Genomic DNA, 57671 nt, shown 5'->3' with positions numbered 1-57671 from the left:
CCAGATGGCTCGCCAACTGCGCACCCTCTGCCGTCAGGATGAGAAGATTTTCCGCATCGGCGGCGACGAGTTCGTGCTGCTGGCGGAGGCGAATCACCTCGCCAGCCAGCTGCTGGCAGGTAGACTTGAGGCAAGCCAGCAGCACGCCATCGTGCAACATGGGGAGCACAGCTTCCCGCTGCGTTTTGCCATCGGCTGGAGCAGCAGCGACCAGACCCCGCTGGCGGAGCTGAGCCGGGTGGCGGACGACGCCATGTATGCCAATAAGGCGCGCTTCTATCAGGGGCAGCGATAAAAAGCGGAGATCTGCGGCGTTGGCGAGCCTTTCGCCAACGCCCTGATCAGCTCGCAAAAATGGCGCGCAACGCTAGACGCGGCGCGGACCATGACTAAGATAGGGGCTCTTGATGTCTCGATTTGGAAGGGAGTAGGAAATGGAGTTAGTACTTGGCCCGCTGGAAGCCCGCGTCATCGGCTGTCTGATTGAAAAAGAGATCTGCACCCCGGATCAATATCCCCTCTCCCTTAATGCACTGGTCAACGCCTGCAACCAGAAGAGCAACCGCGAGCCGGTGCTGGAGCTCTCCGAGCTCGATATCCGCGCCGTGGTGGACGAGCTGATCCGCAAGCGGCTGGTGGTCAATACTGCAGGCTTCAACGCCCGGGTGCCCCGCTATCAGCACAGATTCTGCAACACCGAATTTGGCGAGCTGAAATTCAGTGCCCAGGAACTTGGCATTGTCTGCGAACTGCTGCTGCGCGGCCCGCAAACCCCGGGGGAGCTGCGCTCGCGCACCAACCGACTCTGCAGCTTCGATGATGTCACCGAGGTGGATGCGGTACTGACTCAGCTCATCGAGCGTGGCCCCTACGTGGTCAAGCTACCGCGCGAGCCGGGCAAGCGTGAATCCCGCTACGCCCACCTGTTTAGCGGCGAAGTGGATATTCAGGCGATGATGGATGCCGCTCCCGCCGCGGCCTATGCCTCCCCTGCCGCCGACCGTCTGAGCGAGCTGGAGCAGGAGGTGAACGAGCTCAAGAGCCGTCTCGCCGCCATGGAAGCGCGGCTGGCTGCGCTGGATGGTCAGGGCTGATCGCCTTTACCATCGCCAATCTCTATCAGGGAGCCGGGGCTGATGTCCCCTGCTCCCTGCGTTTTTTTATCGTGAGGAAGTGCCCGTGATCACCCTGATTAAAGAGTCTGACCACCAGAAGATGCCCTGGAAAAACCAGCAGGGCACTACCAGCCAGATCCTCATCTCCCCCACGGGGAGCAGCCTTGCCAAACTCGATTTTGACTATCGACTGAGCTCGGCCCCCATCAAGAGCGCGGGTCCCTTCTCCCCCTTTCCCGGCTATCAGCGCATTTTGCTGCCGGTGAGCGGGGCAGGCTTTGTGCTCAACGGCCACCCCTACGCCACCTTCGAGGCGGCGCACTTTAGCGGCGATGAGGAGACCCACTGCGAATTGCTGAAAAAAGAGGTGACAGATCTGGGGCTTATCTACCATCCGGATCGCATCAGCGCCAACGTGCGGGTACTGAACCTCCCCTTCCCGCTGACCCTTACCCTCGAGCCAGAGAAGACCTACCTCTGTCACCTGCTGAGCGGCCAGCTGGCCGTGCAGGGCAAAGAGGTGGCCATCAACGAGACGCTGGTGGTGACCGGGGAAGAGAGCATTCACTTCGAATGCCAGAAGAAGACCGCCATCGCCTTCTTTACCCTGCAGGCCAAATAGCGCGAAAGTCGACGGTGTGCAGTCATGCCACACACAAACAGCAGAGATGAAAAAGCCGGGTAATCCCGGCTTTTCTATTGAGGCAACCGGCTCGTGCCGGTCAGCACCTTAGTTAACCTTGAAGGAGCCCTTCATCATGGCGAAGTGGCCGGGGAAGGAGCAGAAGAAGGTGAGATCCTTGCCCGCCAGACCGTCGGTCTTGAAGGTCACGCTGCTGCTCTCGCCGCCGCCGATCAGCTTGGTGTGAGCCAGCACACGGGGATCATCCTTGGGCAGATAGCCGTTCTCGGCCCCGGCGCTCATCCCGGCAGTCGCCACGGTCTGATAGTCGGCGGTGCTGGCCAGCACCCAGTTGTGACCCATCGCGGTCACAGGCAGCTTGCCGGTGTGGTTCAGGGTGACCGTCACCTCCTTGCAGGTGGCCGGCACGCTCATCTCTTTGAGGTTGTACTGCATGGCATCATTGCCTTCGATGACCAGTGCACACTCATCCGCCAGCACGGGGGCAGCCAGGGTACTCAGAAACAGCAGGGTAATCGCCTTTTTCATCATCTTCTCCTTTGATTGGCAATGGATGGCAACGACTTGGCGGATGCGGTGAACGCTTCGCAAAGATGCCGTCTAAATCGACCTTCATTTTACTCAATTGTCTTCAATCGGCTATGGCTTTTGGCCAAAGCTGCGGGCCAGGTCACCAGACGGTGCTCTACTCGCCACTCTCTCCCTCACGGATGGACGATACGACCCGCTCCCGCCACAGGTTCAAAACTGTTTAATTTTTTCTGCCCTTTTCCCTCCGATTGCCCCTATCAGGGCTCGCCCGGCGGGCGCCCCTTGGCTAAGCTAGCGCCCCGATATGAACCTTCTCCAGATGAGAGCGCCGGATGATTGCGATAACCCCCGTGGCGGCCCTGCGCGGCCTGCTGCTGACCCTGCTGCTGGCGCTGGCCGGCTGCCAGCCCACCCCGCCTGCACAGACCCGTATTCAGGGCAAGACCATGGGCACCTACTATGTGGTGACCCTGAGCGATAGCTACCCCGGTGGGGAGCCCGCCCTCAAAAGCGACGTAGAGAGCCTGCTGGCCCGGATGAACAAGGAGATCTCCACCTACGATCCGGGCTCGCTCATCTCCCGTTTCAATCAAGGGCCCGCCAACACCCCGTTTGCCATCCCGCCCGCCATGGCCATCATAGTCCAGCAGGGGATTGATGCCGGTAAACTGACCGATGACAAGCTGGATGTGACCGTGGGGCCTCTGGTCAATCTGTGGGGCTTTGGCCCGGACAAACGGCCGGTCAAGCGGCCCGATGAGGCGGCCATTGCCGCCGCCCGCCACAAGGTGGGCATCGACAAGCTGAACCTGACCCCGCAGGGGGATCACTTCCTGCTCGAAAAAACGATCCCGGATCTCTATCTCGACCTCTCCACTCTTGGCGAGGGGGCGGCATCGGATGAAATCGCCGCCCTGCTCGAGGGCAAGGGGGTACACAACTACCTGATCGAAGTGGCCGGTGCGGTGCGCAGCAAGGGCAACAACAGCAAGGGCTCGCCATGGAAAGTGGCCATCGTCGAACCCTCCGATCAGCCGGGGGCCTTCTCCGATATCGTCATCCCCAACGGCATGGCGCTCAGCACAGCGGGCAGCTATCGCAACTACTACGAGCTGGATGGCCAGCGTTACTCCCATATCATCGACCCCGCCACCGGCCAGCCGGTCACCCACAAGCTGGTTTCCGCCAGCGTCATCACCCCGACCGCGCTGGAGGCCGACGCCCTCGATACCGCGCTGATGGTGATGGGGCCTGAAGCGGGGATGGCATTTGCCAAACAGCACCAGCTGGCGGTCTATCTCATCATCAAGACCGAACAGGGGTTCAAGGCCGAGTACACGCCGCAATTTGCTCCCTATCTGGCAGAGAAAAAACGGTGAGTTCAAGGCCCTGGCAACAGGGCCTTTTTCTTTCACTCATCGCGGACAAAAGGCGGACAAACGGAGATGGTTCGCAATCGACAACTTGGCCAATTGCCTCTTCGGGCGCTTTGGTGGCACACTTTCCCTCATCAGCCCGCAGCGCCTCGACCCAGACAGATGCAGACACCTGAACAAGAGCCAGAAAAAAAGAGCCCAGCCAAGCCACAACGCATTCTGATGGTCAATGAGCAGCGCTCGTTTCAGGTGATGATGAAGGCGATGCTGCTCAATCTGGGTATCAGCAACATCACCTACTCCAATACCGCCGAGGATGCGCGGCGCCGCTGCCAGAAGGGCAGTTTCGACATCTATCTCATCGATTACGATCTCGGGGTTGGCGAGAATGGCCGCCAGTTGCTCGAAAGCCTGCGCGACAAAGACCTGATCCCGCCCCAGAGCGTGGTGATCATGGTGAGTGGCGACAGCTCCCGCGCCATGGTACTGAGCGCGCTGGAAGCCGAGCCCGACGAATACCTGATGAAGCCCTTCTCCCAGGAGCAGTTCTCGTTTCGCTTGAAGCGTGCCCTCGCCCGGCGCAACGCCCTGGCCAGCGTCTTTACCGCGCTGGCCGATGACAATCTGGCAGGCCTCATTACCGCCTGTGCCGAGCGGGCCGATGCGGTGCCCCGTTTTGCCAACTACTGCCGCTGCCTGCAGGCCGATACCCACCTCAAGCTGGGTCAGGCGCAGGAGGCACGCGCCCTGATGCGCCAGCTGCTGGCCGGGCAGGAGAACAGCTGGGCCCGCCTGACGCTGGGCAAGGCGTGCAACACCCTGGGGCTCCACGAAGAGGCGGTCAGCCATCTGCAGGCGACCCTCAAAAATACCCCGCTGATGGTGGAGGCTCACCTCTGGCTGGCGGAATCCCTGCTGGCCCTTGGCAATGACGAGCAGGCGCAGCAGGAGCTCAGACGGGCGGTGGATATCTCCCCCCAGTCGGTGCAACTCTCCCGTCGGCTGGCGGAGGTGTGCCTGCAGCGCCACGACTACGCCCAGGCCAAGGATGTACTGATGTCGCTGATCGACCTGTCGCGCAACTCCATTCACCGCACGCCCCATTATCTGGGGGCCTATATCCAGACCCTGACCCTCTACGCCCTCAACAGCAACGACAGCTACCACATCGCCAACCTGCAAAAGCAGGTCAATTCTGCCCTGTCGCGCATCCGCGACTCGTTGATGATGTCGGAGTTCAACTACCCGGTGTTCGAGCAGATCTGTCAGGCCAGGGTGCAGATTGCGCTGGGTGAGTTGCTCAAGGGCAAGAAGATGCTCTATCGCGCCAATCAGAACTGGCTCGATGAACCGGCCACCATGCCCCCCGCCCTGCTTGGCGAGACCATCCTCGCCCTCTATCAGCTCGGCGAGTTCGAATATGCAGAGAGCCTGCAGGGGCTGCTGGCAGAGGACGAAGATCGGCTGCTCACCACCTGCATTCAGGCAACCCGGGATGACAAGACGGTGCTGGAGCGGCGTCAGCGCTACCAGCAGCTCAACGATCTGGGGATCAAGGCCTATCAGAGCGGCGAGCTGGAGCAGGCCCTCGGCCATTTCCGCGAAGCACTGCGCCGCGCTCCCGCCAATACCGGTGCGGCTCTCAACAAGATCCAGGTGCTGCTGCAACTGATGCAGAAAAACCGCAAGAGCCCGGAGTTTGGTGCCGAGTGCAAAGACACCCTGGACGTGCTCGACGGCATCCCCCTCAACCCGGCCCAGCAGGAGCGTTTTCGCAAGCTGCGTCAGGAGTTCAACCAGTTCAGCTAAGACGCCGCCGCGCCCCCTTTTCCCCGCCTATGCTGAAACCAGTTCGGCAATGCGAGGGAAATGAAGATGGCGATGTGTCGTTATCTGGTGGCCGATGGCCGCCACTGCAGTGAAGAGGCTGGCGAGCACGATCTCTGCCACTGGCATGATCCCCACCATACCCATCAGGAAGCCCACACCGCCGAGGCGCTTGAACAGTACGTTCGCGCTGGCGGACTCTGCCACGGCCTGCAGCTGTCACGGGCCAATCTGGCGGGCCTCAATCTGGTCAACAAGGAGTCCGATCAGGGATTTTTGCTGGAGCAGTGCAACCTCTATCGCGCCAACCTGCGCGGTGGTCACCTCTACGGCCTGCGCATGAAGGGCGGCAGCCTGATGAAGGCCGATCTCAGTGATGCCAACCTCCAGTGCGCCACCCTCGATGACGTCAACCTGCTCGGCATCCGCTGGCACAACACCCGGCTCGACAACATGCAGACCGGCAAACGGGTGATGCAGGATCGCAAGGGGCGCCGCGAACGGGATCCCAAACAGGCGCGCATCTGGTTCAAGGAGGCAGAAGAGACCTACCGGGATCTGCGCAAAGCCTCCGAGGCACAGGGGATCTTCACCATGTCCGGCAACTATATCCAGCAGGAGCTCACCATGCGCCGCCTGCAACTGCCGTTCTGGTCGACCCAGCGCTTCACCTCCTGGGTGGTCGATCTCTTCTGCGGCTATGGCGAGGCCCCGATGCGGGTGGTGCTCTTCTCGTTGCTGCTCATCTTTATCTGCAGCATTTTTTACTTCTTCTGCGGACTGCATTTTCAGGGCGAGCACCTCATCTACCAGCCCGGTGCCCCGCTCGAGCAAAATGCCATCTTCCTGCTCGAATGCCTCTACTACAGCGTGGTCACCTTCACCACATTGGGGTACGGCGACTTCACTCCGGTCGGGCTCTCCAGGATCTTCGCCGCCTTTGAAGCCTTTACCGGCAGCTTCACGCTGGCGCTGTTTGTGGTGGTTTTCGTCAAGAAGATGACCCGCTGAAAACCTGTCCACGATCCTACTGCGAGGCTGTGATCAAGGCTCATGTGCTGCTCGGAATCCTCATGTATACATATACAATCCGGTTCCTGCGCTGCGCTTCACCTTGCTGACAGCCTCTCGCGACGGATCGTGAACAGGTTACCAAGCAGCTGCACCAGTCACAGCCCCCGAACTTGCATCCACCGCCGATTCCTAGTCCAATAGCCACTTATAAAAATGACATGAGCATCCCGGACATGAAGATCATCTCTTTCAATATCAACGGCCTGCGCGCCCGTCTGCACCAGCTGCAAGCCATCATCGACAAGCACCAGCCCGATGTGATCGGCCTGCAGGAGATCAAGGTGCACGATGAAGCCTTCCCGCTGGCCGATGTGGAGGCCATGGGCTATCACGTGGAGTTTCACGGCCAGAAGGCCCACTACGGGGTCGCCATCATGAGCAAGCAGAAGCCGGTCAAGGTGGAGAAAGGCTTCCCCACCGATGACGAAGAGGCCCAGCGCCGGATGATCATGGCCACCTTCGAACGTGAAGACGGCTCTCTCATCAAGGTGATGAACGGCTACTTCCCGCAGGGTGAAAGTCAGGATCACGAGACCAAGTTCCCGGCCAAGCAGAAGTTCTACGAGGATCTGCAGCACTACCTCGAGACCAACCACACCCCGGACGACCAGCTGGTGCTGATCGGGGATATGAATATCTCTCCCACCGATCTCGACATCGGCATCGGCGAGGCAAACCGCAAACGCTGGCTGCGGGATGGCAAATGCTCCTTCCTGCCCATCGAGCGCGAATGGATGGAGCGACTGAAAGGGTTCGGCCTGACCGACACCTTCCGCGCCGCCAACCCCACCGAGTGCGAGCGTTTCTCCTGGTTTGACTACCGCTCCAAGGGCTTTGACGAGAACCGCGGCCTGCGCATCGACCTCATCATGGCCTCCGACGCCCTCAAGGACAAGGTGACCGAGACCGGTATCGACTACGAGCTGCGCGGCATCGAGAAACCCTCCGACCACGCCCCCATCTGGGCCTGCTTTGCCTGATGCGGCGCAAGATTAACCGATGAGCCGCGACGAAATCGTAAACTGTGAAGCGGCTCGCGGTTGCCTGCGATAAAAGGGCGTAAAAAACCCATCCAAACAAGGTGCCTTATGGCACCTTATTTTTTGCAGCAAGGAGTGGTTGGCGTGATACGGTTGCGAAGAGCCCTGGCCCGGGATGAACATCCCCGAAGCCCCCCGCCCATATCGGAAAAGTCAGACTTTTTTCGTCAATCGGCAACCCTAATTGCCACTTTGAGAAGGTTGTGTTCAAGGTTGCCGCCCTATCATCTCCCATTCCAATCATAAAGAAGTTGTTTTTTTAATCATGAAGTTAATGATGTGTATGGAGCAACATGCTGAACGCAGCAGCCGAAATCGATCCAACAGGAGTGTGATGATGAAGGTGTCCAATGCCGGAAGAGAGGTTTACAAACGCAGCTTGCTGACCCTGGCGCTGATCAGCGGTCTGAGTGCCTGTGGCGGCGAGACGACCCAGACGGCCCAGACCATGCCCGCCGTCCCTGTGGTGGTCGCCGAGGTCAAGCTGACCGATGTGCCGCTCACCACCGAGATGGTGGGAGAGACCGCCGGTTTTCGCGAGATCGATGTGCGCTCCCGGGTCAGTGGCATCCTGCTCAAGCGCACTTATGTGGAAGGCCAGCCGGTTACCGCCGGTCAGGAGCTGTTTCTGATTGACCCGGAGCCCTACAAAGTGGCGCTGGAGCAGGCCAAAGGGACTTTGGCTCAGGAGCAGGCCCGTCTCAACAAGGCCCGTGCCGATCGGGATCGCATCATTCCCCTCTTCAAGCGTCAGGTGGTGAGTCGCAAGGACTATGACGACACCATCGCCAACTACGAAGCGGCCATCGCCAGTCATCAGGCCGCTCAGGCCAAGGTGAAAGAGGCGGAGCTCAACCTCAGCTACACCCAGGTGACCGCCCCCATCAACGGCATGGCGAGCAAGAGCTCCCAGTCCGAGGGGAGCCTTATCTCCACCAGCGGCGACAACGGCCTGCTCACTACCATCACCCAGTTTGATCCGCTCTACGTCAACTTCTCCTACTCGGAGCAGGATCGCCTCAACTTCGAAAACTCGGTAAAGAAAGGGGTGATTGAGGCGAAGGATGCCACCACCTGGCGCACCCATATTCGTCTGGCCGATGGCTCCCTCTATCCGGAGGCGGGCAAGCTCAACTTCTCCGACAACCGGGTCGATCCCCAGACCGGCACCATCCGTGCCCGCGCCATCTTCGACAACAAGGACGGCGTACTGCTGCCCGGCCAGTTTGTCCGCATGACCATCGATCTGGGCACCCGCAAAAATGCCATCGTGGTGCCGCCGCGCGCCATCGTCCAGTCCCAGGCTGACCGCATGGTGATGGTGGTCGATGCCGACAACAAGGTAGTGCCCCGTCCGGTGACCCTGGGCGCGGCAGTCGACTCCGGCGTGCTGATCGAGAGCGGCCTGCAGGCAGGTGAGCGCTATATCGTCGAAGGCTTGATGAAGGCTCGTCCCGGCGCCGTGGTAAAACCTGTCTCTGCCGACGAGATGAAGGCGATCACCGGCAAGGTGGTCAGCCAGTCTGCGGCCAAGTAAGGAGCCCGTATGTTTTCCAAGTTCTTCATAGAACGCCCCATCTTCGCCAGCGTGATTTCGATCATTATCGTGCTGGGCGGGTTGGCGGCGATGCGGGCGCTCCCCATCGAGCAATATCCCCAGATCACTCCGCCGGTGGTCTCGGTCACGGCGTTTTATCCGGGCGCAACCCCGGAGGTGATCTCCCAGACCGTGGCAGCGCCGCTGGAGCAGCAGATCAACGGCGTCGAGCGGATGATCTACATGCAGTCGGGGTCGGCCTCCAACGGCCAGATGAACCTCAACGTCTACTTCGAGATCGGCACCGATCCGGATCAGGCCACCATCAACGTCAACAACCGGGTCTCGGCCGCCATGGCCCAGCTGCCGGAAGAGGTGAAAAAGCAGGGGGTGACGGTCAAGAAGAAATCGACCTCCATCCTGCAGGTGGTTACCCTCCAGTCACCGAACGGCTCGTTTGATACCACCTATCTGTCGAACTACGCCCTGCTCAACATCATCGACGAGCTCAAGCGGATTCCCGGCATCGGTGATACCACCTTGTTTGGCGGTACCGACTATGCGATGCGTATCTGGCTGCGGCCGGATCGACTGGCCCAGCTCGAGCTCACCCCGAGCGACGTGATCGGCGCCATTCGCGAGCAGAACACCCAGTTCGCTGCGGGCAAGATCGGTGCCCAACCCACCACGGCCCCCATCGACTTCACCTACACGGTGCAGACCAAAGGGCGCCTTGAGGATGTGAAGGAGTTCCAGAACATCATCGTCCGCTCCATGCCCGATGGTTCCAAGATCCGGGTCCGCGATGTCGCCCGGGTCGAGCTGGGGGGCAAGGATTATGATCTGGTCGCCCGCGCCAACGGCAAACCGGCCATCGGTATCGCCACCTATCTGCAACCGGGCGCCAACGCCGTCGCGGTCGCCGATGCGGTACACGCCACCATGGAGCGACTCAAGGAGCGCTTCCCGCAGGATATCGAGTACCAGATCCCCTACGACACCACCGAGTTCGTGAAGATCTCCATCGAAGAGGTGGTACACACCCTGTTCGAGGCAATCGTACTGGTGTTCGTGGTGGTCTATCTGTTCCTGCAGAACTTCCGCGCCACCCTGATCCCCTGTATCGCGGTGCCGGTGTCGCTCATCGGGACCTTCGCCGGCATGCTGGTGCTCGGTTTCTCCATCAACCTGCTGACCCTGTTCGGCATGGTGCTCGCCATCGGCATCGTGGTGGATGACGCCATCGTGGTGCTCGAGAACGTCGAGCGGATCATGAGCGAGAAGAAGTGCTCCGCCAAAGAGGCTGCCATCCTCGCCATGCAGGAGGTCTCCGGTCCGGTGGTCGCCATCGTGCTGGTACTCTGCGCCGTGTTCCTGCCGGTCGCCTTTATGGGCGGCATGACCGGGGTGATGTACAAGCAGTTCGCCATCACGGTCGCAGTCTCGGTCGCTATCTCCGGTCTGGTGGCACTGACTCTCTCCCCGGCCCTCTGTGCCGTGTTGCTCAAAGAGGGACACCACAAACCCGCCCGCTTCTTCGTCTGGTTCAACGAAAAATTTGACCAGCTGACCCGCGGCTATGTACGGGGTGTGGCCTTCCTGAACCGTCGGGTGGGGGTCGCCTTTGCCATCATCGCCGTGCTGATCCTCTCCATCTACGGCCTCTTCCTGAAAGTGCCAGGCGAACTGGTACCGAACGAAGATCAGGGCTACCTCATCTCCGCCGTCATGCTGCCGGATGCCGCCGCGATGAGCCGGACCCAGGCAGTGGCGGATCAGTTCGACAAGATCGCCATGGCCAACCCCCATGTGAAGGATGTGATCACCTTCTCGGGCTTTGACATTCTCTCCAATGCCATCATCAGCAACAGCGGCATGACCTTCATTACCCTGAAGGACTGGAGCGAGCGTCAGGGGGCCGGACAGGACTCCTTCTCGCTGGCCAAGACCTTCCAGGGCTTGAGCCTGATGGGGCTGGCGGATGGCTTTGTCGCCTCCTTCAACCCGCCCCCCATTCAGGGGATGTCCACCACAGGTGGCCTTGAGGCCTATCTGCAAAACCGTGGCACCGGCAACGCCCAGGCCTTCTCCGGCGAAGTACAGCGCTTCCTTGAAGCAGCCAAGGCGCGCCCGGAGTTTGCCAGCGTCACCAGCACCTACCGCGCCAACGTGCCGCAGGTCTATCTGGATCTGGACCGCGAAAAAGCCAAGGCGCTTGGGCTGCCGATCAACGCGGTGTTCGACACCATGCAGGCCACCTTCGGCCAGGTCTATGTCAACGACTTCAACCAGTTCGGCCGTACCTACCGGGTGCAGTTGCAGTCCGAGGCAGACTATCGCGCCAAGAAGAGCGACATCCGCAACGTCTATGTCCGCTCCGACAAGGGGGAGATGATCCCGCTCAGCAGTCTGGTGACGGTGCGTGATGCCACCGGCCCCGAACTGGTCGAACGCTTCAACATCTTCCAGGCCGCCAAGATCATGGCCCAGCCCGCCCCAGGCTACAGCTCGGGTCAGGCCATCGCCGCGCTGGAAGAGGTCGCCAATGAGGCTCTTGGCAACGACGCCAAGCTGGAGTGGACCGGCTCCGCCTATCAGGAGAAAGCGGCCGCAGGCAGCGCAGGCATGGCCTTTGGTTTCGGTATCGTGATGATCTTCCTCATTCTGGCTGCCCAGTATGAACGCTGGAGCCTGCCGTTTGCGGTGATCACCGCCGTACCGTTCGCCCTGTTCGGTGCCCTGCTCGCCACCTGGCTGGTGGGGCTGACCAACAACGTCTACTTCCAGATCGGGCTGGTGACCCTGGTCGGCCTTGCCGCCAAGAACGCCATCCTGATCGTGGAGTTCGCGGTGATGAAGCACGAAGAAGGGATGAGCCTCATCGAGTCGGCACTGGAGGCGGCACGCCTGCGTTTCCGTCCCATCGTGATGACCTCGCTCGCCTTCATCCTCGGCTGTGTGCCTTTGGTCACCTCCAGCGGGGCCGGTGCGGCAAGCCGTCACGCCCTCGGCTGGCCGGTGATCGGCGGCATGCTCGCGGCCACCTTTATCGCCATCTTCTTTATCCCGCTCTTCTTCCGCCTCATCATGAGAGGATCGGAAAAAAGGGCCTGACTATTCCGGTAAAGCTCACCAAGCCCCTCCCTCACGGAGGGGCTTTTTTATTTCACGCCGTTACATCGCAAACAGATAGGCCTTCATCGCCTTGAGACGCACGGTGGCGGCACCGATGATGTCGATAAAGCCCAGCAGCCGATGGGGTTTATGTGCCGAAATCCAGGCTGAGCCGGTTGCCCCAATTGGCAAGTCCACACCGTCCGGTACCAGCATGTCGAGTACCACTGTCCGGCCATGGCTGGACATGTTGTTGCCCACATGCTGCCGTACATCTTGATCCCCCTGCGCAACACTCATCTGGGCCTCCCCCGTACCAGTAAGTACTGAGTGCACCCGTGCCCGAAAGATGCGCCCGGGATAGGCATCTACATAAAACTCGGCAAACTGGCCTGGTGCTATGTTGCGAAAACTCTGATCCGGAATGCGAAACTCCAGAAACTTGCGAGAAGTGTCGTATAGGTGCATGTTGCCGGTACGGGAACCGCTGGCAATATTGACTATCGAGACCTGACCATCAAACGGAGCCCTGATCACCTTCTCTTCATTCCGTCGCTCCTGCAAGGCCAACTCTGTCTCTAGATTCAACACCTGAGCTTCAATCGCCTGAACCTTCGCTTCACTGGCACTCAGTTGCGCCAGATCGCCATCAATTTGGGTCTGCAGCTGGTCACGGCTCTGAATACTGGCGAAGTTACCCAACTGGGTCAGCCGAGCCAATTCCTTGTGATTGAGGTTCAGTCGTGACTGGATCGCTCGCTGCTGGCTTACCTCTGACGCCACCTGGGCATGCTGGGCGTCAATCTGATAGCTCAACGCCTGAGACTTACCGTTACTCTCCCAGTCCGCAAGACTATAAATGGGCTGACCACGCGCAACGCGCTGATTATGCGCAACATAAATCTGATCTATCTGATGAAACTGGTTGATGCCTAGTAAGGGTCCCAACACCGCATGAGGTGCCTTGACCGTCGCCGAATCGGTAAAATCAACCGGAGCCAAATGGCGAGAGGTAGTCAACAAACCAAGCGCCAATAACGCGCCAATTGCGGTACTCCAAAAACCTGTTTTTAGGTTCCAAGGCAATATGTTCAGCTTGACCAGCAACCAGACGATCAGGATATAGGGCAGCAGGATCTCTTTCATGATGCCTCCCCCTCATGACGGCCACGTCGAATACCATGGCCGATAATAAGGCTCATCCGCTCGCTCAGCACATCCCAACGGGCAAAGGCGATGATGACGGCAAGCACCCACCAGGTCTTGTCGATAAACAGTCCGCACAAGGAGAGCGCAAACACCAGGGTGATATGCACCGACTCAGACACCTTGGCACGATGCACAGCGATCTCATGCAGTTCCCACAGCAGATAGACCAGATAGAGGACCACATAGAGAGTGATCACAGTAATCACCCCCATAAAGATCTCGGAATCAAGCAGTACCATGATGGCTGGCAAAGCATGGTCGAACTTGGCAGCCTCAATTGGGTATATTTGAGCACCTTTCGAGAAGAAGAGAACCAGAGCGACCGTGACCAATATAAACGTCAGGCGCCAAAGCCACCGCGCTAACGCAGAGGTTGATTCTGATGACATTTGATGTTGTTCCTTGAGTAACAGATGAGCAAACAAGTGGACCTCACGAGCCACCCAGCTAATAACGCGCATCAGGCTCGACCAGATCGGCGCGACGTGCAGGATGGAGAAGCCCCCAACCAGTGAAGGCTTGCAAGGCTCACAACTCAGAACTGGTGTTGTACACCGATGTTGAAGAAGTTCAGGTAGCTGTTGTTGTAGCTGCCGGACAAGTGCGGGCGACCGATCCCGTCCTGATCCACCGGCATATCACCCAGCCAAGCCAGGGTATAGCTGGCTTCCACCTTGGTGGCTGGGCTCAACTGATAACTGGCCCCCAGACCCCAGCGCCAACCAGAACCCACAGGAAGCATCACAGTACGGTACTCATCACTCACTGCACTACTGTCATAGCCTATTCCGCTGCTCAAACGCAGTGCAGGGGTGACATCAACCTGTGCCCCCAGGCTGGCATGCCATGTATCCTTGTAATTCATATCAATGGTTTGGCTGCCCATGGCAGATGCCACACCGATATCGCCAAAACGGGACCACTGCTGCCAGTTGGCACTGGCCAGCAAGGCCCACTGGTCGTTGAGCTGGTGATAGCCACTTAGCGTAATGGTCTGCGGAATCATGATCTCGACTCCTAGACCTGCCACATCAGCACGTGGGAAGAGCTGATCTTCCAGCTCCCACTTCAGTTCGGAGAAGTAGCTCAGGCCGATACGGGAGTGCTGATCCAGCTCGTAAAGTACCCCGAAGGAGGCGCCATACGCCCAGTCACTGTTGGAGAATTCCCGCCCTTCCCCCATCCCGGACGTCAGACCCACAGAGGCTTCCAGCGAACCATTCATGGCGATCAGGCTGGCTCCCACCGACCAATTTGAGTCAATGCGGTACGCCAGACTCGGAGCAAAGGCGATGCCGGTCAGCTTGGCCGACTGGGTATAACCACGACCATCCCAGCCATCGCCATAATCGATACCCAGACCGTGACTGCCAAAGATGCCGATACCTGCGACCCATTGATCGTCGATGGCATGAGTCAGATAGAGACTGCCGAGCGGCGCGGTCTGCAGGGCATTTCCACCGTTGTTGCCGCCGTTGTCCAGATCCAGCTCAAGATCGCCGTATACCACACCGCCATTGACCTGCAATTGGGTACCTTCCAGTTTGGTCATACCGGCCGGGTTGCTTGCGATAGTATCTGCCCCTTGGGCACGGGCGGCAGACCCTGCGTTGGCCAGCGCACTGTTGGCAGTGCTGGTCTCGTAGAGGGCAAGGCCGCCAGCCATGGCTGATGGACTCAGCAAAGCGGCAAGCATCAGCGACAGCAGTCGTGGCTGCATTTCAATACTCCTGAATAGTGAACATGGTGAGCACCCGGCAAGGTGTGCTGCTCAAAAACACGGTTTGACTCTTTGATTGTCAGCATCCGGGAGACCTGCGGCTTTATACTGCTCGCTCATGGCGTCACGGGATGGATAAGGTCGGCAAGCACTCCTGCCGCAGTCATTTATGCCGGAGCAAAAGAGTGAACCATCACGCCATCGTGGTAACTGACAGGTGCATCCTAACGGGATGAGGGGCATGCTTCATTAGGGTTGGGCATACGCAATGGTTAAGCATTGCTTAAATATCCTCCCCCCAACACAGCACCTCTATGACATCACCGGCGCCATTGACCTTCACCTCGTGGCAAGGTTTACAGTCCCGCCATCTGCTCCCGAAGGATGCTCGGATTGTCACTCACCCAGCTTGCTGCAAGATTGCCCTCTGTTGCTCTGGCCCGGCTATTGCTGGCGCTGCTGCTCGTCTGCGATCTGACCCTCTGCATCAGCTGGCATGGTTCTCCCCTCTCCTCCGAGACAAGCCCAAACAGGGCCCAGTCGATGGTGATGTTCGATTCATCCATGGCGATGGCGGATGACGATATCTCTCATGCAATGCCCGCTATGGATCACCCGGGCGATGTCATGCCCCTCTCCTGCCATCAGGGAGACGAGGGGTCAGCCATGAGCGATGAGTGCCAGATGCAAACCGGCGTCAATGCTCTCTCCTTCGGCGCGATGGCTCTGCTGGGTGTACTGGTCGCTCTGCTGATCTTTCCCTTGCTGTCAGGCAGTCCCCTCGCCAGTTCGCTGCTAGACAACTGGTTGCGGGATCCCTTCCTGCGATCGCGCGGTACTCACCCTCCCTCCTGGCCGCGCCGACATCTGGTGCTGTCGGTGTTACGCCACTAGAAAGTCCTTCTCTTGCGGCACAGGCAAGCTTTAACTTGCCCGTTTCCTGCCGCCTGCCTGACCCTGTGCCCCGGCCAAACCGGTCCGCTCACAGGGAGCCGTGCGCACTGATACAGCTGCGCCCCATTTGCCGCCAGCCCCTTTGGTAAGGCCTTGCACCTCACCCGACCGGCGGCCTGCACAAGAGAAGACGAATTATGTCACCATCCCACTTTTCACCGTCCAAGGTTGCTGCCTTTGCGGGCGCATTACCCTCCTGCACTTTCTGCATGCAGATCCGCGCCGGAGGCCAGTCATGAACAAGACCGTCCTGATGTCGGCCCTGCTGCTCGCCCTCGGCGCTGGTGGCGGCTACTGGGCCGCCAAACAGACCTCCGATGGCGCCAGCGCCAAAGAGAAAACGCCGCTCTACTGGGTCAACCCCATGGATCCCCGCGACAAGCGCGACGGCCCGGCCAAGGACAACATGGGGATGGACTTTATCCCCGTCTATGAGGAAAAACAGGGCGGCTCACCGGGCACCGTCACCATCAGCCCCGAGATCCAACAGAACCTGGGGGTGCGACTGGCTAAGGTCGAGCGACTGCCTATCCACCAGCAGATCGAGACGGTGGGCTATGTCGGGTATGACGAGGATCGGCTGGAGGCGATCAACGCTCGCATGGCAGGCTGGATCCGCACCCTCGCCATCAAGAGCGAGGGGCAGCAGGTGAGCAAGGGGAGCCTTATTTACGAGCTCTACGCGCCGGATCTGGTCAACGCCCAGCACGAATACCTGCTCGCACTCAACACGGCCAACCCACTGCTGCTGCGCGCCGCCGAGGGCAAGCTCAAGTCCCTGCAGGTACCGGCAGATCAAATCTCAGCCCTCAAGCGCACCCGTCAGGTGCGCGAAACCATCAGCATTTACGCCCCCAGCAGCGGTTATGTCTCAGAGCTCAAGGTGCGCGAGGGCCAGTATGTGGAGCCCGCCGCGGCGCTCTTTAACATCAGCACCCTCAAGCAGGTGTGGGTCAGTGCCGAGGTGTTCGAGCGTCAAGCCGCCCAGCTGAAGGTGGGGGATCCGGTCACCATGACCCTCGACTATGCCCCCGGCCGCAGCTGGCAAGGTAAGGTGGATTACCTCTATCCGACCCTGGATGCCGCTACTCGCACCCTCAAGGTGCGACTGCGCTTTGACAACCCGGACGAATTTTTGAAACCCAATATGTTCGCCAAGGTGGCCATTCGCACTGGCAAAGGCGCACCGCAGTTAGTGGTGCCGAGCGAAGCGGTGATCCGCACCGGTAGTCAGGATCGGCTGGTGCTGGCGTTGGGGGATGGCAACTTCAAGTCGGTCGCCGTCACCCTCGGCCCCCAGTTTGGCGACAAGGTTGCCATCAAGGCGGGGGTGGAAGCGGGGGACAGCATAGTCCGATCGGCCCAGTTTCTGCTCGACTCCGAATCGGCCATCAATTCGGACTTTCAGCGCATGACGGCGGTGCGCCCCGCCCAGGTGTGGACCCAGGGCGAGGTTGAAAGCATCGATCTGGCCAAACGTACCCTGATGGTCTCCCACCAGCCCATCCCCGAGTGGCAGTGGCCCGCCATGGAGATGGAGTTCACCGTCGCCGACGGGGTCGATATCAGCAAGCTGGTCGAGGGGCAGACCCTGCACCTGCAAGTGATGCAGGAGGGGGATGAGTACCGCATCACTACCATCCATCAGGAGCAAGCGCCCGCTATCGGCGACTCAGCCAAACCCGCAGCGGATGAGATGGAAGGCATGGACCATAGCCAGCACGATATGGGAGCCAAGCCATGATCCCCTCGATTATTCGCTGGTCAGTAGGCAACCGCTTTCTGGTGCTGCTATTGACCCTTATGCTCACCGCCTGGGGGCTCTGGTCGGTCAAGCAAACCCCGGTGGATGCCCTGCCGGATCTCTCCGATGTGCAGGTGATCATCAAGACCGCCTATCCGGGCCAGGCGCCACAGGTGGTGGAAGATCAGGTCACCTACCCGCTCACCACCGCCATGCTGGCGGTACCGGGGGCCACCACGGTGCGCGGCTACTCTTTCTTCGGCGACTCCTTCGTCTATGTGCTGTTTGACGACAACACAGATCTCTACTGGGCCCGCGCCCGGGTGCTGGAGTACCTAAGCCAGGTTGCGCCCAATCTGCCCGCCTCCGCCCGTCCCCAGCTCGGCCCCGATGCCACCGGGGTGGGCTGGGTCTATCAGTACGCGCTGGTGGACAGAACTGGCAAGCATGACCTCAGCGAGCTCACCTCGCTGCAGAACTGGTTCCTCAAGTACGAGTTGCAGACGGTTGAGGGGGTCTCCGAAGTCGCCACCGTCGGCGGCATGGTGCGCCAGTATCAGGTGCGGGTCGATCCGGACAAGCTGCGCGCCTACGGCATCCCGCTCTCCCTTATCGAGACCGCCATCAAGCAGGGCAATCAGGAGACCGGCGCCTCCGTCATCGAGATGGCGGAAGCGGAGTACATGGTGCGCTCCAATGGCTATCTGAAAAGCGTCGAGGATCTGAAGCAGATCCCGCTCGGTACCAATGTGCGCGGTGCCCCGCTGCTGCTGGGTGATGTGGCGGATGTGGTCACCGGCCCCCAGAGCCGCCGCGGTATCGCCGAGCTCAACGGCGAAGGGGAAGTGGTGGGCGGCATCATAGTCCAGCGCTACGGCGAGAATGCCCAGCACACCATAGACGGAGTCAAGGCGCGGCTGGCGGAGCTGAAGAGCAGCCTGCCACAAGGGGTGGAGATCGTTACCGTCTATGATCGCTCCGACCTTATCCAGCGCGCCATCGACAACCTCTCCGGCAAGCTGCTGGAGGAGTTCGCGGTGGTGGTACTGGTCTGCCTCGCCTTCCTGTTCCACCTGCGCTCGTCACTGGTGGTGGTCATCACCCTGCCCATCGCCATTCTGGTGGCCTTTATCGTGATGCATCTGCAGGGGATCAACGCCAACATCATGTCGCTCGGGGGCATCGCCATCGCCATCGGCGCCATGGTGGATGGCGCCATCGTGATGATCGAGAACGTCCATAAACACATGGAGCGGGAGGCGCTCACCGACAAGAACCGCTGGCGCATCATCACAGAGGCGAGCATCGAGGTGGGGCCTGCCATCTTCTTCTCCCTGCTGATCATCACCATCAGCTTCCTGCCGGTGTTCGCGCTGGAGGCGCAGGAGGGGCGGATGTTCCACCCCCTCGCCTACACCAAGACCTACGCCATGGCCGCCGCCGCCGCGCTCGCCATCACGCTGGTGCCGGTGATCATGGGTTACTTCATCCGTGGCAAGGTGCTGGCGGAGCATGCCAACCCGCTGAACCGTGGCTTAAGCCAGGGCTATGTGCCGCTGCTCAAAGCCGTCTTGGCCCGTCCGAAAACCACCCTGGCTGTCGCCGCCGTAGTGACGGTGGCGGGCTTCTGGCCGCTCAAGTACCTGGGCTCCGAGTTCATACCGCCGCTCGATGAGGGGGACATCATGTATATGCCCACCACAGCGGCCAATATCTCGGTGGGCAAGGCGCGGGAGATTTTGCAGCAGACCGATAAGCTCATTCGCACCGTGCCCGAGGTGCAAAACGTGTTCGGCAAGGCGGGGCGCGCCGAAACCGCCACCGACCCCGCCGACCTGGTGATGATGGAAACCAGCATCCAGCTCAAGCCCCGGGACCAGTGGCGCCCCGGTATGACCCCGGAGAAGCTCAAAGAGGAGCTCGACTCCCTCATCCGCTTCCCCGGCCTCACCAACGCCTGGGTGCCCCCCATCAAGACCCGCATCGACATGCTGGCCACCGGCATCAAGACCCCGGTCGGTATCAAGATAGCGGGGCCGGATCTCAAGGTGATCCAGCAGCTCGGCCAACAGCTCGAACAGATCGTTGGCAAGGTGGAGGGCGCCTCATCGGTCTACGCCGAGCGGGTGGCCGGTGGCCGCTACGTCAAGGTGGATATCGACCGACTGAAAGCGGCCCGTTACGGCCTCAACATCGCCGATGTGCAGGCGGTGCTGGCCACCGCAGTGGGCGGCATGGAGGTGGGGCAGACCATCGAGGGGCGCGAGCGCTATCCCATCAACCTGCGCTATCCCCAGAGCTATCGCGATTCGGTGGCGAGCCTCGAGCTGCTGCCGGTGGTGACTCCGAGCGGTGCGCGTATCGCCCTGGCGGACGTGGCCCGGGTCTACATCAGCGACGAAGCTCCCATGCTCAGAAGCGAAAACGCGCGGCTCAACGGCTGGGTCTACGTCGACATTCGCGGCCGCGATATCGGCTCCTTCGTCGATGAGGCCAAAGCCGAGGTGGGCAAGCAGCTGGTGCTGCCGGCGGGCTACGCCCTCACCTGGTCTGGCCAATACGAGTACATGGAAAGAGCCAAGGCGCGACTCACCTACGTGGTGCCGCTCACGGTCGCCATTATCGTGCTGCTGCTCTATCTGGCGTTTCGCCGCGTTCAGGAGGTGCTGCTCATTCTCACCACCTTGCCGCTGGCGGTGGTGGGCGGGATCTGGACCCTCTGGCTGCTCGACTTCAACCTCTCTGTGGCGGTCGGGGTGGGCTTTATCGCCCTGGCGGGGGTGGCGGTAGAGACCGGCGTCTTGATGCTGGTCTACCTCAACCATGCCTGGGATGACCTGGTGGCCAGCGGCAAGCCGGACAAGGCGGGGCTGCATCGGGCGGTGATCCAGGGCGCCGCCCTGCGCCTTCGCCCCAAGATGATGACGGTGGTGACCATTATCGCGGGCCTGTTGCCCATCATGTGGAGCCACGGCACCGGATCCGAAGTGATGCAGCGCATCGCCGCCCCCATGATCGGCGGCATGGTGAGCGCGCTGGTACTGACCCTCTTGGTGCTGCCAGCGGCCTATTACCTGTGGCGCAGCCGAAGCCTTGGCAAGAGCGCGAACCCGCAATCCGAATAACCCGATTTCACGATCCATATTGACTGAACGATGAGGAAACCATCATGAACTACAAGACGCTGACCCTGACATTGCTGCTTGGCCTTGCCACCCAGACCAACCTGCAAGCAGAAGAGATGATGCACCATGAAGGGCACGATATGAGCCAGACGGGTGAGATGAGCGAACAGGCCGCAATGGTGATGACCAAGGGGGTCATTACCCGCCTCGATGAGGGGAGCGGCAAAGTCGGCATCAAGCACGAGGCGATCGAGAATCTCAAGATGCCCCCCATGACCATGGTCTTTCGAGTGGCAGATCCGGCCCAGCTCAAAGGGCTCAAGGTGGGGGATGCCATCCACTTTCATGCCGAAAGCCAGAGCGGCAAGCTCACAGTGACAGCCATCCAGCCGCAATAAACGGCTCTGGCTCGCCGAAAAGGTCACGATAGACAGTGACAACGCAAGAGGGAGGCATCAGCCTCCCTCTTCTTTTGATCAACCTGTTCGTGTGGTCAACCTCTGGCGCGCGATAGCACTCAGCTGCGGGTTGCCAGCAACTGCTCCACATCCTCGATCACCTTGAGGGCCGCCTGCGGGCCGCCGCTGGAGGTCCAGAGCGACCCGTCCACGGCGCCAAAGCGCTTGGCCTTGATCACCGGCAGCTGCTGGAACGCCGGGGTCTGCTCCGCCTGACGCATGGCATCCACGGCATCACCGGTGGCGCTCAGGGTGCCGACCACCAGCCAGTCGGCATCCAGCAGATTGAGGGACTCCAGACTCAGCGCCGGTGAGTGGGGTGCGCCAGTGCCCTGCTGCTTGCTTGGGCGTACCAGCCCCATCGACTCCACTACGCTGCTGGCAAAGGTGCCCTGATACATAAAGCTCGGCCCCTTGGGATTCCAGCGCACTATGCTGATGCTCTCCCCCTGATGCTTGGCCAGCTTGCTGCGGGCCTGAGTCAACCGCTCGGCATACTGCAGCAAAAAAGTATCCCCTTGCTGGTCGCGGTTAAGGGTGTGGGCGGTGCGGCGGAAGCTATCCTGCCACGGCTCACCCCACTTGCTGGTCACCACGGTCGGCGCGATCTCCCCCAGCAAGGTCAGCAGCTCGGGACGGGTCTGGCCGGTAAGGATAAGGTCGGGCTCCAGCGCAATCAGCGACTCCAGATTGGGGCTGTCGAGATCACCGATCACCTGGATACCCATGCCCGCCTTGTTCAGCAAATAGCGGGGCAAGGTGGGTTGACCACGGCCATTGACGGCGCCGATAGGGGTCAGCCCCAGGGTCAGGGTGCTGTCGAGTTCGAGCTCGCTCAGCACCACCACCCGCGTTGGCTGGACTGGCACCTGCACCTTCTGGCCAAACGCATCAGTCACTTCACGCATCTCCTGTGCCTGAACCAGCGGCGCGGCCAGCATCAGGATGGCTGCTGCCAGGGCGGCAAAACGCTTCATCATCTCACTCCTTCTCGTTGCACGGCCCGGATAATCGGCCGCGAGGATACACTCGGTGGGCCCACAGAGCAGGCCCATATGACTCAACTCGCCGAACGTAGGGCGCGGCCATGTTCGTGGCGACGGGGCACGATAATGGGCGCCCCGTCGCCGGGGGCATGCAAAATGTCGACACTGGTCTGGTAGAGCCGGTCGATTAGATCCTTGGTCACCACCTCCCGGGCCGGGCCCATAGCGGCAATGGTCCCCTCGCCGATGGCGATCAACTCGTCACAGTAGCGGGCCGCCATCGCCAGATCGTGGATCACCAGCAGCACGGTTTTGCCCTCCGCAGTGATGCGATGGATCGCCTCCATCACCTCGGTCTGGTGACCGATATCGAGGGCACTGGTGGGCTCGTCGAGCAGCACCATGTCGCTGTCCTGGGCCAGGATCATCGCCAGCCACGCCCGCTGCGCCTGCCCGCCGGAGAGGGACGCGGCGCTCTGCTGCCAGATGCTTTCAAGCTGCATCCGCTCGCAGGCAATACGCACCATGCGGGCATCCTCCTCGCCCCACTGATTGAACCAGCCCTGATGGGGGTGGCGGCCATACTGCACCAGCTGCTCCACCAGAATGCCGGCAGGCAGGGTTGGCCGCTGGGGCAGGTAGGCGAGCTCCCGCGCCAACCCCTTCATGGGGTAGCTGGCAAGCGGCTTGCCTTTGAGCAGAATCTCGCCGCGTTGGGCTTTCATCTGGCCGGATAGCAGCTTGAGCAGGGTCGATTTGCCGCAGCCGTTGGGGCCGACGATCCCCACCAGCTTGCCCCTCGGCACGCTGAAAGAGATGTCCCGCAAAATGGGGGTCTGCTGATAGGCGAAATGGAGGCGATTTACGGTGAGCGTCATCAGTCAGCCCTCTGGCGATCGTTAACAAGAAGAAACAGCAGCAACAGGCCGCCGAGAATGCGGGTCATGATACCGGTCGCCACCTCGTGGGGGCTGGCCAGCACCCGGACCAGGGTATCGCTGGCAAGCAGCAGCAGGGCGCCGCTAAGCGCCGCCAGCCAGAGCGGCACCACCCGGTCTTTTACCAGCCAGGAGGCAAGAATGGGGGCCGCCATGGCGATAAAGACCACGGGCCCGCCGATGGCGGTGCCGAGCGCCGCCACCAGAATGGCCTGGGCTAGAATGCCCAGTTGCACCCGATCGCCGTTGACGCCAAGTCCTCTGGCCATCTCGGGGCCAAAGCGCAGCACCGCCAGCGAGCGGGAGAGATAGACGATCCACGGGCAGAGCAGCAGCAACAGGATGGCAATCGGGGTGATGGTGCTGTAACCCACGGCGATAAAGCTGCCCATATTCCACAAATAGAGGGAGCTCAGGTGCAGTAGGGCCTGGGTGGACATCACAAACTGGCCGAGCGCCTCGAACAATTCGGAGAGGCCGATGCCGATCACCACGAACAGATAGCCCTGCTCACCCGGTTTACGGCAGAGGGCATAAAGCACCAGCGCCGCGAAGATGGCGCCGATGGGAGCCGCCCACCAGGGCCAGCTGCCTACCGTCAGGTAGAGGGAGAAGACGATGATGGCCAGAGAGGCGCCGTTGTTGACCCCCACCATGTCGGGTGTGGCCAGCCGGTTGCGAACCAGCGTCTGCACCAGGCAGCCGGAGAGCCCCATGGCCGCCCCCGCCACCACGACCCCAAGGATGCGCGGCAGCCGGATCTTGAACAGGGTGAGCTGCTCAAGCCGCGTCCCCTCCCCCAACAGGGTGTTGACCACCCCGGCAAAGCCGAGTTTGCCGCCGCCAACACTCAAGGCCAGCAGAGCCAGCGCCAGCAGCGCCACGGCAAGCAGAGCCAGCCAGCGCCAGCTTGGCAGATGGATCAGCAAAGAGCGGTTGCCGGCCCGCAGGCAGAGCATATCGGTAGGTGTACGCATCAGCCCCTCACTTGACGGTCAGCAGGGTACGAAAGCCCCCGCGATGAACGATGGCGATCAGCACAGGCGCACCGATCAGGGCCAGAATGACGCCGTTTGGCAGCTCGAACGGCTGGATCAGCCAGCGCGCCAGAATGTCGGCCAACAGCAGAAACAGCATGCCGAACAGGGCGGAGAAACAGACCTGCACCGACAGCTTCACCGGCTCCACCAATCGGCCACAGTAGGCGGCCAGAAAGCCGACAAAGCCGATGGGGCCGGCGATGGCGATGGCACTGGCGGTAAACAGAGTGGCGGCCAGCAGCACGCCAATTCGTACCCGGTTAGGGCGGATCCCGAGCGCCTGGGCCTGACTGTCCCCCATCTGCATCAGGGTCAGCTGGCGACAGAGCAGCAAGGTGATGACAAACGCCGCCAGCACGAAGGGCAGTACGGCAATGATGGCATCGAGATTGGCCGCCGACAGGGAGCCGAGGTTCCAGAAGCGGTACTGCTCCAGCACCATCTTGTTGGAGAGCAGCAAAAAGCTGGAGAGACCGCCGAAGGTGGCCGAGAGCGCCACCCCGACCAGAATCAGCTTGAGGGGGTTGGAGCGGCCAATCATCATGCCTAGCCCCAGCACAATCACGTTGCCGAGCAGCGCGCCGAGGCCGGCCCAGAGCAGATAGCCGTAGGCGGACTCCACCCCGAACCAGGTGAGCCCCACCACCAGCGCAAAGACGGCCCCGGCGTTGACTCCGAGCAGGCCGGGCTCCGCCAGCGGATTGCGGGTCGCGCTCTGCAACAAGGAGGCAGCCAGAGATAACGAGGCGCCGACCACCATGGCACAGAGGGTGCGCGGCAGTCGCAAGGTATTGAGCACCATGGCGAGCTTCTCGTCGCCAGCCCAGCGGGCATCCCCCATCAGGTAGCCGAGCACTTCGCGGGCACCATAGACGCCCGCACCAGTGGCGAGCGAGAGGCAAAACAGCGTGCAGAGAAGGAACAATGCCAGCCAGAACAGAGGGGTCTGGTACTTAACCACCCTTTACGACTCCTTGCGTTGGGTCTGACAACATGCAGCCAAACCGACGTGAAAACAGGGCACTCTTGTGTCAACGGAAATAAAAACGCCGCCCGGACGAATACCCAGACGGCGCAATACTAAATGCAAATCATTTTTATTTGCAAGGATGAATCAGGTATTCTTTCGCATCCGCTTAATTATCCATCACATCGTGACGGGTCTGGTGATAGGCCTCTTCACTCTTGCCCCGGCGCCAGTACGGCACGGCGTAGAGCGACTGACGATCCACCTCGAGCACGGAACGAAAATGGCGGCGCAGCGGCAGCACCAGCGCCTCTTCCCCACCCAGCCAGAAGAAGCCACCATCACGCACCAGCGGCAGAGCAATCACATGCTCCAGCAGGCCGCTGGACTCGGGCTCGCCGACAAACCAGTGACAGCGCACCCCGACCGGTAGTGTCAACGGCTGAGCATCGGCCTGATCCGGCACCAGAATCGCAATTTCCCCTCTGGCATCGGCAGGCATCACCTCACACATCGCCATGATGGCGGGCAAGGCGGTGAGATCCCCTACCAGACAGTAGTGATCGGCCGGTTGCAGCATGGGGTTGGGACCACCCGGCCCGGAGAGGATCACCTTCTCTCCCGGCTTGGCATGGGTAGCAAAGGCGCTGGCGGGCCCGCCGTCACCGTGCAGCACGAAGTCGATATCAATTTCCTGCTCATCACGGCGAAACGCGCGGATGGTGTAGGTGCGGATCACCGGCTTGTCAGCCGGGTCACTCCAGCGCGGGCCGCTCGGGGTCATGGCAGGCAGCACCGGCTCTACCTGATGGGGCTGGGCCAGCATCACCTTGATATGGGCCCCACCGCAGGTAAAGGGATAGTCAGCCAACTCGCTGCAACCAAAGGTGATGCGACGCAAATGGGGGGTGATCTGGGTGATGGCTTTGACAGTCAGCAGACGGGGACGATTGGGAGGCAGAGATGGGGACACGATGGGGCTCCTCGTTGAGTGTGTCGCCCATGCTACACACAAATAGGAATCACTATCAAATAAGAATATCTCTCGTCTAATAGCTACAAGCTGGATTCAAACATCCCCAACCACTGGCGTCCACACCCCAATCCAGACATAGGCTTTATGCACGCTAGCTCCATGATTGGGAAAGAAAGCCGCCGGACAACGCCACAGTTACAAAGGGTTCCATTTGCTTATTTCGACCATAGTTTTTCGAGATCAAATTTTATTTCCCAATAAGTTTCCTATCCTTAGTGAAGCAGTTAATGTAAGCACAGGATGCCAAACAGGATTGTATGATGGATGACCAGATCCTGATTATTGATGATGACGATCTCTCCCTCCCCGACGCACAGCAAGCGGGCTGGAAGGTGATGATTGTTGACGATGAGCCTGAAGTGCATCGCATCACCAAAATCACCTTGAACAAATTCGAGTTTGACAATCGCCCCATCGATTTTCTGCATGCCTATTCCGCGGCACAGGCCAAAGAGTTGCTGGCCACCACCCCGGACGTTGCTCTGTTGCTGCTGGACGTGGTGATGGAGGTCGACCACGCTGGCCTTGATGTCGTCAAATATGTCCGTGAAGATCTGCAAAACAAGATGGTACGCATCGTGTTGCGTACCGGCCAACCCGGCCAGGCGCCGGAAGATGACGTGGTCACCAACTACGACATCAACGACTACAAGGATAAAACCGAGCTCACCTCCCAGAAGCTGCGCACCCTGCTGCGGGCCAGCCTTCGATCCTATCGGGATATCCGCACCCTGGAGAGTAACCGTCAGGGGCTGGAAAAAGTCATCGAAGCCTCCAAGGGGATCTTTGAGAAACGGGCCTTGCGCCAGTTTGTCGAAGGCGCCCAGGAGCAGCTCAGCGCCCTGCTCCATCTGGGGGAAACCCAGATATACGACGTCAAGCAATACGCCTATGAGGTGAAGGATCAAGTATTGGAGCCCCTGCTCCCCGGCCATCCCGCCATGCTCCTCACAGAAGCGCCGGAGATCCTGCGCCAGGCTATGAGCAAGCGCAGCAACGTCTATAACGCCACCCAGATGGTGCTCTACTGCCAGAATCCTCGCCACCACCTGCTGTTCCACATCGAGACCACCCGCCAGCTCAGCCAGATCGATACCAGTTTGCTGACCCTGTTTACCGAAAACATCATAGTGGCGCTGGAGAATATCCGGCTCAATGAGGTGATCGCCGACAACCAGCGGGAGATCATCTATCGCATCGGCGAACTGGTCGAAACCCGTTCAAAAGAGTCAGGACTGCACGTCAAACGAGTCGCGCTTTATACCGAACAGTTCTGCCACCTGATGGGCATGAGCGAAGAGCAGAGCGAGCTGGTGAAACGTGCCTCGCCGCTCCATGATATTGGCAAGGTGGGAATTCCCGATGCCATCTTGCACAAGCCGGGCAAGCTGACAGCGGAGGAGTGGGAGATCATGAAAACCCACGCCCAGCTCGGGCAGGATATGCTCTCCGGCAGCGATCTGGCGCTGTTTCAGATTGGTGCCACCATCGCTGGCAATCACCATGAGAAATGGAATGGCAGTGGCTATCCCCGTGGTCTGAAAGGGACGGATATTCCGCTGGAGGGGCGGATTGTGGCGCTGGCTGACGTATTCGATGCCCTGGGTTCGGATCGCTGCTACAAGAAGGCGTGGCCGCTGGACAAGGTGCTGGCCCTGATTGAAGAGGAGAAGGGGCAGCATTTCGACCCCCAGCTGGTCGAGCTGATGATGGCCAATCTGGACAAGTTCCTCGAGATCCGCGAGCAGAACAAGGATGTCTATATCGGCGAACACTGATAGCCAGCTTGTTCTGTTTATGAACTCAAAAAAAACGCCCTACTTATCAGGGCGGTTTTTTATCTCTGGCATCACGCCACTTCAGTACGAGGGTTACTGCTCTGGCAGATTGAGATCCAGCTTGGCGGCAGGTTGTCCGGCCTGCTGATTCTCGGCCTGAGCAGCGGCCAGAGCACGCTTCAGGGCACGCCGTTTTTGTATCACCACAAACCCGACCCCACCCAATACCGCCAGCAGCACACCACCACCCGCCAATGCCCAGATCAGCCAGCCCATTTCCTCCTCTACCGGAGCTTCATGGGTCGCCTCGGCACTGGAGGCCGGTGCAGCGGCCGACACCACCTCTACAGGAGGCGGCGGTGGCGGGAAGACATTGAAGGTTTTCACCGGCAACTCGATTTTCAGCTCACGGCCGAGGCGAGTGGTGCCATAGAGGGTTGCTTTCACCTCATGCTGACCGACCTCCTTGATGTTGGAGAGATCGATATCAAGCTTGGGGTCGCTGGCGGTCTCGCTGAACTCGTATAGGCCGCCCACATTGCTGGTCACACTCCCCTTGACCACCACGGAAGCGGGATCCAGCTCATCACGGTCGATTAGCAGTGAGAGCTTGGCACCCAGCTCATCCGAAGGCGGCGACAAGTTATAGCTGAACGGATAGGGGTACAGCAGCACATCCTGATAACGGGCACGGACAAACACCTGATTGCCTGTGCTGAACATGGCGCGGTACTTGCCACCGGGAATATCCTGCAGCGTCACTTCCGCCGTCATGATGCCATCGCCCGGTACCTCATCTAGCCCCTTGCCATCATCGCGATAGTGACCAAGCACTTGATCCAGCACGACCTCTTTCTTATCGGCATCGCTGAACGATTGCAGCTTGACGGTCATGCCAAGGTCAGAGAGATAGTATTTATCTTTCGGCGGCTGACCATTGATCAGCAACCACGCCTTGAGCTTGACCACCTCCCCCTGATAGAGCTGCATCGGCAGGGCGGCGATATCGAGCCGGATATCGGAGAGAATGCGCACCCGGTTGTCGGGATCCACCTCGCCAATCGCCTGCCAGGGGCCCGGCATGGGATTGCGCAGGGTAATGAGATCATGCTCCGGCAGCGCCAGCCAACCCACATCTGCGGGTTTGACCTTGCCCACGTAAAGCTTGCTGCCATCGGGGCGAACCAGGATCACGGACGGGGTGCCCGGCTTGCGCTTGATGATGAAGGTGATCTCCTTCACGCCGTAATCGATGCGAAAGCGGTTATCCAGCAGCGGAATATCGGAAGGGGCAAATACCTCGGTCGCCGTTGCCCCCAGCGAGAGCAACAACAGCAGACCGGCACACCACTTGCTCATTGCCGCCACAGACAACTTCCTCCTTTCTTCTGTACCAGATCCAGTCTCGCCTCGTGCAGGGCCTGAACCTCGGCACTGGCACGCACCACCTTGAGGGCGGGTCGGTTGCTCTCCAGCCGGCGAATACTGGTGTCCTGATTGCTTTCGTTTTCGTTGCTCTCGGTGGCCAGATTGAGTTTGGTCTGGCCGCCGGTCATCAGCAGGTAGACGTCTGCCAGGATCTCCGCATCGAGCAAAGCCCCGTGCAGGGTACGGTGGGAGTTGTCGATACCGTAACGATCGCACAGCACATCCAGGTTGTTGCGCTTGCCGGGGAAGAGATCCCGCGCCATCGCCAGGGTATCAGTGATGGTGCAGATATCCGCCGTCTTGAAGTTGAGTCCGAGCTTGCTGAACTCGTAGTCCATGAAGCTCACGTCAAACGGTGCGTTGTGAGCGATCAGTTCGGCGCCGCGGATGAACTCAAGGAATTCGTCGGCAATCTGGCTGAACGACGGTTTGTCACGCAGGAACTCGTCGGTGATACCGTGCACCTGGATCGCTTCCGGGTCGACCAGGCGATCAGGCTTGATATAGACGTGATAGTGGTTACCGGTCAGCTTGCGGTTGATCACCTCCACACAGCCGATTTCGATAATGCGGTGCCCCAGATAGACAGGGCCACCCGCCGTATTCATACCTGTGGTTTCAGTATCCAGAATGATCTGGCGATTCAGTTGGGGTGTGTTCATGATCCAATCTATGTCAAACTTCGGCTTTACTTACTCGCTAGTTTACCCCAAGCCTCATGTTAAAACAGATTGATTGCTCATGTTAAAACAGATTGATGTCTATACCGACGGCTCCTGCCTCGGCAATCCGGGCCCGGGTGGTTACGGGGCCGTGATGGTCTACGGCAAGCACCGCAAAGAGATTTCCGCCGGATTCAAGTTGACCACCAATAACCGGATGGAGCTGATGGCCGCCATCATGGGGCTGCGCACCCTCAACGAACCGTGCAAGGTGCGCCTCACCACCGACAGCCAGTATGTCCGCCAGGGGATCACCCAGTGGATCATCGGCTGGAAGAAGAAAGGGTGGATGACCGCCAACCGGCAACCGGTCAAGAACGTCGATCTCTGGAAGGAGCTGGATGCGGAAGTGGGTCGCCACCAGATTGAGTGGCTCTGGGTGAAGGGTCACTCCGGCCACCCGGAGAACGAACGGTGCGACGAGCTGGCCAGAGAGGCCGCCTGCGGCAAGGATCTGGCCGAGGATACCGGCTACCAGCCCTGACGGGCCATTCCCGGTGTGGCGAGGGACTTTGGCAGTTGCCAGCGCCGCCGCACCGGGATCAGTGGAAAGCGCCGTTTACGGGCCGCAATCACATATACCGATGCAAATGCCCTGCAATAATCCCGCCCGATACTCTCCCGCCACCAACTGTGCCAGCTCTGTTTTCCCATAAACGAATAACCAAAGCGCTCGTCGAACATCACCTCGCATCCCAGCAGATGCAGCCAGTCCGTCACCCGCCCCGGGGTGAACATTCGTGCCGACCAGGGCATTCTGCGCCGCAAGAACGGCACACAGTGACCGATCCCGACCAGACTCATGGGGTTATAACCACTGATGATCAGCCAGCCATCGTCGGTCAGCACCCTTTCGGCTTCGCGCAACACCTGATGAGGATCGGCAGAGAAATCGAGGCAGTGGGCCAGCAGGCAGGCATCGACGCTGCCGGTCCGCACCGGCAGATCGAGGGGATCGCCATACATGTCGAGCAGCCGCCCGCCGGGGGCGACACCGATCTGGTGACGAATGGAGGAGCGTTTGCAGGAGAGTTCGGCGCTCAGAGCGCCAATTTTCAGCAGATGATACCCAAACAGATTGGGACACCAGTTGTCGAGCCGCTCCTGGATCTCGGCCGCCACCCAGTCCCCCATAGGCAATGCAGACCAGCTGGTCGGGATCTCGATTTGTTGTTCGGTACGTGCCACCTGCATAATAGGGCTCAACTCGGGGTTTCGAACGCCATCCTGTTATATAAGATACCCTCCCTAAAGAGAAGCAGACTCATGTATCCAGTGATCACAGTTCCAGCCTTTAATGACAACTACATCTGGTTGATCCGCCACGAAAATCACTGTCTGGTGGTCGATCCGGGCGATGCCGCACCCGTGCTGGAGCGGCTCGAGGCATTGGGGCTGGTGCTCGATGCCATCCTGCTGACCCATCACCATCACGACCATGTCGGGGGCGTCACCGACCTGCTTGCCCACTTCCCCCACGCCCGGCTCTATGGCCCCAAACTTGACCCGATGCCGGATCACCACGGTCAGTGGCTGGAAGATGGCGATCAGATCAACTGGCACGGCCTCGCCCTCGAGGTGATCCATGTGCCCGGGCACACTCGCGGCCACATCGCCTACCACGGCAACGGCATGCTGTTTTGTGGCGATACCCTCTTCTCGGCCGGTTGTGGCCGCCTGTTTGAAGGGACGCCGGAGCAGATGTACCACTCGCTGCAACGACTCGCCGCCCTGCCCGATGAGACACTCATTTATTGTGCCCACGAGTACACCCTCTCAAACCTGCGTTTTGCTTATGCGGTCGAGCCGGACAACCCGGCGATCCGCCGCCAGATCGGGCTGATCAGCAAACTACGGCAACAAGGGCTGCCAAGCCTGCCAACCCGGCTGGGTGACGAACGCACTTTCAACATTTTTCTGCGCTGCGAACAGGATTCAGTGAAATTTTCTGCTGAAAAGCATGGGCTAAAATGCGTGGAAAATCCGGTAGATACCTTCACCATCCTGCGTCAGTGGAAGGACGTTTTTTGAACAAACCTTGATCAGGGGGCCATTGCCCCTTATGATGCGAGCTGTTTTTCCTAAAAATGACCGGAACGAGATGAAGGTACGAACGGCCTTATTGGCAGCGCTGTTGCTCAGCGGCTGCCAAAACCTGAGCCATCAGGATGACCGGGCGCTAACGGCAATCGAGCCGATCAAGTCCCCCCAGGTCAAGAAAAAAGCGCATAAAAAACACTCTTCCCATTTCCTGTTTGGCGATGAACAGCTGGACGAAATGGCAGATACGGACAATCTGTGGGTGCGTATCAGCGATGATATGCAACTGGAAACTCCGGACAACCCGCGCATCCGCCAGCAACGTGAGTGGCTGTTGCGCAATGATAAGCATCTGGCGACCATTGCCAGCCGGGCTGAACCCTACCTCTATCTGATGGTAGAGGAGATTGAACGGCGTGAGCTGCCAATGGAGCTTATTACTGTCCCGATGATCGAGAGCATGTTTGATCCCCATGCCCGATCCCGCAGCAATGCCGTCGGTCTGTGGCAGTTTGTGCCAGCGACAGGCAGAAACTTCGGTCTGCGCCACGACAACTGGTATGACGGACGGCGCGATGTGCTGGCCTCCACCAATGCGGCGCTCGACTATCTGGAGTACCTGAACCGCTTCTTTGACGGTGACTGGCTGCAGACGCTAGCCGCCTACAATGCCGGGGAAGGACGGGTGCGCAACGCCATCCAGCGTAACCAGCGCGCAGGCAAACCGACCGACTACTGGTCGCTCGATCTGCCCCGCGAAACCCGGATGTATGTACCCAAGATCCTCGCCATGGCTGACATGATCAGCAATGCGGACAAGTACAATATCCAGTTGCCGGTGCTCGCCAACGAGCCGAAGCTGCGAGTGGTGGAGACCGGCAGCCAGATCGATCTGAATGTGGCCGCCCAACTGGCCGGTCTGCGCACGTCACAGCTCAAGGAGGTCAATCCGGCCCTGAGCCGTGGCGTGATGTCGCCCCGTGGCCCTTACCGCCTGCTGGTACCGGTAGAGTATGCCGATACCCTGGAGCTGGCACTGGCCGATCTGCCCAAGAGCGAGCGTATTCGTACCCGCTCCTATCAGGTCACCAGTGGCGATACCCTGTCGCGCATTGCCCAGAATCATGGCGTCAGCGTGAACGAGCTGAAGCTGGCCAACAATCTGCGCAGCAACAACCTGCGTCGCGGTCAGCAACTGGTGATCCCGACCCACGGTCAGGTCAGCAGCAAAGCCAGCTCCGCCAGCAAACCGCAACAGCTGGCAAGCCGTGGCAGCAGCCAGAAGGCCAAAGTCAGCTACAAGGTGCGCTCGGGTGACAACCTGTGGAGCATCAGCCAGGCACACGGCGTCTCCCACGAAGAGCTCGCCAAGTGGAACGGTCTGAATGCCAAGTCGGCGCTCAAGCCAGGCATGAAGCTGGTGGTCTATCCCAAGCAAGGGAAGAAGAGCGACAAATCGATGGTGTATCAGGTTCGCCGTGGCGACTCCATCTCCTCCATCGCGGCTCGCTTCCAGGTGGCCATCAACGATGTGATGCGCTGGAACCAGCTGGATAAAGGGGATTACCTCAAGCCCGGTCAGGAGCTGACCCTGTTTGTGAAGAACAACAGCTAAGCCTCACAGCTTGAACCCGATAAAAACGGGGCCAGTCATCTGACTGGCCCCGTTTTTTATTACTGCGGCTAACCGCTGCGGTGTCTGAGCCACCGACTAAAACAATGGCTTGGCGCCGCCTGCGGATGCATCACCGCTCTGCAGGCAAAACTATCACCGCTATTCCCAGAGCCTTGTCGGCACCACCATCAGCACGGTGCGCTGACCGATCGCCACGTTGGCATTGGGGAAGACCACCGCCTCACGCGGCTTCTCGACCGTGTAGCGCAGCTCGCCATCCTCGGCCAGCACGAACCCTTGGGGGAATTCGGTGAAGTTGTCGACATCGCTGGCGAATAGAAAGCGAAACTGCTCCGATTTTTTGGTGATTACCCGATCGATGGCAAACAGGGTGAAATCATCCGCCCGCCACGGCTCCAGCGCCACCTCATCCTGAGTGACCAGCTCCTGCAGCGCTTGGCGGGTTTCGATAAAGCGGGTCATATCGTTCTCGCCAAACGGGCGCACCTTGCCCAACTCCACCGTAAAGGCGTGGGCACCATGCTGGCGTGAGCTGTAGTAACTGAAGGTCGTGGTCGGGCTGGCGGAGAGCAGAATAGTACGCACCCCGCAGGCGCCGAGGAACTGCACCTGCTCGCGGCAGTGAGGCCGCTCGTGGGGGAAGGGGTAGACGGCAAACTTCTCGTGGCGCGAGCCGCGAATGGCGGTGTGCAGATCGTAGTGGTAGCGGGGACGAGCCGGATCGGCAAAGAAGCGGCTCACATACTGCTCGAGGCGCATGGCGCGGATCCGCTCCCGATTGCACAGCCCCTCCCCCTTGCTGTGTGCACCGGAGAAGAGCCGGTTCATGTTCTCCTCCACCTCCCGCAGCCCCAGATTCATCGCCGCCGGATTGCCAAACAGGAACAGCACCCGATGGCGGGCGCTCAGCTCGCCTGAGAGCAGACGACTCAGCAGCTGGTTGCAAATCTCGATGGGGGCAGTCTCGTTGCCGTGGATACCGCAGGAGAGGACGATATCCTTGCGCCCTCCCGGCTGGCCGCCCGCGCCACTGGCAGGCTCCAGACAGAGCACGCCGGTATCCCAGACGCTGACCCGCGCACCATCGGACAGGGCAAATTCAAAGGGCTCAAGCTGCCACTCATGGCTGCGGGTCAAGGCCAAAAAATCGTGCTGGGGAATCATCCGTCTCACCCTCTCGCTCTGGAATACTATGGCCGGATTATACGCAAGGCATCGCGGCTTAAAATCGTTTTTTAAACAAATTCAAACATTAACGATACAAGTGTGATAACAATCTAACGATGACAGCAATGACAGTAGCGATGTGGAATAAAGAGGAGAGGAAAAAGGATCAACAAATAACAGGGGGAAAACGGGGGGAGATAAAACAGACAATGACAGACCTGGCGGCTGGTCCCCACAGGGGCAGAACAGCAAACGACTCAGCAGAAAAACAAGGCATCCATGCCCGGTAGATCAACCACGCCAGAACGGCTTGGTGGTCTCTTGATAACGGTCAGCTTCGTTCAGGCCGATGTCTTTGAGCAGGTACTCGGGCAGCTCGGATAGCTGGCGACGGCTGCGGCTGCGCTCCAGCCAGGTCAGAACGGTCATTTTAACGCGAGCAACCAGATTCAATTGGCTGGAATGCTGGTAACCGGTTTCGGTATAAGTCATGTTGGCCATGATGTGGCTCCTCTGAATATTTGTTTACGCACTGGGCTTTATTTGATGCGCAAAGCTTAGTCAGGGAGCAGGGCCGACTCAATTGACGAATTTTGATACGTTACATTAGGAAAACTAATAGTAAAAAATTGACTGATACAATTTTAATGCTTTGATTTATAAAGAATAATTAAGTCACTATTCGACCATAAACGGCCCGTAGCATATTGTGCTGCATGGCACCACCTTACATATGCAATTTACCGCATTGCCTATGCACTCGCCAACAGACGTGCTATGGGTGGCAACCCCGTCATTACATTCGATTGTTAATTTAGCGATCTCTTGATGATCTTAAATTAACACCATGAAACATAAAACAAACTTACTTTTCCTCCCGCGCTGCTCCCTCGATGAGGACCTGAAAACGCCCCTCTTGGCGTGCAACCGGCATACTGGTATGGTTATTTATACAGTAGTTTATTCCCCTGCCCTGACGCCATCGTTTATGCCGTCAGCGGCGGATGAAACCACAGGATCATCGATGGATACCTTTACCCCGACCGCCGCCCTGCGTCAACAGATGGCCGCCATTGAAGCCTCTCTCAACCAGCTGGCCGATCTGCTTGGCCAGCTCGACCTGCAGGAGGCCCATGTCTATCCTCTCCCCCCGGTTGCACAGGGGGAAGAGCACGACCCGATCGAGCAAATCGAGGTGGGCTATCTCAACGGTGAAGCCGCGCTGGCGGCCACCCTCGCCGCTTATCGGGATCACAGCGCCCGCCCCGGCTGCTCCACCAAGGCGACTCATCGGCTGCCCGGCTGGTTGCGCTTTCCTGCCGCCGCAGCCCCCTTGCTGCAACCGCTGATCGACCAAATCAACCAGCAAAAGCTCGATTTCAAGGCGCTGGTGCAGCAGGCGGGGGGACGGGACGAGAAGTTCGAGCTGGTACATACCGCCCTGCCCGGGGTGATCACCCTGCAGGTCTACCGCAAACTGACCCTGTTGGCAGGGGAGCTGCAATCCCTCGGCTTTACCTGGGCTGACAAGCAGACCATCAATCGCCTCAGTCGCGAGCAGGTGCTGGAGATGCTGGAGCGCAGCCGCCGCTACATACCGGCCCTCTCCAACAACGAGGAGTGGAGCAAGATGGTGGATCAGGAGGTGTACGACATTCGCCGTCTGCCCGCCGATGCCGAGCTGCGGATCCGCCGCCCGGTCAAGACCCACCCGATGATCAATCTGCTCTGGCTGGAGCGCACCCCACGCAAGCAGCAGATCAAGGCGAGCCTGCCTCTGCTGCTCTGCTCGGATACCCCGCCCGCGGTCACCCATCTGGGCAACTATCCCCCCAAGAGCCGACAGGCTCGGCGAGATCGCAAGATTGGCGGTGAACCCATCATCGAGCGGCTGCACCTCTATCTCTATCAGGGGTGACTGGATCAGGAATAGCTGGATCAGGGATAGCTGGGCCGCCTTGCCGCGATAAACGACGAATCCCGCATCTGCGTCCCAAACGAGAAAAGGGAGAACATCTCTGGATGTTCTCCCCTTTTCTGTATAGATAGACGGTATGTCAGGCGGCGTCGCCAATCAGCCCATCAGCAGGGCCCGCAGGCTCTCCACATCCAGCCCGCGCACCTCGGACTGGCCGCTCAGCAGGCCATCGGCCAGCGCCCGCTTCTCGTCGTGCAGAGCGACGATCTTCTCCTCCACCGTCTGCTCGCACACCAGCCGGTACACGGTCACCGGCTGGGTCTGGCCCATGCGGTGGGCCCGATCGCTCGCCTGATCTTCCACCGCCGGGTTCCACCAGGGATCGAGGTGCAGCACGGTATCGGCCTGGGTGAGGTTGAGGCCGGTCCCCCCTGCCTTGAGGCTGATGAGGAACAGCGGCACCTCCTCATGACGAAAACGCAGGATGGAGTCCTGACGGGACTTGGCAGAACAGCCGCCATCCAGATAGCAATAATCCCAGGATTTCTGCTCGATGCGGGCCCGCAACAGACTCAGCAGATCGACAAACTGGCTGAACACCAGCACCCGATGACCGCCGTCGATCGCCTCTTCCAGCAGGTCATCGCCTCGTCCAGCTTGCTGCTGGTTTGCGACCACTCGGGCATCACCAGCTCCGGCGAGCAGCAGAGACGGCGCAGCCGGGTCAGGCCACTCAGCACATGCATCAGGGCGCGACCATCGGCGCTTTGCACCTGCTGCACCACTTCCCGCCGGGTCGCCTCGTAGAGCTGGCGCTCTTCGGGGGAGAGGCTGATGTGGTGAATGATCTCGGTCTTGTCCGGCAGCTCGGTCAACACCTGCTGCTTGAGACGACGCAGGATAAAGGGGCTGATCACCGCCCGCAGCAGCGCCATGTGCTGGGGATCCTTGACCGCCTTGCCAAAGCGACGCTTGAACTCGCCAAGGCTGCCGAGCAGCCCCGGGTTGATAAAGGTAAAGAGGCTCCACAACTCTCCCAGATGGTTTTCGATGGGGGTGCCGGAGAGGGCGAGGCGAAAATCGCCGTCGAGCTGGAACAGCAGCTTGGCGCGCTGGGTGCCGGCGTTTTTGATCTGCTGCGCCTCATCGAGCACCATGCTGGACCAGCGGCGGGACTTGAGCGCCTCCGCCAGGCTGCCGAGCATGCCGTAGTTGATGAGGATCACCTGACCGGCCTTGGCCTCGCGAATGATCCCCTCCCGCTCGGCAGGATTCTCGAACACCACCACATCCAGCTCGGGGGCGAAACGAGTCACCTCCTCCTGCCAGTTGGTGACCACTGACTTGGGCACCACTACCAGGGCAGGGCCAAGGTGCTGGCGCATCCGCAGCACAATCAGCGCCTGCAGCGTCTTGCCCAGACCCATGTCATCGGCCAGACAGGCCCCAAAACCGTGATGGGCCAGGGTCGCCATCCAGCGCACCCCCTCTTTCTGATAGTCCCGCAGGGAGGTAAGCAGCTCGTCCGGGCAATCGACCTCCTGCTGCCACTCCTGCTGCAGGGATTGCCACGCCGCATCCCCTTCGGTGGTAATGACAGAGAGCAGACGAGTGAGCGGATAGGCCAGCTTGTTGTTGATGCGCTGCTCTTCATCGAGCATGGCCCCCAGCATGGTGAGCCGCTCCACCAGCTTGTCGCTCAGCATCAGGCTGGTCTTCTCATCGAGCTGAACGGTGCGCTGCCCCGGGGTCATCTGGCGCAGAATAAGGCGCAGGTCGAGGATCTGGTGCTCATCGAGCGCCAGTGCCCCTTCGACCTGGAACCAGTCCTGCCGCCGCTCGATACGCAGGCTCAGGGCCGCTTCATCAAGGCTCTTGAGGCGGGCGCTGTCCTGATGCCAGTGAATGACCACACCGGCGTCCACCAGCTCGGGCAGGGCATTGACCAGCGCCAGCGCCTGTTCCCCCTGCAGCAGCCATTCGCTGCCGGGCAGGCCGATGGGCAATTGATTGCGCAGCAACTGGGCCTGCAGCTTCTCGGCCCCGAGATCCCGCTGCCAGTATTGGTACGCCTTGATCCCCTGCCGCACGATCGCCTCCCCCTTGCCAAGGGGCTGGGGCGGCAGATCCTCAAAGCGGGTCACCAGCTTGACCGACAGCTGACCATCCTGCCAATCCAGTTGCACCGAAGGAATGCCCGGCCAGGGAGCCAGTTCGGCGTTGCCGCTAAGCCCCGCAACCTGACTGTGCCAGGGCAGCTCGGGAATGGCGTCCAGGGTGCGTTGCAGCTCGGCCAGCCCCTCGGCGGGCAGCAGCGGGATAGATTCGAGCGCTGGCAAGCGGTCGAGCAGCGGCTGCGGGGTGAGGATCAGCTGCCACAGATCCTGCGCCAGCGGCATGATATGGGCCCCGCGAGCGGCCGCATCGGGGCAGAGCTGCGCGCTCATCCCCTGCTCGGTGGCCACCACCTGCAACAGGGGGGCGCTGATGGCCAGTTGCAGCTTTTGCCCCTTGGCGTTGAACAAACGGGGGTGATCGGCCAGCGGCGCCCAGACATCCCGCGGCAGTCGTCCCATCACCCGCGGCAGGGTGCGAACCAGTGCCCAGTCGTGCTCGTCGAGCATGGCGGCATACTGGGTGGAGAGCAGGGCCGGATCGACCCGGCGACCGGCGGTCCACTCCCCCTTGGTACTCAGCTTCTGGATCTTGCACTCCAGCTCGGGACCATCGGCATGGAGCAGCCACACCAACCGCTCCTGCGGCTTGCGTACGCCACTGGAGCGTCCCAGCCCCTGCAGCCAGTTGAGCCAGCTGGCAGAGGCCGCGGTTTTGTCCTCGTCCCCGTCATCATCCTGCTCGTCACTGCCCTCTTGCGCACTCTCCTCACTACCACGCAGTTGGCACAGGGGTGCCCCTTTGGCCACCTCGCCCAACAAGATGCGCAGCAGATCCTGACAAAAGGCCATCAGGCGATGATGGGGCTCGGCATCGAGCAGATGGGAGAGATCCCACTTGTGCAACATGGCCACCTGCGGGCTCTGGGCACCGTGACGGGCCAGCGCGCAGAGATCGAGCCAGAGATAGCCCCAGTGGAGCTCCTCCACCGGCAGTTGCAGGGTATCGAACAGGCCAACCGCCTGACCGTGGCGATCGCCCGCCCACTGGCTGAGCAGATCGGCAAGCAGGGGGAACTGGCCAGTCAGACTGCGCTGCCACTTCTTGCGCTGTTCGCTGGCGATGACGGGATCGGCCTGCTGCAACCAGCCAAGCCAGAGCAGGGCGCTGAATGAACGGGGCCACTGGCCAGCTTCACCCTCATCGGTTGCCTGCCACTGGCCCAGCGCGGTGAGCAGTCGCTCGCCAAGCGGGCCGCTCTGGCTCTGCTGGGCCAGCGCCTGCAGAGCTGGCCAGCCGGGGGCGGCATCCTTGTCCTCGCCGGTTGGCGATGTGCTCTCGCCATCCCCGCAGAGCCAGCGCCACTCCGCCTCGAACGCTTTGGCCCGGGCCTGTACCTCGGGGGCGCAGCGCACCAGCGCATTGGCCAACGGCCAGCGCTCTTCATAGGGGGCATCAAGCAAGAGTTGCAGCGAGAAGTGCTCCAGCAACATTTGCTGCCAGGCGGGGCTGGAGCCCGCCAGCAACTGGTGAGCGTCCGGGGTATCGAGCAGGGTCAGCAGATCGCTGGCCGAGAAATAGGTGGGGATCACCCCCGCCTTGCCGCGGCAGAGCTCGCGCACCACCGCATGGGTGAGATCCTGCCCGGTCAATGAGGGCACCCGGCTCCAGTCCGGCGCCGGGCAGAGACCGGCACGCACCCCCAGGATCAGCGCCAGCGTCCCCTCGGCGGTCAGGCTCCACTGCTGCTCCCCGCGCAATCTGACCAGCCCCGCATCCTGCAGTCGGGTCAGTTTATCGATCAGGGCATGGCCTATCGCCAGTTGTTCTTGCAGCAAACGGGTACTGGCAACGCGCTGCAATTGCAGGGTGGCGAGCAGGGCATAACTATCCGAAGAGAGGGTGGACGCAGACATCAAGACTCACGGGCAAGTGCAAAAGCGGAATTTTAACGGTAAAGCGCCAGCGGCTCGACCCTTTACCGTGAAATAACTCAAAAAAAAACGGCCATCCATGATGACCGTCGAAAGTAACGAAGGAAATAGCCGGATCATCCGGTTACCTCCCACAGCGGGAAAATCGGGAGCGCTAGCCCCTAATTCGTGGAGCCAATGCTAGAGGTTGGCGCCCGAAAAAGCTTTGAAGCGGATCACAGTTGAAAAGGATTTCTGAAAACGGTTTCAATTTTTAGCGGCAAAAAACCATGATTTCGCGCCAAATGAGCCATGTCCACACCCCTCCTGCTCACCCGGCACAAGCGGTAGAAAACCCTATAACGGTCGCTTGTCGAACGCCCCTGTGCGGGCAGCTGTCAGCTGTATAGCTTCATCAGAACCTGCCGCCCGCAGGCTAGGTTTCAGGGCCACCGGACATGGCCGAGATGGGCCAGGAGAGCACGAATCGGCTCCCTCCCCGCCCAGTAGCTTGGCAAACCGCGCTGCCACCGTGGGCCTCGGCAATCGCCTTGACCACGGCGAGTCCGAGTCCGCTCCCGCCGCTCTTGCGCGAGCGTGACGGATCTCCCCGACGAAACGCATCGAAGATACAGGCGGCGATCTCCTCGCTGATGCCTGGCCCCTCATCTTCCACACTCAGGACGCACACACTCTCCGAGCGATACAGCCGCACGGTGAGCAGGCCCGGCAGCGCGTGCTTCTGGGCATTTTCCAACAGCGCCATCAGAGCCTGACGGATGCGAAACAGATCGCAGCAGACATGAAGTTCGCTATCCAGCTCCCGCTGCAACACAAATCCGCTCGCCGCCAGAGGGCTGGCAAACGCCTCAAGCACCACGGCAAGCTCGTCGGCCAGCATGACCTCGGCCCGCTGCAACTCCAGATGACCGCTGTCGTTGAGGCTCAATACCCGCAAATCCTCGATCAGGTGATTGAGCCCCTCCACCTGACGCAGCAACCCCTCGAAGAGTTCGCTGCTGGGAGGAAATACCCCTTCGGCCAGCCCCTGCAAACGGCCGCGCAAAATGGTCACCGGAGTGCGCAATTCGTGGGCGATGGCGGCATTCCAGAACTCCCGCTCGCGGGTCATGCTCTGCAGCCGCTCGGCCATGGCGTTGAAGTCGCGCACCAGTTGCGCCGTCTCCCCGATCGCCTGCTCATCCTCCGGCACGCGGGCATCGAGTTTGCCCTCAGCCACCTCGCGCAGGCTGGTTGCCACCGAGTTGAGGGGAGTCAGGATGCGGCGAGAGAGGCGAACAGCCACGTACAGCGCCATCCCCAATGCAATGAGAATGGTGGAGCCGATCCAGATCATCTCGACTCTGGAGGGCACCCAGGTCTCGGAGATGCTGCCCGGCACAAGCGCCACGGCGATGCCATAAAACACATAGGTGCCGATCACCGCGAGGGAGATGATACCAAGCGTCATCAAGCCCAGAGAGCGGATGATCTGCCTGCGAAGGCCGGGCGCCGATTTCATGCATCGCCCCCGAAGCGATAGCCAACGCCCCAGACACTGGCGGGGACCCCCTGAATGCCGTGTGTCTCCAGTTTTTTGCGCAACTTGCTGATGTGGCTATCCACCGTACGCTCCTGGGTATCCCCCTCCGGCAGGCAGTGAGTCAGCAGTTCAGCGCGACTGAACACCCGTTTCGGCGCCCGCATCAAAGAGGCGAGCAACTTGAACTCGGTCAGGGTCAGCTCCAGCACCTGCTGCTGGTCATCGCGGAAAATGCTGGCCTCGTGGCTCTCCAGATCGATCTGAAACTGGCCGACCCGCAGCACGTTCGCCGTGGCAGGCTTTACGGCCCGGGTGCGCCTGAGCACGGCCTGCACTCGCGCCACCACTTCGGCCGGATTGAAGGGTTTGACCACATAGTCATCCGCCCCCATACGCAGCCCCATCAGCTTGTCGAGATCCTGATCGAGGGCGGTCAACATGATCACCGGCGTATCGCCGCGCGCCCGGATCTCGCTGAGCACCTGCCAGCCATCCAGTTGCGGCATCTGCACATCCAGCAGCAGGAGATCGGGTTTGAATGCCTGATGCATGGCCAGCGCTTCACGGCCATCGGCGGCGTGCAGGGAGCGCAAGCCATGACGTTGCAGGTAAGCGGCGAGGATGTCGGCGATCTCGGCTTCATCCTCTGCAATCAGTACCAGTGACTGGCCCGCCGGGCTGGCGGAAGCATTGAGATGGGACATAGTCGGACTCGAAAAAAGGTGGCGTTGAACTTTATCATCGCCTCCATGGATTCTCCACAAAGCCTCGAATCATTCGCAATAGCCCCTCGCCATAATGGCCCCTCGATGCACTCTCCGGTCACATCACACCGGAGAGACGGTTTAACGAGGTGAGTGGATGATGTTTGTCAAACAGCGGTATGCGGGCGCCCTGCTCGCCGTCATTGCCGCATTCGGGTTGGCGGGGTGCGATGTCGCGCCGCAAGAGCAGGAGGCACCCGCCCCTCCTCAGGTGTCGGTGCTGACATTGACTGGTCGGGAGCTGGTCATCAGCGAGGATCTGCCCGCCCGGGTGGCGGCACTGCGCAGCGCCGACATTCGCGCCCAGATCAGCGGTATCGTGCAGCGCCGCCTGTTCGAGCAGGGCGCCGAGATCAGCTCAGGCACAGTGCTGTTCCAGATAAACCCGGCCCCCTTCAAGGCCGATGTCGACAGCGCCGCCGCCGCATTGCAACGGGCCGAGGCCGTGCTGGCCCGCGCCCGCATCCAGATTGAGCGCCTGCAGCCGCTGCTGCGCACCGACGCCATCAGCCGCCAGACCTATGACGATGCGATCTCCCAGCGGGATCAGGCGGCCGCCGATGTAGCCCAGGCCAGGGCGACTCTGGCCCGGCACCAGCTGAACCTGCAATTTGCCAGCGTGGAGGCCCCCATCGCCGGGCGCATCGATCAGGCGCTGGTGAGTGAAGGGGCCCTGGTGTCCCCCACCGATGCCACACCCATGGCCCGAATACAGCAGATCGATCAGGTCTACGTCGATGTGCGTCAACCGGCCTCGGTGCTGGAATCCCTGCGCCAGCAGGCTGGCTCAACGGCACCGGAACTGGCGGTGGAGATCCTCGGCAGCAATGGCACACCGCTGGGCATGCAGGGGCACATCCTCTTCTCCGGTATCGAGGTCGATGCCGGAACCGGCGACGTGCTGCTGCGGGTGCTGGTGGATAACCCTGAGCGGCGGCTGTTGCCCGGCCTCTATGTGCAGGCGCGCATCCCCCGTGCCCGCTATGCCAACGCCCTGACCGTGCCCCAGCAGGCGGTAGTTCGCACCTCGGGTCAGACCAGCGTGTGGGTGGTGGATGGCCAGGGGCAGGCACAGCTGGTTCCGGTCAATACCGCTGAACTGGTGAATAGCCAGTACCGCATCGCGTCCGGGCTCAGTGCCGGGCAACAGGTGGTGATCGAAGGGATCGACCGTCTGACCCCAGGGGTTCAGGTCACAGCTTCCCCCTGGCAACCACCCGCTGTCAGCCAACCGGCTGACGGTGGCATTCGCTGAATCGGAGAGTTATCCATGCCGCAGTTTTTTATCCATCGCCCGGTGTTTGCCTGGGTGATCGCCCTGTTCATCGTGCTGGCAGGGGTCATTGCCATCCCCAAGCTCCCCATCTCCCGCTATCCCTCGGTGGCGCCGGTGTCGGTGACCCTCTATGCCACCTATCCGGGCGCCACACCGCAGACCCTGAACGATGCGGTGGTGAGCCTTATCGAGCGCGAGCTGTCGGGAGTGAAGAACCTGCTCTACTTCGAGTCCTCTGTGGACGCCTCGGGCAGCGCGCAGATCACTGCCACCTTCAAGCCGGGCACCGATCCGGAGCTGGCCCAGATGGACGTGCAAAACCGCATCAAGGCGGTCGAACCTCGCTTGCCACAAGCGGTGCGGCAAACCGGCCTGCAGGTGGAGTCCGCCTCATCCGGCTTTCTGATGATGGTCGGCATGACCTCACCGGATGGCCGCTTCGATGAGGTTGCCCTCAACGACTATATGGCACGCAATATTGTGCAGGAGCTGCGCCGCATCGACGGGGTGGGACGAGTGCAGCTGTTTGGCGCCGAACAGGCCATGCGCATCTGGGTAGATCCGGCCAAACTCGCCGCCTACGGGCTGACCATCAGCGAGGTGGCGCAGGCCATCGAGCAGCAGAACATCCAGATTGCACCGGGGCGCCTCGGCGACGAACCCGCCCTGCCTGGCCAGCGCCTGACGGTTCCCCTCACGGTTCAAGGGCAACTGACGACCCCCGAGGCATTCGCCGCCATCGTGCTGCGAGCTGGTGGCGATGGCGCCAAGCTGGTGCTGGGTGATGTCGCCCGGGTCGAACTGGGGGCGCAATCCTACGCCTTCTCCAACCGGGAGAACGGGGTGGCCGCCACCAGCGCCGCCATCCAGCTCTCCCCCGGCGCCAACGCCGTGCGTACCGCCGATGCGGTGCTCACCCGTCTCGCCCAGCTCGCTCCTACCCTGCCAGCGGGCATGGCCTATTCGATCCCGTTTGACTCGGCCCCCTTCGTCAAGGTCTCCATCGAAAAGGTGATCCACACCCTGCTGGAAGCCATGGTGCTGGTGTTTCTGGTGATGTTTCTCTTCCTGCAAAACCTGCGCTACACCCTGATCCCGGCCATCGTCGCCCCCATCGCTCTGCTTGGCACCTTCGCGGTGATGCTGCTGGCCGGTTTTTCGATCAACTCCCTCACCATGTTCGGCATGGTGCTGGCCATCGGCATCATAGTCGACGACGCCATCGTGGTGGTGGAGAACGTCGAGCGCCTGATGGCCACCCGGGGGCTGTCGCCCCGGGAGGCGACCTCGCAGGCCATGAAGGAGATCACCGGGGCGGTGATCGGCATCACCCTGGTGCTCACGGCGGTGTTCCTCCCCATGGCGTTTGGCAGCGGCTCGGTGGGGGTCATCTACCAACAGTTCACCCTGTCGATGGCGGTGTCGCTCCTCATTTCGGCCTTCCTCGCCCTGACCCTGACGCCCGCGCTCTGCGCCACCCTGCTGCGTCCGGTCAGTCCGAATCATCATGAGAAACGCGGCTTCTTCGGTGCCTTCAACCGGGGTTTCGAGCGGTTCACGGCAGGCTACGGTGCGCGGGTAACCCGGCTGGTCGGGCGCAGCGGACGGATGATGGCAACCTTTGCCGCCCTCTGCGCCGTGCTAGCCATCGCCGCCGCCCAGCTGCCCTCCTCTTTCCTGCCGGACGAGGATCAGGGTTACTTCATGACCTCCATCCAGCTGCCAACCGGCGCCACCAGCGAGCGTACTCTTGAGGTGGTCAAGGCCTTCGAGGCTCACGTCGCCTCTCGCGAGGCGCTGGACACCAACCTGGTGGTGCAGGGCTTCAGCTTCTCCGGCGCAGGCCCCAATGCCGCCATGGCCTTCACCATGCTCAAAGATTGGGATCAGCGTCATGGTGCCACGGCAGCCGAAGAGGCAGATCTGGCACAAGCGGCCATGGCAAATATTCCTGAAGGCACGGTAATGAGCCTGCTGCCGCCCGCCATCGACGAACTGGGCACAGCCTCCGGCTTCACCCTGTTCCTGCAAGACAGAGCCAACCGGGGAGATGCCGCGCTGCTGGCCGCTCAGGCACAGCTGCTGGAACTGGCCGCCAAAAGCCAGGTAGTCAGTGATGTGTATCCCGACAATCTGCCTCCCGGCGAGAGCATTCACCTCGAGATCAACCGACAGAAGGCCGAAGCCATGGGACTCTCGTTCGCCAGCGTAAGCAGTACCCTGTCGGCCGCAATGGGGTCGCTCTACGTCAACGACTTCCCCAACGGCGGGCACATGCAGCAGGTCATTCTGCAGGCCGACGCGTCGGCGCGCATGCAGCTCGATGACGTGCTCGGTCTGCGGGTGCGCAATGCCAACGGCGGCATGGTCCCCTTGCGGGAGGTGGTGACACCGGAATGGCGCGAATCGCCGCAACAGATGATGCGCTTCGATGGCTTCCCTGCCGTGCGTATTGCCGGGGGGGCAGCGCCCGGCATCTCCAGCGGAGCGGCGATGGCGGAGATGGAGCGTCTGGCGGCGCAATTGCCGCCAGGCTTCGCATTGGCCTGGACGGGACAGTCGTTGCAAGAGCGCCAGTCGGCCGAGCAGGCCCCCCTGCTGATGCTGTTGTCGGCGCTGGTGGTCTTCCTGGTGCTGGCGGCACTCTATGAAAGCTGGTCGATCCCGCTCTCGGTGATGCTGGTGGTGCCGCTGGGCCTGCTCGGTGCCGTCGCGGCCGTGATGCTGCGCGGCATGCCCAACGACGTCTTCTTTAAAGTAGGCATGATCACCATCATCGGTCTGTCGGCCAAAAATGCCATCCTCATCGTGGAGTTTGCGCGCCAGTTGCACAGCGAAGGGCGCTCACTGCTTGATGCGGCTGTCACTGCTGCCCGCCTGCGCCTGCGCCCCATTCTGATGACCTCGCTGGCCTTCACCCTCGGTGTGGTGCCCTTGATGCTCGCCAGTGGCGCCAGCGCGGAGACCCAGCACGCCATCGGCACCGGCGTGTTTGGCGGCATGATCAGCGGCACCCTGCTGGCCATCTTCTTCGTACCGGTCTTTTTTGTCTTCATCATCGGGGCGCAGCAGCGCCTGCACTCCTGGCAGGCACGGCGAGCATCCAACAGCATTAATCCGGCTCGATGACCACAGATACACAGGCGGCCAGATAGTCCCTCAGCACATCACCAAAAGAAAAAGCCCAACCTGCGAAACAGGTTGGGCTTGGTATGTGGCGGAGAGACAGGGATTCGAACCCTGGGTGGCATTGCTGCCACAATTGATTTCGAGTCAATCCCGTTCGGCCACTCCGGCATCTCTCCGTGGGGAGAGATTTTTACCCAAGCAGGGCCGAGGATGCAATAAAAATTTCTTAGATATCAAATGGCTGAATTAGCTATCTGGGAGCAGGCTCACAATGCGGCGCGTGCTGTTCGCGTTGCGAGGCCACTCTTGTATGGCCCTGTATCCACCCGCTCGCACACCCGGCCATTATCCACGTCGTGATATTGCCCCATTGCTATCAGGCGTCTCTTTTTCCTGCTTGGCGCTCAAATTTATGGGTGATGCCGATTTTCGCAGGTTTCCTATGTATCCCCACATCATTGCGAGTGCGCGGCAAGCTGGTAATCATGGGCTGATTGAGGAACAATCGCGCCATTCTGGCGGCTGTGTTGATGATGTTCCGCCCCGATTGAACTGATGGATCTTCTTATGCGATTGCCGAAACTCAAGCCCCTACCCTTAACGCCCGCCCTTTCCATGCTGCTGGCAGCGATCCTGCTCTGCGCGGCGCCGGCAGAGGCCAAACGCTACCCGCTGCCACCAGCCGGGAGTCGCCTCATCGGTGAGCTGGAGGATTACATCATCCAAGAGAATGAGCATCTGGAGCTGGTTGGCAAAAATACGCAAATTGGATTTTTGGCGCTGCTTGAAGCAAATCCGGGTGTAGATCCCTATTTACCCAAGCCGGGCACCCGTTTGACGCTGCCCACCCAGATGCTGCTGCCTGATGTGCCTCGCGAGGGGATCGTCATCAATCTGCCCGAACTGCGCCTCTACTACTTCCCCAAAGGGAAGAATGAGGTCATCGTGCTGCCCATCGGGATTGGCGATATCGGCCGTGAGACACCCGAGATGACCACCACGGTCATCGAGAAGAATCCCAACCCGACCTGGGTACCCGGCCCCATGGTGCGCAAATCCTGGCTGGAGCAAAAAGGGATCACCCTGCCCGCCGTGGTGCCCCCCGGCCCAGAGAATCCCCTTGGCAAGTTCGCCATGCGCCTTGGTTATGGCAAACGCGACTACCTGATCCACGGCACCAACAAGGATTTTGGCGTCGGCCTGCGGGTAAGCGCTGGCTGCATCCGGCTGCGACCTGACGATATAGAGGCCCTGTTCAAGATTGTGCCGATTGGCACGCCGGTGCGGGTTATCAACCAACCGGTCAAGGTCGCCATCGAACCGGATGGTCGCCGCTGGCTGGAGGTACACTCCCCGCTCTCCCGCACCGAAGAGGAGCTTGAAAATGGCGCCCCGCTGGTGCTATCTCCGGCCATAGAGAGCTTTATCAGTGCACCTGACGTGATGCAGGATGAGGTGACGGCGGCGCTGGAGAGCAAAAACGGCCTGCCCCGCCCCATCAGCAGCCAACTTGTCAGTGGCTAAGTCACCAGCGCCCGAGTCGCACCGGAGTCACCTTACCTCATGAAATTCCTGCCCCTCCTACTCCTGTTGGCCTGTCACTCCTTGTGGGCCAAGGACATTCTCTGGATGAACAATGGCGATCGTCTGACCGGCAACATCGAGGAGGTGACCGAACAGTCAGTGCGCATCGCTCTGCCCTACAGCGGCGCAGTCACCGTCCAGCGGGAGGCCATCAAACGCTGGCGCATCGATAAAGAGGACAAACCCAAGGCAACGGCAAAGGGTGGGCTCAAGCTGTTCGAGGATGACCAAGATGAACGCAACGCCTGGCTCTGGACCGGCAGCGGCGATCTCAATGTCAAACTCAAACAGAATGACAAGCAGACCAACAACGTCAACCTCAAGTGGAAAAGCGAGCTGGCCAATCTGGACTGGCGTTACAGCTTCTCCGGTGAATATACCTATGAGACCGCTGACAACATCACCGACAGCCATGATTATCAGCTCAACCCTACGCTGGACTACTTCTTCAACCAGCAGTGGTTCTTGCGCACCTCACTCGATGCCGAATATGACATGCTGGATAAAGATCGCTATCTCTATATGGACTATGGCTCGGGGCCGGGCTACCGCTTCTGGAACGACAAACGCCGCCGACTGGAGCTGATGGCCCAAGGGGGATTAAGCCGACTCTACTTCCGTGAAGATAGCGAGGTTCCCAAGATTTTTCTGGGTGAACGGGTCATTGACTACCCCTTCGCCGGTTTTAACTGGGATTATCGCCAACCTTTCTCCCTCTGGCAGGAGAAAATGGAGCTGTTCAGCCAGGGGCGATATCTGAAATATCTGGCACAAGCCTCCCCCTATTTCACCCGTAATCAGGATCTGAAAGGCAGCATAGGATTGCGCTACTATTTCAACGACCATCTGCGCCTCTCCTGGTCGAGTGAGCTGGATTGGGAAGATGCTGACATCCTTGTCGACACAGGCAGCCCGGAACCCCGGGAGAGCGAACTAAGACACCTGCTCAGCCTTGGTGCCAGTTTCTAGCCTCGGATCCCCAACACGCAAAGAGGAGCCAAATCGGCTCCTCTTTGCTTTAGGCGAACAGGCTCGCTAGATCAGCCCCCAAGCGGCAATCTGGTAGATCCACACCATCGCCAGCAATGTGCCGACCAATCCCATGATGACGCCGATGCGCACCATCTGGTGACTCTCCACCAGACCGGTGGCGTGGGCCAGCGCATTGGGCGGGGTACTGATGGGCAGAGACATCCCGAGCGAGACCGAGATGGTAACCGCCAGGATCAGGGTATGACTGCCGCCCCACTCGGCCAGCTCCGGCATGCTGACCGCCAGTGCCGCCACCAGTGGCAGCAGCAGATTGGCGGTTGCGGTATTGGACATAAAGTTGGCCATCACCACTGCCAGCAGACAGGCGCCGACCAGCACCGCCAGCGTGGAGTATTCGTGGAACGGAATATGTGTGATGAGCCGCTCGGCCAACCCGGAGTCCTCCAGCGCCAGCCCCAGTGCGATACCGCCCGATACCAGCCAGAGCACGTCGAGGGAGATCTTGTGCAGATCGTCCTTGGTGATGATGCCGGTGGTCAGGAACACCGCCACCGGGATCATGGCGACCACGTAGGAGCTCATGCCGTGCAGATCCCCCAGCAGCCAGAGCACTATGGTGGTGATAAAGGTGAGGTAGACCACCCAGGCGCGAGGGGTCTGCATAAAGCGCCCCTCAATCTTGAGATCCATCCGCTTGAGGGTGCTCGGGAAGAAGCGCCCCAGCAGAAACCAGCCAAGCAGCAACAGCAATACCACAAAGGGCACCGCAAATCCCATCCACTGACCGAACGAGATGGCATGCTCGCCGGTCAGGTATTTGAGGGCCACCGCGTTGGGCGGAGTACCGATGGGAGTGCCGATCCCGCCGAGGTTGGCCGCCAGCGGAATGGCCAGCACAAAGCCGATTTTGGCCGGATCCTTGTCGGGAAACGCCGCCAGCACCGGGGTAAGGATGGCCAGCATCATGGCGGTGGTGGCGGTATTGCTCATAAACATGGAGAAGGTGGCGGTGATCAACATCAGCCCCAGCATGACGATCCGGGGATCCTGACCGAACGGGCGCAGCAGCACCCGCGCCAGATTGACGTCCAGATGGTACTTGGTCGCCGCAATGGCGAGGAAAAAACCGCCGAGAAACAGCATGATAACCGGCGAGGCAAAGGTCGCCATCACCTCAGTGGACTTGAGCAGCTCACCAAACCCCGGTTCAGCCTTGTCGGCAGTCATGAACCAGAGCCCCTTGTCGGAGAGCAGCAGCAGCTCCAGCACGATGATCAGCACCGAGGTAGCAAAGATAGGGATGGGCTCCAGGATCCAGCAGAGGGCGGCCAGCACGAAAACGGCCACGACCCGCTGCTCGATGACGGTGATCCCCTCCAGCGGGATCCAGTGGGTCGGGATCAGCAGGATGGCGAGGCTCAGCAGCAGTGGCAGAATAATCTTGTTATTGATGGGCACTATTGTCTCCAGGATCGGGAGTAAGAAGCCAATAGTGGCATAACATGCTATCGCCTCATGCCGCCAACTCGCCAAAATGAGAGCTGGCTAACTGCACGGCGCACCGTTTTGTGAGTCATATCAAGCTGGGGTCGGCGCACTATGGCTGACGCCTCAACCCTTGCAACAAACAGGCAAAAAAACGGGCCCGCTGTTCGTTGCACACGACAGCGGGCCCGTTTCACCATTCATGCCGATGAGGGGGCTCAGAAGTAGATGCGGGTCACCGACTCGATGACGCAACCCGGGCGGCGGATCCCTTCGATCTCAACCTTGATCTCTTTGAGCAGCTCCAGCCCACCCTTGATGGGGGTGACCCGGGCCAGCTTGGTGCGGGCGCGGATGTTGCTGTCCACCTTGATGGGATACGGGAAGCGTACCTGATCCAGCCCGAAGTTCACCACCATGCGGGCGGTCGGGAACTCGGGGGTGGCCTCGTCGACCGAGCCAGTCAACTGTGGCAGCAGCGCCAGGGTCAGGAAGCCGTGGGCGATGGTGGTCTTGAAGGGCGACTCGGCGGCCGCGCGCTCCGGATCGGTGTGGATCCACTGGTGATCCCCGGTCACGGCAGCAAACTGATCGATCATCTGCTGGCTGACGTGCAGCCACTCACCGACATGGGTCTCTTCACCAATGCGGGCCTGCAGGGCGGCATAGAGCTCGGCCGCCTCGGCCCCCAGATCAACAGCGGGTTCCTGAGCGACGGCAGGCTGACCGTTGGCTACTTGTGCCACGGTTGCTGCATCCTGTTGCTGCTCGCTCTGGGACTCGGCTTGCAAGTCCAGCACACGACCCAGCAAAGGGTGAAGATGTGCCTTTTGCTGAAACTCACGCCAGTAGTCGCGGATCGCCGGAGAGAGCCAATCCTTGAGCTCAAAGGGGTGCTGCGCCAGAATTTCGCGCTTGCGCTTCAGAAAATCGACAACTTTCATCTACCGATCCCTATTTGATTCAATGCCTGTAAAGAGGTCTAACCAGTCCTATTTTATTAAAGTTTCAGCTGTAAGTGCAAAAAAATCTCGGCGTACACCTGTACCAAGGGCGGAAGTAACTACTTACACCATGTAAACCAGCACGATCTGCCAATGAGGAAATCGATTGCCAAAGATGCCGCCAGCAGGGGAAATTAGCGGTACTCATCATGAAAAAAAGCCCTCATCGGGCCTTGTGGTGGGGAGTCAGCGCGCGCTCGACCAACCGTTACGCAATCCCTCCTCATCCAGAAAGGACCAGGCGAGGATCCGGCTCACCTTGTTGCCCTGCGCCATGTCGATCACCCGTACCTGACGCGCCCCCACCCGGCTCAACGCCTTTTTCGCCCCCGGCAGATTCTCTTTTTTCGACACCAGCGAGCTGAACCAGAGGCACTGAGTGGCAAACTCCTTGCTCTGGGCAATCATGTTGGCCAGAAACGCCGCCTCGCCCCCTTCGCACCAGAGCTCGGCCTTCTGGCCGCCGAAGTTGAGCACAGGGGCGCCTGTCACCTCCTTGCCCAGATTGCGCAGCTTGCGCTCCGTCCCCTTGCTCGCCTCTTCCAGCGACGCGTGGAACGGCGGATTGCACAGCGTCAGGGCGAAGCGCTCCTTCGGCCCTATGATGCCGCGAAACACATGGTTGGGGTTGCCCTGCAAGCGGCACTCAATCTGGTTGCCGAGTCCGTTGCTCTTGGCCAGCAGGGTGGCCGCCTTGACCGAGACCGGATCGATATCCGATCCGACAAAACGCCAGCCATATTCGCGGCAGCCGAGCAGCGGATAGATGCAGTTTGCCCCCACCCCGATATCCAACACCCTCCCCCCCTTGCCGGTAGGGAGCTGGCCTGCGCTCTCGGCCAACAGGTCGGCCGCCCAGTGCAGGTAGTCCACCCGTCCCGGGATAGGCGGGCAGAGGTAACCGGCAGGCAAGTCCCAGTGGGCAATCCCGTAGTGACTGGCCAGCAGGGCGCGATTGAGGGTCTTCACTGCATCGGGATCGGCAAAATCGATGGTGCGGGTGCCGTAGTCATTGATAAAGACGTGGGCAGCCAACTCGGGAGTTCGCAGGCAGAGCGCCTCAAAGTCGTAACCCGCCTGATGGCGATTACGGGAGTGAAGTCCGGATTTGCGGTCGCCCGACTTGGGGCCACCGGCTGATGGGATGCGGGGTTTCATGCTGAGCCTGCCGAAGAAAACGGGCCCACACTATAGTGATTTGACTCGGGAAAGTCTAAACGAGGGCAATAAAAAACCGGGCTATCGAGCCCGGTTCAAGTGAGGTTGGAAAAACAGTCCGTACTGCGAGCCGTTTGTCCAGCCTGACTCAGATATCGATCCGGCGAGCTTGCCAGAACTTGTTGCGCCAATATTGGCTATCCAGCTTGGAGCGCGTCACACCGGCTCGGGTCGAAGCGTGGATGAATTCACCATTGCCGACATAGATACCAACGTGGTTGAGACGACGATTGATTTTGAAGAAGACCAGGTCACCCTCGACCAGATCCTGCTTGGAAACGCGCGTCCCTTCATGGACTTGGGAACGGGTATCGCGGGGTAATTCGATACCGACGGCATTGCGGAACACTTCACGGGCAAAGGCGGAACAGTCGATACCGCGCTGGCTGCTGCCACCCATCCGGTACGGAACACCACGCCACTCTTTATATACAGTCAGGATTTCATTCACATCGGGTGTCTGGGAAGCTTCCGGTTCGATGACAGGTTCAACCATGGAAACTTCGATCTTGCTCGCGACCTCGGGTTGGGGTGCCGAGGCACAACCCACCATTCCGAGCGCGACCAGCAGTAGCATCAGGTGGCGCAATCCTTTATCCCCGCTAAATAGTAAATCTTGTTAAAATACGGCCCCAAAGGGCAATTTATAAGGCAACAGCACCCGACTATATCCAAGAATTCTATCGAGGCAAGTGAAAATCCCTATCAAGCTCACATTTTTGCAAGGAAATGCACGATTTTTCATAATTAATGTGATCATGCCCAAACAATATACAATCGCAAAAAGAGCCTTGGGCCTCATAGATAACTGGCTTTTATCCCTGCTTCAGCACCTTTTTAAAGTGAAAAATCATGATCGAAACCGATCTTTTTTTGTTAAAACCGGCCAGGGTATGCCAGGAACTGCTTGCTCAATTGCCTGAATGGCTGTCAACCGATGAGCAACATATCTGGCAAGCCATGACCCATCCTGAACGGCGTCAGGAATATCTGGTGAGCCGCGCCCTGCTGCGCCAGCTATTGGCCGAGCGGCTGCAACAACCCGCCGCCAGTCTGCAATTTTGCAACGGCCCCCACGGCAAGCCCCGACTGCATGATGATGCTTGGCAGTTCAATCTGAGCCACAGTGGCAGCTGGCTGGTGTTGGCGCTCTGCCCGCATGGACCGCTTGGGGTGGATATCGAACTGGGCAAACGGCGGCATCATCCCCTCCCCCTGGCCCGCCGGTTTTATGCACAGAGTGAATATGAGTGGCTCTGCACACTGCCTGCCCAAGAGCAGGAGAGCGCCTTCTACCGGCTCTGGTCACGCAAGGAGGCGGTACTGAAAGCCCACGGTGGCGGCATAGCGGCGGGACTGGAGAAGGTGCGGTTTCTCCCGGAGGAAAGATGGCGACTCGACAACCGGCTCGATGACACCCCTTATCAGGTACAGGATTGGCCCTTTGCCAGCGGCTGGCTCAGTCTCGCGGCAACGGCAGCCCCCGTGGCCTTTTACCGGCTGGATGAGCGCTTGAATTGCCACTCGCTTAACCCCATGTTACTCAACACCCTTTCTGAAGAGTCCAACTCATGATCGTCGACATTACTCCCCAGAATTTTCACGCTGAACTTATCGATGCGTCCATGAAGAAGCCGGTCGTCATCTATTTCCATGCTCCGCAGATGCCGGAGTGCCAGGGGATGACACCGCTGATCGAATCACTGGTTGGGCCCGCCAATGAGCAGGTCACCCTGGCCAAGGTGGATATGAACGATCCCCAGCTGCAACCGCTGGCCAGCCAGCTCGGCCTGCGCGCCCTTCCGGCGCTGGTGCTGTTCCATCAGGGTCGCCCTGACGAACAGGGGATCATCGAAGGGCCGCAGGATGAAGCCACCCTGCGCCAGTATTTCGCCGCCTTCGCCCCCAAAGAAGAGGAAGAGTTGCTGGCCAAGGGGCAACAGGCACTGGCTGACGAGCAGCCCAGCATCGCCTATGCCCATCTGACCAAGGCACACCAGCTGGCCCCTGAACGTCACGACATCAGCCTGTGGCTCATTCAAGCTGCGCTCGACCTCAACCTGCTGGATGAAGCGCAGGAGCGCCTCGGCACCATCCCGATGGCGGCGCAGGATGGCCACTTCCATACCCTGAGCTCACGACTGGCGCTGGCCCTGCAAGCGGCAGACAGCCCGGAGCTGCGCGCGCTGGAAGCCCGTCATGCAGAACAGCCTGATGATTATGCCCTGACTCAGGAGCTGGCGGTGCAATACAACCAGGCTGGTCGTCAGGAAGAGGCGTTGGGACTGCTGCTGGAGATCCTCAAGCGGGATTTGGCATTCGGCGATGCCAGAAAGACCTATCTCGATATTCTGGCGACCATGGGCAGCACACCGGCGGCACAGAGCTACCGTCGCAAACTCTATAGTCTGCTCTACTGAGCGGAATCGAACTGGCTGGTAATGATGGGGGAGTGCCGGGAGACCGGCATGACCTCATGGGTCAAGTACGAAGAAGGTACTGTGGGAATAAGGTGCTGTGGGAATAGTGAAGATACGGTGAATTTCAGGCAAAAAAAAATGGCGCAAAACTGCGCCATTTTTTTCGCATGGATTACTTCTTGTAGGAAGTAGCCATGTTGTCGATGCGCTGGTTAGCACGCATAGCTTCTTGCTTGGCTTCGGCAACATCAGCAGCGATTTTGGACTGATCAGCACGAACTGCGCTAACATCTTGAGCCAGTTGGTCAACTTTGTTAGACAGATTCTGAACGGAAGTTTCCAGTTCGCTGGTGTTTGCACAACCGCCCAGCAGAGCGGACAGACCAACAACACCTACCAACAACAATTTTTTCATTTTTAAAGCTCCCTTGAACTCGCCAGACGTTTAGCAAGCGGCGTGATTATGGCACAAAAAAATCCTACTTTGCATAGTCCCCACCACAGATAAATGCATTAAAACCCTCATTTTTTTTTGAATGAACAGTTTTTGTCCAAATCCGTCTAAAAAATGAGTGCCATGTGGTGGGGGCACGGACAAAGGTTAACCAAATTTTTGCCTTATTACAATTTCGTATGAGGCTCAGGCTGTACGTTCTGACAACAATTGACGATATTGCACCAGATCCTCGATGGTCAGCACTGGCATCTGGTGCTTGCGACCGAAGGCAACCAGGTCTGGCAGACGCGCCATCGAGCCATCTTCTTTGGTCAATTCACACAACACACCAAACGGTTTGAGGCCAGCCAGCTGCATCAGATCGACCGTCGCTTCGGTATGACCACGACGGGTAAGCACCCCACCGGCTCGCGCCCGCAGCGGGAAAACATGACCCGGGCGGTGCAGATCACCCGGTTTGGCGCCGTCTGCGATGGCTGCGCGGATGGTGGTGATGCGATCAGCCGCCGAGACACCGGTCGTGACCCCCTGCGCCGCTTCGATGGTCACGGTAAAGGCGGTCTGGTAGTGACTGGAGTTGGCCTCCACCATCATTGGCAGTTCCAGCTGGCGAACTCGCTCGTCGGGCAGACAGAGGCAGACGATGC

46 protein-coding genes, 1 tRNA gene and 1 pseudogene (2 of these 48 only partly in view) are annotated in these 57671 nt (G+C 60.1%); 24 read left to right on the top strand and 24 right to left on the bottom strand.

Annotated elements, in window-relative coordinates; translation table 11 throughout:
* The 3 genes from WBR25_RS06765 to WBR25_RS06755 all read left to right on the top strand — a co-directional run.
* On the top strand, window positions 1–295 hold the end of the coding sequence (locus WBR25_RS06765) for a diguanylate cyclase domain-containing protein (RefSeq protein ID WP_479749606.1). It extends 1844 nt beyond the left edge of the window; 295 of the gene's 2139 nt are visible here — the last part of the coding sequence; the start codon falls outside the window, past its left edge; it ends in the stop codon at window positions 293–295.
* 139 nt (window positions 296–434) lie between these two features.
* Window positions 435–1094 (top strand): YceH family protein, encoded by a 660-nt coding sequence (locus WBR25_RS06760; protein WP_064336484.1) that lies wholly within the window; start codon window positions 435–437, stop codon window positions 1092–1094.
* Between the two features lie 85 nt (window positions 1095–1179).
* Entirely contained in the window at window positions 1180–1737 is a 558-nt protein-coding gene (locus WBR25_RS06755; RefSeq protein ID WP_204479702.1) for a HutD family protein, read from the top strand.
* A gap of 108 nt (window positions 1738–1845) precedes the next feature.
* On the opposite strand, the gene azu is transcribed toward WBR25_RS06755, so the two are convergent.
* On the bottom strand, window positions 1846–2286 hold the full coding sequence (gene azu / locus WBR25_RS06750; RefSeq protein ID WP_005337768.1) for an azurin: 441 nt from the start codon (window positions 2284–2286) through the stop codon (window positions 1846–1848).
* A gap of 335 nt (window positions 2287–2621) precedes the next feature.
* Here azu and WBR25_RS06745 point away from each other — a divergent pair, with 335 nt between their 5' ends.
* The 6 genes from WBR25_RS06745 to WBR25_RS06720 all read left to right on the top strand — a co-directional run bounded on the left by WBR25_RS06745 (window position 2622) and on the right by WBR25_RS06720 (window position 12257).
* The gene (locus WBR25_RS06745; protein WP_479749605.1) at window positions 2622–3668 is read left to right on the top strand and encodes an FAD:protein FMN transferase; all 1047 of its coding nucleotides are present in this window, start codon (window positions 2622–2624) and stop codon (window positions 3666–3668) included.
* Window positions 3669–3827: 159 nt separating this feature from the next.
* Window positions 3828–5474: a tetratricopeptide repeat-containing response regulator gene (locus WBR25_RS06740; protein ID WP_088869349.1), complete on the top strand. Its 1647-nt coding sequence runs from the start codon at window positions 3828–3830 to the stop codon at window positions 5472–5474.
* A 66-nt stretch (window positions 5475–5540) separates the two neighbouring features.
* Window positions 5541–6503 carry an ion channel gene (locus WBR25_RS06735; protein WP_005353221.1) on the top strand — a complete coding sequence of 321 codons (963 nt, stop codon included), beginning with the start codon at window positions 5541–5543 and terminating at the stop codon, window positions 6501–6503.
* Window positions 6504–6739: 236 nt separating this feature from the next.
* Window positions 6740–7546, top strand: a complete 807-nt coding sequence (gene xthA / locus WBR25_RS06730) for an exodeoxyribonuclease III (RefSeq protein ID WP_005337776.1) — start codon at window positions 6740–6742, stop codon at window positions 7544–7546.
* 397 nt (window positions 7547–7943) lie between these two features.
* On the top strand, window positions 7944–9143 hold the full coding sequence (locus WBR25_RS06725) for an efflux RND transporter periplasmic adaptor subunit (protein WP_031227697.1): 1200 nt from the start codon (window positions 7944–7946) through the stop codon (window positions 9141–9143).
* Between the two features lie 9 nt (window positions 9144–9152).
* Window positions 9153–12257: an efflux RND transporter permease subunit gene (locus tag WBR25_RS06720; protein ID WP_064341877.1), complete on the top strand. Its 3105-nt coding sequence runs from the start codon at window positions 9153–9155 to the stop codon at window positions 12255–12257.
* A 60-nt stretch (window positions 12258–12317) separates the two neighbouring features.
* Here WBR25_RS06720 and WBR25_RS06715 read toward each other — a convergent pair whose 3' ends face one another.
* From WBR25_RS06715 to WBR25_RS06705, 3 genes are all read right to left on the bottom strand, one after another.
* Window positions 12318–13403 carry an HlyD family secretion protein gene (locus tag WBR25_RS06715; protein ID WP_167558152.1) on the bottom strand — a complete coding sequence of 362 codons (1086 nt, stop codon included), beginning with the start codon at window positions 13401–13403 and terminating at the stop codon, window positions 12318–12320.
* A complete protein-coding gene (locus tag WBR25_RS06710; RefSeq protein WP_479749604.1) occupies window positions 13400–13705 on the bottom strand; it encodes a hypothetical protein in 306 nt (101 codons plus the stop codon). Before WBR25_RS06710 ends, WBR25_RS06715 begins: the two co-directional genes overlap by 4 nt.
* Before the next feature lie 296 nt (window positions 13706–14001).
* Window positions 14002–15186 carry an OmpP1/FadL family transporter gene (locus WBR25_RS06705; RefSeq protein ID WP_479749603.1) on the bottom strand — a complete coding sequence of 395 codons (1185 nt, stop codon included), beginning with the start codon at window positions 15184–15186 and terminating at the stop codon, window positions 14002–14004.
* Window positions 15187–15579: 393 nt separating this feature from the next.
* Between WBR25_RS06705 and WBR25_RS06700 the strand changes: the two genes are divergently transcribed.
* The 4 genes from WBR25_RS06700 to WBR25_RS06685 all read left to right on the top strand — a co-directional run bounded on the left by WBR25_RS06700 (window position 15580) and on the right by WBR25_RS06685 (window position 21407).
* Window positions 15580–16080, top strand: a complete 501-nt coding sequence (locus WBR25_RS06700) for a hypothetical protein (protein ID WP_479749602.1) — start codon at window positions 15580–15582, stop codon at window positions 16078–16080.
* Window positions 16081–16375: 295 nt separating this feature from the next.
* Entirely contained in the window at window positions 16376–17884 is a 1509-nt protein-coding gene (locus tag WBR25_RS06695; RefSeq protein WP_479749601.1) for an efflux RND transporter periplasmic adaptor subunit, read from the top strand.
* On the top strand, window positions 17881–21009 hold the full coding sequence (locus WBR25_RS06690; protein ID WP_479749600.1) for an efflux RND transporter permease subunit: 3129 nt from the start codon (window positions 17881–17883) through the stop codon (window positions 21007–21009). The genes WBR25_RS06695 and WBR25_RS06690 overlap by 4 nt, the downstream gene beginning before the upstream one ends.
* A gap of 44 nt (window positions 21010–21053) precedes the next feature.
* On the top strand, window positions 21054–21407 hold the full coding sequence (locus tag WBR25_RS06685; protein WP_113739181.1) for a copper-binding protein: 354 nt from the start codon (window positions 21054–21056) through the stop codon (window positions 21405–21407).
* A gap of 119 nt (window positions 21408–21526) precedes the next feature.
* On the opposite strand, the gene WBR25_RS06680 is transcribed toward WBR25_RS06685, so the two are convergent.
* From WBR25_RS06680 to WBR25_RS06660, 5 genes are all read right to left on the bottom strand, one after another.
* Complete coding sequence (locus tag WBR25_RS06680) at window positions 21527–22444, bottom strand: ABC transporter substrate-binding protein (protein ID WP_021231222.1); 918 nt, start codon at window positions 22442–22444, stop codon at window positions 21527–21529.
* Window positions 22445–22527: 83 nt separating this feature from the next.
* Window positions 22528–23331 carry an ABC transporter ATP-binding protein gene (locus WBR25_RS06675; RefSeq protein WP_110302425.1) on the bottom strand — a complete coding sequence of 268 codons (804 nt, stop codon included), beginning with the start codon at window positions 23329–23331 and terminating at the stop codon, window positions 22528–22530.
* Complete coding sequence (locus tag WBR25_RS06670) at window positions 23331–24368, bottom strand: FecCD family ABC transporter permease (protein WP_362803167.1); 1038 nt, start codon at window positions 24366–24368, stop codon at window positions 23331–23333. Before WBR25_RS06670 ends, WBR25_RS06675 begins: the two co-directional genes overlap by 1 nt.
* 7 nt (window positions 24369–24375) lie before the next feature.
* On the bottom strand, window positions 24376–25392 hold the full coding sequence (locus WBR25_RS06665; RefSeq protein WP_021231225.1) for a FecCD family ABC transporter permease: 1017 nt from the start codon (window positions 25390–25392) through the stop codon (window positions 24376–24378).
* Window positions 25393–25567: 175 nt separating this feature from the next.
* Complete coding sequence (locus WBR25_RS06660) at window positions 25568–26371, bottom strand: siderophore-interacting protein (RefSeq protein ID WP_042055504.1); 804 nt, start codon at window positions 26369–26371, stop codon at window positions 25568–25570.
* Window positions 26372–26694: 323 nt separating this feature from the next.
* Between WBR25_RS06660 and WBR25_RS06655 the strand changes: the two genes are divergently transcribed.
* Window positions 26695–28212 carry an HD domain-containing phosphohydrolase gene (locus tag WBR25_RS06655; RefSeq protein ID WP_139741499.1) on the top strand — a complete coding sequence of 506 codons (1518 nt, stop codon included), beginning with the start codon at window positions 26695–26697 and terminating at the stop codon, window positions 28210–28212.
* 93 nt (window positions 28213–28305) lie between these two features.
* Here the strand turns inward: WBR25_RS06655 and WBR25_RS06650 are convergent, their stop codons facing one another.
* Window positions 28306–29571: a TIGR03503 family protein gene (locus tag WBR25_RS06650; protein ID WP_181223712.1), complete on the bottom strand. Its 1266-nt coding sequence runs from the start codon at window positions 29569–29571 to the stop codon at window positions 28306–28308.
* The gene (gene dnaQ / locus WBR25_RS06645) at window positions 29568–30302 is read right to left on the bottom strand and encodes a DNA polymerase III subunit epsilon (protein ID WP_047439188.1); all 735 of its coding nucleotides are present in this window, start codon (window positions 30300–30302) and stop codon (window positions 29568–29570) included. Before dnaQ ends, WBR25_RS06650 begins: the two co-directional genes overlap by 4 nt.
* Before the next feature lie 79 nt (window positions 30303–30381).
* On the opposite strand from dnaQ, the gene rnhA reads away from it, so the two are divergent.
* Window positions 30382–30846 carry a ribonuclease HI gene (gene rnhA / locus WBR25_RS06640; RefSeq protein WP_005353268.1) on the top strand — a complete coding sequence of 155 codons (465 nt, stop codon included), beginning with the start codon at window positions 30382–30384 and terminating at the stop codon, window positions 30844–30846.
* Here rnhA and WBR25_RS06635 read toward each other — a convergent pair.
* Entirely contained in the window at window positions 30834–31556 is a 723-nt protein-coding gene (locus tag WBR25_RS06635) for a methyltransferase domain-containing protein (protein ID WP_033138893.1), read from the bottom strand. The two genes, rnhA and WBR25_RS06635, sit on opposite strands and share 13 nt — an antisense overlap.
* A gap of 72 nt (window positions 31557–31628) precedes the next feature.
* Here WBR25_RS06635 and gloB point away from each other — a divergent pair, with 72 nt between their 5' ends.
* Window positions 31629–32393, top strand: a complete 765-nt coding sequence (gloB, locus tag WBR25_RS06630; RefSeq protein WP_005337817.1) for a hydroxyacylglutathione hydrolase — start codon at window positions 31629–31631, stop codon at window positions 32391–32393.
* 70 nt (window positions 32394–32463) lie between these two features.
* Window positions 32464–34017, top strand: a complete 1554-nt coding sequence (locus tag WBR25_RS06625; protein ID WP_479749599.1) for a lytic transglycosylase — start codon at window positions 32464–32466, stop codon at window positions 34015–34017.
* Window positions 34018–34176: 159 nt separating this feature from the next.
* Here WBR25_RS06625 and astE read toward each other — a convergent pair whose 3' ends face one another.
* Both astE and WBR25_RS06615 read right to left on the bottom strand, forming a co-directional pair.
* On the bottom strand, window positions 34177–35202 hold the full coding sequence (gene astE, locus WBR25_RS06620) for a succinylglutamate desuccinylase (protein ID WP_479749598.1): 1026 nt from the start codon (window positions 35200–35202) through the stop codon (window positions 34177–34179).
* Window positions 35203–35496: 294 nt separating this feature from the next.
* The gene (locus WBR25_RS06615) at window positions 35497–35706 is read right to left on the bottom strand and encodes a DUF1127 domain-containing protein (protein ID WP_005337823.1); all 210 of its coding nucleotides are present in this window, start codon (window positions 35704–35706) and stop codon (window positions 35497–35499) included.
* A gap of 523 nt (window positions 35707–36229) precedes the next feature.
* Here WBR25_RS06615 and WBR25_RS06610 point away from each other — a divergent pair.
* Window positions 36230–37123 (top strand): DNA replication terminus site-binding protein, encoded by an 894-nt coding sequence (locus WBR25_RS06610; protein WP_479749597.1) that lies wholly within the window; start codon window positions 36230–36232, stop codon window positions 37121–37123.
* A gap of 156 nt (window positions 37124–37279) precedes the next feature.
* On the opposite strand, the pseudogene WBR25_RS06605 reads toward WBR25_RS06610, so the two are convergent.
* The 3 genes and pseudogenes from WBR25_RS06605 to WBR25_RS06595 all read right to left on the bottom strand — a co-directional run bounded on the left by WBR25_RS06605 (window position 37280) and on the right by WBR25_RS06595 (window position 43398).
* Window positions 37280–41154 (bottom strand): annotated as a pseudogene (locus tag WBR25_RS06605) (SNF2-related protein).
* A gap of 433 nt (window positions 41155–41587) precedes the next feature.
* Complete coding sequence (locus tag WBR25_RS06600) at window positions 41588–42673, bottom strand: ATP-binding protein (protein WP_479749596.1); 1086 nt, start codon at window positions 42671–42673, stop codon at window positions 41588–41590.
* Entirely contained in the window at window positions 42670–43398 is a 729-nt protein-coding gene (locus tag WBR25_RS06595; RefSeq protein ID WP_040065122.1) for a response regulator, read from the bottom strand. Before WBR25_RS06595 ends, WBR25_RS06600 begins: the two co-directional genes overlap by 4 nt.
* Window positions 43399–43555: 157 nt before the next feature.
* Between WBR25_RS06595 and WBR25_RS06590 the strand changes: the two genes are divergently transcribed.
* Together WBR25_RS06590 and WBR25_RS06585 are read left to right on the top strand one after the other, a co-directional pair.
* A complete protein-coding gene (locus WBR25_RS06590) occupies window positions 43556–44713 on the top strand; it encodes an efflux RND transporter periplasmic adaptor subunit (RefSeq protein ID WP_479749595.1) in 1158 nt (385 codons plus the stop codon).
* 15 nt (window positions 44714–44728) lie between these two features.
* Window positions 44729–47863 carry a multidrug efflux RND transporter permease subunit gene (locus tag WBR25_RS06585; protein ID WP_479749594.1) on the top strand — a complete coding sequence of 1045 codons (3135 nt, stop codon included), beginning with the start codon at window positions 44729–44731 and terminating at the stop codon, window positions 47861–47863.
* An 86-nt stretch (window positions 47864–47949) separates the two neighbouring features.
* Here WBR25_RS06585 and WBR25_RS06580 read toward each other — a convergent pair.
* Window positions 47950–48039, bottom strand: a tRNA-Ser gene (locus tag WBR25_RS06580).
* A gap of 439 nt (window positions 48040–48478) precedes the next feature.
* On the opposite strand from WBR25_RS06580, the gene WBR25_RS06575 reads away from it, so the two are divergent.
* Together WBR25_RS06575 and WBR25_RS06570 are read left to right on the top strand one after the other, a co-directional pair.
* A complete protein-coding gene (locus WBR25_RS06575) occupies window positions 48479–49387 on the top strand; it encodes a L,D-transpeptidase family protein (RefSeq protein WP_225315433.1) in 909 nt (302 codons plus the stop codon).
* Window positions 49388–49426: 39 nt separating this feature from the next.
* Entirely contained in the window at window positions 49427–50416 is a 990-nt protein-coding gene (locus WBR25_RS06570) for a DUF481 domain-containing protein (RefSeq protein WP_128815862.1), read from the top strand.
* A gap of 66 nt (window positions 50417–50482) precedes the next feature.
* Here WBR25_RS06570 and WBR25_RS06565 read toward each other — a convergent pair whose 3' ends face one another.
* From WBR25_RS06565 to WBR25_RS06550, 4 genes are all read right to left on the bottom strand, one after another.
* On the bottom strand, window positions 50483–51898 hold the full coding sequence (locus tag WBR25_RS06565) for an SLC13 family permease (RefSeq protein WP_479749593.1): 1416 nt from the start codon (window positions 51896–51898) through the stop codon (window positions 50483–50485).
* 245 nt (window positions 51899–52143) lie between these two features.
* Window positions 52144–52869: a MaoC family dehydratase gene (locus tag WBR25_RS06560; protein WP_479749592.1), complete on the bottom strand. Its 726-nt coding sequence runs from the start codon at window positions 52867–52869 to the stop codon at window positions 52144–52146.
* A gap of 246 nt (window positions 52870–53115) precedes the next feature.
* A complete protein-coding gene (gene rlmF, locus WBR25_RS06555) occupies window positions 53116–54087 on the bottom strand; it encodes a 23S rRNA (adenine(1618)-N(6))-methyltransferase RlmF (RefSeq protein ID WP_479749591.1) in 972 nt (323 codons plus the stop codon).
* A gap of 148 nt (window positions 54088–54235) precedes the next feature.
* Window positions 54236–54724, bottom strand: coding sequence for a C40 family peptidase (locus tag WBR25_RS06550; RefSeq protein WP_005334331.1), 489 nt, complete (start codon window positions 54722–54724; stop codon window positions 54236–54238).
* A 275-nt stretch (window positions 54725–54999) separates the two neighbouring features.
* Between WBR25_RS06550 and WBR25_RS06545 the strand changes: the two genes are divergently transcribed.
* Window positions 55000–55722: a 4'-phosphopantetheinyl transferase family protein gene (locus WBR25_RS06545; protein WP_206901514.1), complete on the top strand. Its 723-nt coding sequence runs from the start codon at window positions 55000–55002 to the stop codon at window positions 55720–55722.
* Complete coding sequence (locus WBR25_RS06540; RefSeq protein WP_115522919.1) at window positions 55719–56567, top strand: tetratricopeptide repeat protein; 849 nt, start codon at window positions 55719–55721, stop codon at window positions 56565–56567. Before WBR25_RS06545 ends, WBR25_RS06540 begins: the two co-directional genes overlap by 4 nt.
* Window positions 56568–56739: 172 nt before the next feature.
* Here the strand turns inward: WBR25_RS06540 and WBR25_RS06535 are convergent, their stop codons facing one another.
* Together WBR25_RS06535 and ribB are read right to left on the bottom strand one after the other, a co-directional pair.
* A complete protein-coding gene (locus WBR25_RS06535; protein ID WP_005334342.1) occupies window positions 56740–56982 on the bottom strand; it encodes an Lpp/OprI family alanine-zipper lipoprotein in 243 nt (80 codons plus the stop codon).
* Between the two features lie 225 nt (window positions 56983–57207).
* Window positions 57208–57671: the 3' portion of a 3,4-dihydroxy-2-butanone-4-phosphate synthase gene (ribB, locus tag WBR25_RS06530; protein ID WP_206901512.1), read on the bottom strand. Its footprint extends 190 nt past the window's final position; the window shows 464 of its 654 coding nt (coding positions 191–654); its start codon lies off the right edge, out of view — the gene reads right to left on this strand; its stop codon occupies window positions 57208–57210.

The sequence above is a fragment of the Aeromonas sp. MTB genome, from assembly GCF_056632455.1.
Note: the sequence above shows the minus strand (reverse complement) of the source record. Positions and strands in the feature narration are given on the sequence as shown.

Coding starts and splice junctions, on each gene's coding strand:
- WBR25_RS06560 (WP_479749592.1), bottom strand. CDS start 52,869: ATGAAAGTTGTCGATTTTCTGAAGCGCAAGCGCGAAATTCTGGCGCAG.
- WBR25_RS06705 (WP_479749603.1), bottom strand. CDS start 15,186: ATGCAGCCACGACTGCTGTCGCTGATGCTTGCCGCTTTGCTGAGTCCA.
- WBR25_RS06600 (WP_479749596.1), bottom strand. CDS start 42,673: ATGAAATCGGCGCCCGGCCTTCGCAGGCAGATCATCCGCTCTCTGGGC.
- WBR25_RS06625 (WP_479749599.1), top strand. CDS start 32,464: ATGAAGGTACGAACGGCCTTATTGGCAGCGCTGTTGCTCAGCGGCTGC.
- WBR25_RS06610 (WP_479749597.1), top strand. CDS start 36,230: ATGGATACCTTTACCCCGACCGCCGCCCTGCGTCAACAGATGGCCGCC.
- WBR25_RS06590 (WP_479749595.1), top strand. CDS start 43,556: ATGATGTTTGTCAAACAGCGGTATGCGGGCGCCCTGCTCGCCGTCATT.
- WBR25_RS06690 (WP_479749600.1), top strand. CDS start 17,881: ATGATCCCCTCGATTATTCGCTGGTCAGTAGGCAACCGCTTTCTGGTG.
- WBR25_RS06715 (WP_167558152.1), bottom strand. CDS start 13,403: ATGAAAGAGATCCTGCTGCCCTATATCCTGATCGTCTGGTTGCTGGTC.
- rnhA (WP_005353268.1), top strand. CDS start 30,382: ATGTTAAAACAGATTGATGTCTATACCGACGGCTCCTGCCTCGGCAAT.
- WBR25_RS06635 (WP_033138893.1), bottom strand. CDS start 31,556: ATGCAGGTGGCACGTACCGAACAACAAATCGAGATCCCGACCAGCTGG.
- WBR25_RS06675 (WP_110302425.1), bottom strand. CDS start 23,331: ATGACGCTCACCGTAAATCGCCTCCATTTCGCCTATCAGCAGACCCCC.
- WBR25_RS06655 (WP_139741499.1), top strand. CDS start 26,695: ATGGATGACCAGATCCTGATTATTGATGATGACGATCTCTCCCTCCCC.
- WBR25_RS06540 (WP_115522919.1), top strand. CDS start 55,719: ATGATCGTCGACATTACTCCCCAGAATTTTCACGCTGAACTTATCGAT.
- gloB (WP_005337817.1), top strand. CDS start 31,629: ATGTATCCAGTGATCACAGTTCCAGCCTTTAATGACAACTACATCTGG.
- WBR25_RS06720 (WP_064341877.1), top strand. CDS start 9,153: ATGTTTTCCAAGTTCTTCATAGAACGCCCCATCTTCGCCAGCGTGATT.
- WBR25_RS06575 (WP_225315433.1), top strand. CDS start 48,479: ATGCTGCTGGCAGCGATCCTGCTCTGCGCGGCGCCGGCAGAGGCCAAA.
- WBR25_RS06670 (WP_362803167.1), bottom strand. CDS start 24,368: ATGCGTACACCTACCGATATGCTCTGCCTGCGGGCCGGCAACCGCTCT.
- WBR25_RS06725 (WP_031227697.1), top strand. CDS start 7,944: ATGAAGGTGTCCAATGCCGGAAGAGAGGTTTACAAACGCAGCTTGCTG.
- WBR25_RS06695 (WP_479749601.1), top strand. CDS start 16,376: ATGAACAAGACCGTCCTGATGTCGGCCCTGCTGCTCGCCCTCGGCGCT.
- astE (WP_479749598.1), bottom strand. CDS start 35,202: ATGATTCCCCAGCACGATTTTTTGGCCTTGACCCGCAGCCATGAGTGG.
- dnaQ (WP_047439188.1), bottom strand. CDS start 30,302: ATGAACACACCCCAACTGAATCGCCAGATCATTCTGGATACTGAAACC.
- WBR25_RS06545 (WP_206901514.1), top strand. CDS start 55,000: ATGATCGAAACCGATCTTTTTTTGTTAAAACCGGCCAGGGTATGCCAG.
- WBR25_RS06710 (WP_479749604.1), bottom strand. CDS start 13,705: ATGGTACTGCTTGATTCCGAGATCTTTATGGGGGTGATTACTGTGATC.
- azu (WP_005337768.1), bottom strand. CDS start 2,286: ATGAAAAAGGCGATTACCCTGCTGTTTCTGAGTACCCTGGCTGCCCCC.
- WBR25_RS06740 (WP_088869349.1), top strand. CDS start 3,828: ATGCAGACACCTGAACAAGAGCCAGAAAAAAAGAGCCCAGCCAAGCCA.
- WBR25_RS06650 (WP_181223712.1), bottom strand. CDS start 29,571: ATGAGCAAGTGGTGTGCCGGTCTGCTGTTGTTGCTCTCGCTGGGGGCA.
- WBR25_RS06595 (WP_040065122.1), bottom strand. CDS start 43,398: ATGTCCCATCTCAATGCTTCCGCCAGCCCGGCGGGCCAGTCACTGGTA.
- WBR25_RS06685 (WP_113739181.1), top strand. CDS start 21,054: ATGAACTACAAGACGCTGACCCTGACATTGCTGCTTGGCCTTGCCACC.
- WBR25_RS06615 (WP_005337823.1), bottom strand. CDS start 35,706: ATGGCCAACATGACTTATACCGAAACCGGTTACCAGCATTCCAGCCAA.
- xthA (WP_005337776.1), top strand. CDS start 6,740: ATGAAGATCATCTCTTTCAATATCAACGGCCTGCGCGCCCGTCTGCAC.
- WBR25_RS06570 (WP_128815862.1), top strand. CDS start 49,427: ATGAAATTCCTGCCCCTCCTACTCCTGTTGGCCTGTCACTCCTTGTGG.
- WBR25_RS06680 (WP_021231222.1), bottom strand. CDS start 22,444: ATGAAGCGTTTTGCCGCCCTGGCAGCAGCCATCCTGATGCTGGCCGCG.
- WBR25_RS06735 (WP_005353221.1), top strand. CDS start 5,541: ATGGCGATGTGTCGTTATCTGGTGGCCGATGGCCGCCACTGCAGTGAA.
- WBR25_RS06535 (WP_005334342.1), bottom strand. CDS start 56,982: ATGAAAAAATTGTTGTTGGTAGGTGTTGTTGGTCTGTCCGCTCTGCTG.
- WBR25_RS06550 (WP_005334331.1), bottom strand. CDS start 54,724: ATGCTACTGCTGGTCGCGCTCGGAATGGTGGGTTGTGCCTCGGCACCC.
- WBR25_RS06585 (WP_479749594.1), top strand. CDS start 44,729: ATGCCGCAGTTTTTTATCCATCGCCCGGTGTTTGCCTGGGTGATCGCC.
- WBR25_RS06760 (WP_064336484.1), top strand. CDS start 435: ATGGAGTTAGTACTTGGCCCGCTGGAAGCCCGCGTCATCGGCTGTCTG.
- WBR25_RS06745 (WP_479749605.1), top strand. CDS start 2,622: ATGATTGCGATAACCCCCGTGGCGGCCCTGCGCGGCCTGCTGCTGACC.
- rlmF (WP_479749591.1), bottom strand. CDS start 54,087: ATGAAACCCCGCATCCCATCAGCCGGTGGCCCCAAGTCGGGCGACCGC.